Source organism: Bacillus cereus group sp. BfR-BA-01330 (assembly GCF_022663885.1).
Taxonomy (GTDB): domain Bacteria; phylum Bacillota; class Bacilli; order Bacillales; family Bacillaceae_G; genus Bacillus_A; species Bacillus_A cereus.
In genome coordinates this window covers 1-57,671 of the sequence record NZ_JAKUGK010000013.1, presented here as the reverse complement: position 1 = coordinate 57,671, position 57,671 = coordinate 1, and the positions used below count along the sequence as shown (strand labels likewise).

Genomic DNA, 57,671 nt, shown 5'->3' with positions numbered 1-57,671 from the left:
TAATAACATTAAAGATATCCAGCCATTATTTACATTATCAACTATGAAACAATTATACTTAGCAAATAATCAAATCAGTGATCTTACGGGAATTGATCGATTAAATAATGTGGAACTATTATGGATAGGGAACAATAAAATTAATAATGTTGAATCTATTAGTAAAATGAGTAATCTTATTGAACTAGAAATTTCTGATAGTGAAATAAAAGATATATCACCATTATCTCAATTAGGAAATTTACAAGTGCTGAATTTAGAAGAGAATTATATCTCTGATATATCGCCGTTGAGCACTTTAACAAATTTACATGAGATAAATCTTGGAGCTAATGAAATTTTTGACGTAAGGCCTGTTGAGGAATTAGGTAAGCGAATTTCAATTGACATTCAAAGACAAAAAATCTTTTTAAATGAAGCAAGTGTAGATGAAGAAATAAAAATCCCAGTATACAACCTTAAAGGAGAGCCACTTCAAAATATTAATCTACAAAGTGAGGGGGCTACTCTGAATAACGGATTTATAAAATGGAATAGTCCTGGAGAAAAAATATATGAATTTAAACTAGATACTAATTCTACTGAAAGTAAAATAAGATTTAATGGCACGGTTATACAGAATATAGTTGAAAAACAAAAAGAAAGTCAAAATGTAATTCTCGATAAAACTTTACAACAACATATTAATAAAGAGAATTTAGGTAGAGAGAATGTAAACGCTCCTATCACAAAAGAAGATTTATTACAGATTAAAAAATTAGAGATACTTAAAGAAAAAGGAAATGAGATAAAAGATATAACAGGTTTAGAATACATGACGAATTTAGAAAAACTTACTTTAGAAGGAGTAGGCCTGAAAAATATTGAGTTCATCTCAAACTTGAAACAATTGAATAATGTGAATGTATCTCATAATCAAATTGAAGATATAACACCACTATCTTCATTGGAAAATTTACAGTGGTTAAATCTTGCGGACAATCATATTAAAGATGTAACGGTTATTGGTTCCATGCTAAACTTATTTAGCTTAAATTTAGCTGGAAATGAGATTCGTGATGTAAGGCCGTTAATACAATTAGGTCAGTGGTTTACAATTGATGTTGGAAGACAAAATATCATTTTAAATGATGCAAAAATAAACGAAGAAATTCAAGTTCCTGTATATGATTTAGAAGGAGAAAGTATTGAAAATATTCAATTGGTAAGTGAGGGAGGGACGTTTAATAACGGAGTAATAAAATGGAGTACCCCAGGTGAAAAGGTGTATAAATTTGATTTAGATTCTGATGAAATTAGCATAAGGTTTAACGGAACGGTAATCCAAAATATAGTTGAAAAAGAAGAAGTGACAGAACCAACAAAAGAAGTTGAAGAAGCGAAAGAAGAAGTAAAAGAGCCAACAAAAAAAGTTGAAGAAACGAAAGAAGAAGTGAAAGAACCGATAAAAGAAGTTGAAGGTACAAAAGAAGAAGTGAAAGAACCGGTAAAAGAAGTTGAAGGTACAAAAGAAGAAGTGAAAGAACCGGTAAAAGAAGTAAAAGAGGAAGTAAAAGAGCCAACGAAAGAAGTTGAAGAAGCGAAAGAGGAAGTGGACGAGCCAACAACAGGAGTTGAAGGATCGAAAGCGGAGGTAAAAGAAACAGGAAAAGAAATTGAAGGTTCAAAAGACACGGTAAATCAATCAGCAGTAGTCCAAGAACAAAACGTGAATAATCAAGTTGTGAAAGAAAATAAACCAGCTGTTAATAAGCAAGAAGAAAGTAAGAAATCATTAGGAGCAACAGGTGGACAAGAGAATACATCAACATTACTTTCAGGCATAGCGTTAGTTCTTTCAGCACTGAGTATGTTTGTATTTAGAAAGAGATTATTTAAGAAATAAAAAACGTTTTATCTTATTATAACGTAAGATGATTATATGAGTTTTGAGAAGACATTATCATGGCGATTTCATTTTGAAATATGCTTATGGTGATGTCTTTTTTAGAAGGATATAAATGGAAAAGGTGTGAATATATTAGTGAAGGAGGAGAGGTTATGTATGTCAGTTCTATTTTGAAAATTGAAGAGGTGGCAGCATTTATTGCGAATATGAATAAAGATGCTACTCATCATGTTGGCTATTGTGGAGATGAGAAAGAGGAGTTGTTACAGACAATTATTCATGATTTTTCAGATATAGGCTGGGAACAATCTTTTGTTGCTACTTATGAGAATAATAATTTAATAGGTTTATTAGGATTTGATGTGGATGAAGTAAAGAAATGTGCAGAGATATGGGGGCCGTTTATTATCGCAGAGAATTGGGAAGAAGTTGCTTTACATATGTGGAAGGAACTTATAGAAAAGCTGCCTTTTCATATTGAGAGATTTTATGGTTTTTATCATGTGGAAAATAATAATTGTGCCCGTTTAATGAGGAATTTACATGCAAAAGAACAAGGTCGACATAGTATTCTCGTTTTAAATAATATTGTGGAGCACCGTATTATATGTAATGTAGAAGAGGCTTTATCACAAGTGTTTGAGCAGTTTATCGCTTTACACAATCATGTGTTTTCTAATACGTATTATGACGGAAACGAAATTATTGAACGTTTAAGTAATACGAATAAATTATTTGTAAGTATGAAGAATGATAAGTTAGAAGGTTATGTATATGTGGAAGTAAATCCAGAGTTTCAAGAGGCGAATATCGAATTTATTGCAACCGCTGAAAATAGTAGAAGAAAAGGTGTCGGAGAGCGGTTATTACAAAAGGCAATTCAGTATATTATTTCCTTCCAAGGAATGAAGGAGATAGAATTATGTTTGAATACGAATAATGATCGTGCGATGAAATTGTACAAGAAAGTAGGATTTGAGGAGAAGGCATGTTTACAACACTATATAATAGAGTGAAAACCCATTCGTATGAAAATTATATTTCATACGAATGGGTTTTATTAATCTACTTTTCCCTCAGTTGTTACGGATTCAGAAGTAATTTGAGGTGCTAATCGTTACATAACCTTTTTTATTTTTTGAGATACTTCTTTTGTTTGCAAATTAACATCTTCTTTTCGCAGCTCCTTAAAGAGCGAAATGACCATAAGAACGACTACGATAGAAAATGGTAGTGCTGCGATGATAGCTGCGATTTGTAGTGCATTTAATCCTCCAGCTTGTAATAAAATAGCGGCAATTATCGCGATTGTTAATCCCCATATAAGTTTTAAACTATTTTTCGGTGATAAGCTTCCGTTACTCGTTTGCATTGAAACAACAAATGTTGCTGAATCGGCAGAAGTAACGAAAAATGTGGCTACTAAAATTAACCCGATAATCGTTAAAAATGTAGAGAATGGTAGATGTGAAATAACAGCAAATAATCCAATCTCTGTACCATTTTTTGCAATTTCATCAGCTATTCCAAGCGATTGGAACATTTCCATATGAATTGCGGTACCACCAAATACTGCAAACTAAAATGTACAGATAAGAGTTGGGACTAATACAACTCCAAAAATAAATTCTTTTATTGTACGCCCTTTAGAAATACGTGCGATAAATGTGCCGACGAATGGAGACCAAGAAATCCACCATCCCCAATAGAAAATAGTCCAGTTTTCAATCCAAGAAGAAGATTTTTCATTAAATGCTCCTAAATTTAATCCCATACTAGGCAAAGCTCCAATATAAGAACCGAGTGTAGATGTGAAATATTTCATAATAAATACGGTTGGCCCTAAAAGTAAGAAAGAGATGAGTAAAATACCTGCAAGAGAGAAATTCAAGTTACTCAAATATTTAATCCCACGATCTAAGCCAGTTTGTGCACTTGTTAAATATAAAACAGCGAAGATAGCTATAAGTACGAGCTGGGTAAGTAAAGTGTTATGAATGGAAGGGAATAAATAGCTTAATCCTCCAGCAATTTGTTGAGCACCAATCCCAACAGATGGTACAATGCCAAACACTGTGGCTAAAACAGCTAAAATATCAACTGTTTTTCCAATACGAGAATTTTTCGATCGATTAAATAATGGAGTAACTGTAGCCCCAATTGTGCTACCTTTTTGTTTGCGGAATGTGAAATATGCAATTGTTAAAGCGACCATTGCGTATAGTGACCACGGAAAGAGTCCCCAGTGGAAAAATGAATATTGCATAGCGAGTTTGGCGCTTTCTTCTGTACCTGCTTTTCCTGTTAACGGATCTGTAAAATGTGAAATCGGTTCAGCGATTCCATAAAAGAGGAGTCCAATTCCCATTCCTGCCCCAAACAACATGGATAGCCAAGATGGATAATTATATTTTGGCTTTTCTCCATCTTTGCCAAGACGAATAGAACCGTACTTGGAAAATGCTAAATAAGCAGCCAAAATAATCATTGTAGTCATAAGTAGAGAGTAAAACCATCCAAATTTATTGAGGATAAATGAGTTTAAAGAAGATGTAACACTTTGTAAATCGTAGCCTTGTATCCAACTTGCTGGGGTAATTCCCCATATAATGAATAATGTTGTTAGCAAGAAGGAGATATAAAATACACTGTTTTCTTTTTTTATCATAGAATCCCACCCTTATTTAATAAAGTTAACAATTATAATAATCATAACAATTAAGTTTTTAATTGTAAAAAAATTCCCTTTTTATAATGTGAAAGGATGTAATTTGTTTTAGGGAGGTAAAGAGCAATGCGTTCACGATATGTACAAATTATAGGAAGAAATAATATGAAATATTGCATTTTATATTGTTACATCCAGATTTTATGTTAAATTCTTGAATGGAATATTAAAATAGGGGGTCAGGATATGAACAAGAAATCAAAGATCAATAAAGTGATGCTTAGCATTAGTACAATGGCTTTATCGTTAGGCGCACTTCAAACTCATGCAGCAGCGGAAGAAAAAGTACCGTATAACGTGTTAAAAACGAAACCGGTTGGAATTGAAAAGTCGGTAGATGAAGTTGGACATATTTCAAAAGTTGATGAAACTTTATCATTTCAAGAACGTTTAAAAGTAGGAGATTTTTCACAGCGACCAGCATCTATTACGAAGAAAACTGCAGTAAAGCAGGTTAAAGAAAGCTATTCAATGGCTGATTTAAACAAAATGAATGACCAAGAATTAGTTGAAACGTTAGGCAGTATTAAATGGCACCAAATTACAGACTTATTCCAGTTTAATGAAGATGCAAAGGCTTTTTATAAAGATAAAGGAAAAATGCAAGTCATTATAGATGAATTAGCTCATAGAGGTAGTACATTTACGAAAGATGATTCAAAAGGAATTCAAACGTTTACTGAAGTGCTGCGTTCAGCTTTTTATCTTGCATTTTATAATAGTGAATTAAGCGACTTAAATGAAAGAAGCTTCCAGGATAAATGTTTACCTGCTTTAAAAGCAATCGCAAAAAATCCAAACTTTAAGCTTGGTACAGTTGAACAAGATACAGTCGTATCTGCGTACGGTAAATTAATTAGTAATGCTTCAAGCGATGTTGAAACGGTTCAATATGCATCGAATATTTTAAAGCAATACAATGATAATTATACTACTTATGTAAATGATCGAATGAAGGGACAAGCAATATACGATATTATGCAAGGTATTGACTATGATATACAGTCGTACTTAACTGAGGCTCGTAAAGAAGCGAATGAAACGATGTGGTATGGAAAAGTAGATGGGTTTATTAATGAAATAAATCGTATTGCTCTTCTAAATGAAGTAACGCCAGAAAATAAATGGCTCGTTAATAATGGCATTTATTTTGCTAGCCGTTTAGGGAAGTTTCATATCAATCCAAATAAAGGATTAGAGGTTGTTACACAAGCGATGCATATGTACCCGCGCTTAAGTGAACCGTATTTTGTTGCGGTAGAACAAATTACAACAAATTATAATGGTAAAGATTATAGCGGGAATACAGTAGATTTAGAGAAAATACGTAAAGAAGGAAAAGAGCAATACTTACCAAAAACGTATACATTCGACGATGGATCAATTGTGTTCAAAACAGGAGATAAAGTATCAGAAGAAAAAATTAAGAGACTATATTGGGCTGCGAAGGAAGTAAAGGCACAGTATCACCGTGTAATTGGAAATGACAAAGCGTTAGAGCCAGGAAATGCGGATGATGTATTAACGATCGTAATTTATAATAGTCCAGATGAATATCAGTTAAATAGACAATTGTATGGATATGAAACAAACAACGGTGGAATTTATATTGAAGAGACAGGTACATTCTTTACATATGAGCGTACACCAGAGCAAAGTATTTATAGTTTAGAAGAGTTATTCCGTCATGAATTTACTCATTACCTGCAAGGTAGATATGAAGTACCAGGTCTATTTGGAAGAGGAGATATGTATCAAAATGAAAGGTTAACTTGGTTCCAAGAAGGAAATGCAGAATTTTTCGCAGGATCTACTCGTACGAATAACGTTGTACCAAGAAAGAGTATAATTAGCGGATTATCATCTGATCCTGCAAGCCGTTATACAGCAGAGCGTACACTATTTGCTAAATACGGTTCTTGGGATTTCTATAATTACTCGTTCGCATTGCAGTCTTACTTATATACGCATCAGTTTGAAACATTTGATAAAATTCAAGATTTGATTCGTGCGAATGACGTGAAAAATTATGATGCATATCGTGAAAATCTAAGTAAAGATCCTAAGTTAAATAAAGAGTATCAAGAGTATATGCAGCAGTTAATTGATAATCAAGATACATACACTGTACCAGAAGTAGCTGATGATTATTTAGCTGAACATGAAACGAAGTCATTAGCAGCGGTGAAGAAAGAAATTAGTGATACGTTGCCTATGAAAGATACAAAAATGACAAAACATAATTCTCAATTCTTTAATACATTTACATTAGAAGGTACGTATACAGGTAGTGTCACAAAAGGTGAATCAGAAGATTGGAAAGAAATGAGTAAAAGAGTAAATGAATCTTTAGAACAATTGGCGCAAAAAGAATGGAGTGGCTACAAAACTGTTACAGCATACTTCGTCAATTATCGTGTGAATAGCTCAAATGAATTTGAATATGATGTAGTCTTCCATGGAATCGCAAAAGATGATGGAGAAAATAAAGCTCCAACGGTTAATATAAATGGCCCTTATAGTGGTCTTGTAAAAGAGGGAATTCAATTTAAAAGTGATGGCTCAAACGATGAAGATGGAAAAATTGCTTCTTATTTATGGGAATTTGGAGATGGAAGCACAAGTGCAGAAGTGAATCCAGTACATGTATATGAAAGAGAAGGTTCTTATAAAGTATCGTTAAGAGTAAAAGATGATAAGGGAAAAGAGAGCAGAAGCGAAACAACTGTTACGATTAAAGATGGAAGTTTAACAGAATCAGAACCAAATAATCGTCCAGAGGAAGCAAATCGTATCGGGCTAAATAGTACTATAAAAGGTAGTCTTATTGGCGGGGACCACACTGATGTTTATACATTTAATGTAGCATCAGCGAAAGATATCGACATTTCTGTTTTAAATGAGTATGGAATTGGGATGACATGGGTACTTCACCATGAATCAGATATGCAAAATTATGCGGCTTACGGTCAAGCTAATGGGAATCATATAGAAGCAAAATTTAATGCAAAACCAGGTAAGTATTACTTGTATGTATATAAATATGATAATGGCGATGGAACATACGAATTGTCAGTAAAATAAGTGCTTTTCCAATGTATGTTTAACTTTACTTTTTGTGGAAAATAGTATATTATATAGATATATAATATATCGGTTATTTTCTAGGAGGAGCCTGTCACAATAGGTTTCTCCTGTTCTTTTTTAGAGGCCTGTCTTACAGGCTTTTATTTAAAAAGTAAATGACTGAAAATTAAGAACAATAATCTTTGAAAGAGGTGGGGCATACACATAACAAAAAAGGGATTGTTTAAGAAAGGGGGATAAGAAATGGTCTTGTTTGGTTATCCACTTGAAACAATTTATTTATATGGATTTATTATTGCTACTATACTCACTGTTATTTATATCTTCTTTGGAGATATATTTGAATCGATATTTAGTTTTGGGGGCGGATCTGTATCCGTTGTTACTTTATTACTTAGTTTCTTCGCCATGTTATGTGGGCTTAGTTATATAGGAGAGTACTTATTTTCCTTTAATAGTATTACTATTTTCGGGGCTGCATTTGCTATATCTTTTATCGGTGTTTTCATCATGAAAATACTAATTTTAAAACCGATTGCAGAAGCAGAACAAAATACCGTACAACGTATGGATGAATTTATCGGTTGCAAAGGAGAAGTCATTACGACAATTCCTACAGAAGGATTTGGTGAAGTATTAATTTTATCCCAATTTGGAAGTAATGCAATCCCAGCTAAAACTGTTGGAAAAAAAGATATTTCGCAAGGAACAGAGGTTATTATCGAGGGAGTCCAAGATGGTGTTTTACTTGTACAAAACATCGCTTATTCTTTAAAAAAACCAAAATTATAAGGGGGAATTTACATGACGATTCCATTAATTATCGGTGGAGTTTTACTGGCAATTTTAATTCTACTCATTTTAGTATTCATTACGAAGTATCGTACGGTTGGTCCAGATGAAGCGTTAATTGTTACAGGGAACTGGCTTGGTGGAGGAAAGAATGTTGTTACCACTGATGATGGAAAGAAGATTAAGATTATCCGCGGGGGCGGTACTTTCGTAGTTCCAATTATGCAAAGAGCAGAGCCTTTAAGCCTATTAAACTACAAATTAGAAGTTGGTACACGTGATACGTATACGAAGCAAGGTGTTCCAGTTACAGTAAATGGTGTTTCTATTATTAAAGTAGGTTCTACAATTGAAGAAGTATCTACTGCAGCTGAGCAATATTTAGGAAAAGAAACAGAAGAGTTAAAAGTAGAAGCAAAAGAGGTTTTAGAAGGTCACTTACGTGCAATCTTATCTTCTATGACAGTAGAGGATGCGTATAGTAATAGAGAGCAATTTGCTCAAAAGGTACATGAAGTAGCTTCTACAGATTTAAAGAAGATGGGACTTCGCATTGTTTCTTTCACAATTAAAGAAATAATGGATAAAAACGGATACTTAGATGCGCTTGGTCAGCCGCAAATTGCGACAGTTAAGCGTGATGCAACAATTGCAAATGCAGAGCGTGAAAAAGAAGCACGTATTGAAAAAGCACGTGCTGAAAAAGAGGCAAAAGAAGCAGAATATCAACGTGATGCACAAATCGCTGAAGCTGAAAAACATAAAGAATTAAAAGTACAGTCCTATAAGAGAGAACAAGAGCAAGCACGTGCAGATGCGGATCTTTCTTACGAATTACAACAAGCGAAAGCACAACAAGGTGTTACAGAAGAGCAAATGCGCGTTAAAATCATTGAGCGTGAAAAGCAAATCGAGTTAGAAGAAAAAGAGATTGCGCGTCGTGAAAAGCAATACGATGCAGAAGTTAAGAAAAAAGCAGATGCAGATCGTTATGCTGTTGAGCAATCAGCAGAAGCAGAAAAAGTAAAACAAATTAAAAAGGCAGATGCGGATCAATATAAGATTGAAGCTGAAGCGAGAGCTCGTGCGGAAGAAGTACGTGTGGAAGGTTTAGCGAAGGCGGAAATCGAAAAAGCGCAAGGTCAAGCGAAAGCGGAAGTACAAAAAGCGCAAGGTACAGCAGAAGCAGATGTTATTAGATTAAAAGGTTTAGCAGAAGCAGAAGCGAAACAAAAAATTGCTGAAGCATTTGAATTATATGGTCAAGCGGCAATTATGGATATGGTTCTTAAAATGCTTCCAAGTTATGCGAAGGAAGTTGCAAGTCCACTTAGTAATATTGATAAAATCACAGTTGTCGATACAGGCGGCGGTGGTAAAAATAGCGGGGCCGGAAAAGTTGCGGGCTATGCGACTGATTTAATGGCAACGATGCAAGAAACGTTAAAGGCTTCTTCTGGAATTGACTTAAAAGAGCTATTAGAAGGATTTGCAGGAAAAGGAGCAGTGCAACAATTATCAAGTGATAAACCTGTTGTATCTGTAGTAGAAGATAAGAAAAAAGAAGTAGAAAAAGATAAAGAATAATAAGGTGGAAAGAACCTCTAGTAAGTGAAATACTAGAGGTTCTCCTATGAATTATAATATTTCGAATAATATACATTTTTATACATTGTTTTAATTATTTAATTTATATAGAATGAAAAAGATATGTATCAATTCTTTAGATGTATAAAAAGATAGAGAGTCTCATTGATACATTTAAATCGTATTATTTTTATAGAAAGATTAAATGTTAATTAATTACATTTAAAACGGTATGGAGGGGTAGAAGTATGTTTCAAGGGAAATTAAGGAGTAGTAGTTTAAAAACAAAGTTACTTGTATCATTTATTATTATTTTAATTCTTCCAAGTATTGTAATTGGTTGGACGTCTTATCAACAGGCGAAGACGAATTTTAATGAAACGATTTTAAACTCGGCGAAAGATAATATAAACATTTTGGATAATGTAATTAATAAAGAATTGGATAGTAAAAAAGTAGATGCAACTTATTTTACGAAATTATTCACACAATCAAGTTACCAAGCAGATCAAATTCAAAACATACAAAATAAACTAGAAGAATACAATAAACTGCATCCAGAAATGGAAGCAATCTATACAGGATCTAGTAATGGACAGTTCATTCAATCACCAGCTATTCAGATGCCAGATGGATATAATCCTACAGAAAGAGATTGGTATAAAGAGGCCGTGAAGAAAAGTGGAGAGGTAATTGTAACTGCTCCATATAAGTCAAAAACGACAGGGAATATTGTTATTACACTAGCAAAACAAAACGAGGATAAAAGTGGAGTTCTTGGGATTGACTTAATCATTAATAATATTGTTACTACTTCCAAGATGGTTAATATTGGTAAGGAAGGATATGTAGCGATATTTGATCAAGATAAAAATGTAGTAGCGCACCCGAAAATGAAGCCAGGAGAGAAATTAGAAGAGAAACTTAGTAAAGAATTGTATAAACAGGAAGCTGGGGATTTTCATTATTCATTAGATGGTGAAGATCGCAATATCACTTTTAAAACGAATAAGAAAACTGGTTGGAAAATAGCAGGAATTATGCCTTCCAAAGAAATTATCGAAGCGGCTGAACCTATTTTCTATAAAACAGTAACTGTTCTTGGAATTTCACTAATAATCGGTGGGATTGTAATTTACTTCATAATTGCGTCTATTATTAAACCGTTAAAACAACTTGTCATATCATCGAAGAAGATTAGTGAAGGTGATTTAACAGAATCAATTACAGTTCATTCTAAAGATGAAATTGGACAGCTAGGAGAAAGTTTTAACGAGATGGCTGCATCGTTACAAAGTGTCATTTCCAATATAAACACTTCAGCAAGTCATGTAGCGGCATCTTCAGAAGAATTAACAGCTAGTATGAAGCAGACAAGCGAAGCAACGGAACAAATTACACAGGCGATAGAGCAAGTATCAAGTGGTGCAGAAATACAAACGAAAGAAGTTGAAGAAGGAGCAACATTGTTAGAAGAAGTTACAGAAGGAATTCAGCGTGTTGCAGATAGTTCTTCATTAGTATCTACAGCCTCTATGTATACGAAGAAAAAAGCTGAAAATGGTGGGAAGTTAGTTGAACAAACTGTGAATCAAATGCAATTAATTCATGAGTCTGTTTCACAGTCAGACAAAATCATTGGTTTGTTAGACGATAAGTCGAAACAAATTGGAGCAATCCTTGAAGTGATTCAACATATTGCAGAACAGACAAATTTATTAGCGTTAAATGCGGCAATTGAGGCTGCGAGAGCTGGAGAGCAAGGAAGAGGATTTGCAATTGTAGCAGATGAAGTGCGAAAGCTAGCAGAACAATCAGGACAGTCTTCTACGGAAATTGGGAAACTAGTGAAAGAGATTCAATTTGATATAAAAGAAACAGTAAGCTCTATGAATCAAGTTGGAGCAGAAGTACAATCAGGACTTGTAGTTGCAAATGAAACGAAGCAAAGCTTTGCCGAAATATTGAAGTCTACAAATGATACAGTTGTACAAATTGATAGCATGGTAGATGTAGCAAAACAAATGACGGTAGATGCAAAACAAGTAAGTGCATCTATTAATGAAATTGCAGCTACAATTGAAGAAAATGCAGCAAGCGTTCAAAATATTGCTGGTTCTTCAGAAGAACAATTAGCTTCAGTAGATGAAATAAATGCAGCAGCAGTCCATTTATCACAAATGGCAGAAGAATTACAAGAGATGATTAGTAAGTTTAAAGTGTAATAACAAATATTAAGAAACGAGGTAATAATTTTACTTCGTTTCTTTTTTTATGAAGAGAAAAAGAAAGAAATATAGAGTAACCGTGTTATGATTAAGTATAATTAAAGAGACTGTATATTCTTTAAATTCTATCTTTAATCATGTTAGGGGAATGGTTTTGAAATTTAAAAAATTAAAACTCCAACCGAGAATTACATTAACTATTAGTACACTTATTTTAGTGGTACTTCTGCTAACGAGTTATTTATTTTATTACATATTATCTGAAACGGTAGAAGAGCAAATTGGGAAACGGGCTTTGCATGTTGCGAAAACAGTTGCCGCGATACCAGAAATTCAGGAAGCTTTTCAAAAAGAAAATCCAGCTTCTATTATTCAGCCAATCGCAGAAAAAATTCGAATGGATACAGAGGCTGACTTCATTGTAGTTGGAAACAAAGAGGGGATTCGTTATGCGCATCCTGAGCGAGATAAAATAGGAGAAAAAATGGTTGGCGGAGATAATAAAGGCGTTTTATTAGAAGGAAAATCATATGTTTCGAAAGCAACTGGATCATTAGGCCCTTCATTACGCGGAAAAGTTCCAATCCGTAATCAGGAAAATGAAATCATTGGTGTGGTGTCTGTTGGATTTTCAATGGCTGATATTCATGGAGCGGTAGAAGTGTATGGAAAGCGTGTATTTTGGATTACAATAATAGGGCTATTAATTGGAGTAATCGGCTCTATATATTTAGCGGCAAGTATAAAAAGAATGATGTTCGGGATGGAACCAGAAGAAATTTCATCTTTATATGAAGAGCATAGTACAGTGATTCAATCTGTACGTGAAGGGATTATTGTAATCGATAAAAATGGCATGATTAGTTTAGTCAATCAAGCAGCTTATGATATTCTTTCGCTAGATAAACAACAAAATATTATTGGGGAATTTATTTTAAATGTAATTCCTAATTCAACGATACTAGATGTACTTCAAACTGGTGAAGAACAGTTTGATCGCCAATTAAATATAAAAGGACAGGCTGTTATTGCGAACCGTCTACCTATTAAAGTAAAGAATAAAGTAACTGGCGTTGTATCGAGCTTACGTTTGAAATCTGAAATGGATCAGTTAACAGCAGAATTATCTCAGACGAAGCAATATACAGAGGCATTACGAGCGCAAGCGCACGAATATAACAATTTATTGTATACGCTTTCAGGTCTTATTCAATTAGAATCATACGAAGATGCTTTAGAGCTTATTCATAAGGAAACAGCGGTATATCAAGATTTTGTTCAATTTATTATGAAGCGGATTCAAAATCCATGGCTAGGTGGAATTTTAATTGGATTTTATAATAGAGCACGAGAGTTGAAGATTGATTTTATGCTAGATAGAGAAAGTGGTTTAGAAAAATTAAGTCCACATATTGAGAGTAATTATGTCGTTTCTATTTTAGGAAATTTAATTACGAATGCATTTGAAGCAATTGAAAAAAATGAAGAAAATGATAAGAAAGTAAGGATGTTTGTAACTGATATTGGAGAAGAAATATTAATTGAAGTGGAAGATTCAGGGCAAGGGATTCATGATGAAATAATTACTAGCATATTCTATAAAGGCTTTTCGACGAAAGAAGGAGGAGAGCGAGGATATGGATTAGCAAAAGTGAAAGAGTTAGTAGAAGATTTAAATGGAAGTATTGCAATTGAAAAAGGGGATTTAGGTGGTGCGTTATTTATTATTGCACTACCGAAAGAGAGAGGCGAATAGTAATGGGTGAGGAGATTGAAGTATTAATTGTAGAAGATGATATTCGGATTGCTGACATTCATCGTCGTTTTACTGAGAAAATTGAGGGATTTAAAGTAATTGGAACGGCAACGACTGGAGAACAAGCGAAAGAATGGCTAGAGCTTGTGAAGCCACAGCTTGTTTTATTAGATGTGTACTTACCTGATATGCAAGGAACGGAACTTGTCACATATATTAGGCATCATTTGCACGATACAGATATTATTATGATTACAGCGGCATCGGAAACAGATGTAGTGAGGCACGCCCTGCGGGGCGGAGTAACAGATTATATCGTAAAGCCACTAATGTTTGACCGATTTAAAGCAAGTCTGGAAGGCTATCAAAAAAAGATTATACAGTTAAAGAAAAATAATCAATTATCTACGGAGCAAATTGAATATTTATGGTCTCAAAGAGGGGTGAAGGGAGATCAAATAGAATATGCCCCGAAAGGGATAGATCCTTTAACTTTAGCGAAAATAAAAAAGCATATGTTAACAGTTAATGAAGAAGGGATTACAGCAGAGGTGCTAAGTTCAATGGTAGGCGTAAGCCGATCAACGGCAAGGCGTTATTTAGAGTATTTGATATCTGGGAAGAAAGTCCACGCAGAGCTAATATATGGAAGTGTTGGGAGACCCGAGAGACGTTATTTTCTTGTTTCTTCATAATAAAAAACAGTAGAGGATTTTTATTCCTTCTACTGTTTTTTTTGCATCTTATATTGGAATAATCCCAATTACAATTCCGGTAATTAACATAACCATTGTCGTTCCAACGGCCCACAATAAAGTGAAGCGTTGATGTTCACCGAAATCAACTTTTGCCATTCCGACCAATAAATAAGTGGAAGCGACAAGAGGACTTAATAAGTGAACGGGTTGCCCAAGTAAGGAAGCACGTCCCATTTCAGCTGCACTAATTCCGTAAGTAGCAGCAGCTTTCGTCAAAATAGGTAATACCCCGAAGTAAAATGCATCATTAGACATGAAAAATGTGAATGGCATACTGAGAAGTGCTGTAATAATTGGCAATTGTGGTCCAAGTGCATCTGGTATAAGAGTTACTACACTGTTAGCCATTGCATCTACCATTTTTGTTCCAGATAAAATACCAGTGAAAATACCGGCAGCAAATACGAGAGAAACAACTGCTAATACATTCCCAGCATGAGAAGCAATACGTTCTTTCTGTTGCTCTAAGTTTGGATAGTTAATCATAACAGCGATAGCAAAAGCGACTGTAAATAAAACAGGTAATGGCATAACTTCTAGTATGAGACAGACAAGTAATGTGGCGGTTAATAAAAAGTTAATCCATAGAAGTTTAGGGCGTTTATGCACTGCTGCTTCGACAGTTGCAGCTTGCTCATCCATTGTTTGCATTTGTTGTAAATACTGTACATCCATAATTCCTAAACGTTTTCTTTCTTTTTTTCCAAGATAGTAGGCAACGAAAACAACCCAAATTGCACCAGCAATCATTCCTGGAATAAGAGGTGTAAATAATTCGGAAGCCTCAAGCCCAAGTGCGCTCATAACACGAGCTGTGGGTCCACCCCAAGGTGTAAGATTTGTTACCCCTGCCCCTAACATAACAACTCCAGCTAATATGAGGGGGTTCATTCCAAGGCGCTTATATAGTGGATACATTGCGGAAACTGTAATCATGTATGTTGTTGTACCATCACCATCTAGAGAAACGATAATAGTTAATATAGCCGTTCCGACAACGATTTTTAAAGGATCTCCTTTTACAAATTTTAAAATCTTACTAATGACAGGATCGAATAAACCGCTATCAATCATAATCCCAAAATATAAAATAGCGAACATAAGCATAATACCAGTAGGTGCTAATTTTTGGATCCCCTCTAACATCATAGGCCCCATATCGGCATAGAATCCGCCAATTAATGCAAAAACACTCGGAATTAATATTAATGCTACTAGCGCTGACATACGTTTCGTCATAATTAAAAACATAAAGACAAATACCATCGCAAATCCAAGTAGTGCTAACATGTAATTTCCCCCTCAAAAGAATGATTGCGCTTTCAAAATAGAATAAAAATTCAGAAAAAGGTTTTTTATTTATAATAAAAGCATCTATTCAAATGGTAAATAATTTGAAAAATAACATCATTAGAAGCATAATTTTTATTTTGTTCATTTTGTTCACGGTAGTTAATTTGAATTTTTAAAAAGTAAGCTGCTTCTCGTAAGAATGGTAGAATAAGATGAAAATAGTGAAGTGTGAAATAGGGAGTAGATGTTATATGAAAACGAGAATTGAAGAGATTTATAGCTCTTATGAAGGAAAAGTAGAGGAGATTTTTATTAATGAATCTTCTTACGTATATGAATGGGAAAAATTACTGATGATCCGAAAAAATGACGGTGAGCTTAAAAAAATTGCAGTCGGGATTAGTGGAAATATAAGATTGGTAAATGTAGAAGTTGGACAGGAAATTAGTGCGGATACATTATTAGTTAAATTAGAAGATGATTTGTTAATTACAGGTTGCGAGTGATGAGAGATGTGTAGAAATAACTACACATCTTTTTTTGTTTCCTATATTACAAAAAGCACATTGTTTTTTCACAAATCTCACACAACCTTTTGGTATTCTTTTCGTGGAGTATACGGTTTCTAGGGAGGAATATTGATGAAAGTAAAATATGTCGTACTTGCTATATGTTTATGTTTCGTATTTACGGTAGTCGGGTGTGGGAAAAAGGAAACAGCAGCTGTTGCCATTGATGAGAAACATGATAAATGTGATATTTGCCAAATTGGGGTAACAGATAATCAATTTGCAACAGAAATTATTTTAGAAAATGGAAAAGCGTTAAAGTTTGATGATATCGGTTGTATGTATAAATGGATGGAGATCAACTCAGATGAAAAGACGAAAGAGAAATTTGTCCGAGATTATGATTCGAAAGATTGGATTTCGTTAGAAGACGCTACTTACGTATATGATAAAACAATAACGACACCGATGGCTTATAATGTCATTTCATTTAAAAATAAAAAAGATGCAGAGAGATTTGTATCTAACTATAAGGGGAAAGTTCTTTCGTATAAAGAGCTAGCAGAGCATAAATGGGAAATGAATAAAGAGATGATGGGGAAACCGAAAGCAGGAAATCATGGTGGACATCATTAATAGGAAAAGACAACTATGTAGTTGTCTTTTTCTATTATTACTCAGGTGCAAATATAGAAAAGGTGTAAAATTTTTAGCAGAACGGTTACAATGGAATATAGTAACCTAAAGCAATCATTTATGTACTTTTTAGAAATGTATACAAATGCGGTAAAAACGTGCTAAACTAATTGCTTCATAATGTTAATGATGGGGCCATCAGGCGTATCATTTCAATAGGTTGAGAAACATAGTATAAGCTTAAGATAATCCGATTAAAGAAGGAATCTAAAGGGCTTATGGATAAATGTAATCAAGAAGAGTTATTGTATGTGATGGAGGAATGGTTAAGAAAACATTATCTTTCATAGGAGCTGTAGTTGTGAGAAAACAAAAAATTTTATTATGTATTTTATTAGGACTTTTAATGACGGTAGTGGCTTGCGATAAGCAAGAAGAACCAGAATCGAAACCGGTTCATGTGAAAAATGAGAAGAAAAAAGAGAAGCATAAAGAACAGGAAGAATCTAAAGAAGAGAAAAGTATAAATTTAATGGACAAACAGTTGTTACTTTCAGCTACTCTTGGAGACACAGAGACAGCTATGAAGTTGATTCAGGATGGAGCGAATATAAACGTAGAAGGTGACAACGGAGAAACGCCTGTCCTTGCAGCGACGTACCAAAATCATGTAGAGACAGTTAAAGCATTAATTGGTGCAGGTGCTAATATTGAAATTAAAGATGAGAAAAAAAGTAATCCACTTCTTTATGCAAGTAGAGAAGGATATACGGATATTGTAAAAGTATTAATTAATGCAGGAGTTAATACGAAAGAAACGACTAGGTCAGGTGGGACAGCACTTATTTCTGCATCTGAGCGTGGCCATGTAGAGGTTGTTAAAGAATTATTAGAGCATACAGATATTGATGTGAATTATAAAAATGAACGTGGTGGAACAGCGTTATTAGAAGCAATTGTATTAGGAAATGGTAGTGAAAACCATAAGAAAGTAATTCAATTACTTATTGATCACGGTGCAGATGTAAACATGGCTAACAAGGAACATCTGACACCACTGCAATACGCTGAAAAAAGAGGTTTTAAAGATATTGTAAATATGTTGAGGGTAGCTGGAGCGAATGAAGTAGTACAGCCACAACAACCAGTAGAGTAAAAAACGAAAAATAATCCCATTTAGATAGACAGAATGAAGAAATCAGTTAGTATGATGGATTCAGTAATGTGTATTTGAATGGGATTTTTATTTTGAACATGAAAAATAGATTATGAATGGATGGTAAATGGAGTAAATAAGGAGGCAACCTTATTTGGCAATTGTAAAAAATGAAAAAGTAGTTTCTGTTTGTTGCAGTGCCAGAAGTACGCCCGTAGCTGCTGAGGCAAGTGTGGAAACTTTAGCGGAGTTTCAAGGGAACGGATATGGTACTGATGTTGTTACAGCCTGGGCCATATCAATACAAGAGAAAAGGCGCATTCCACTTTATAGTACTGCTTGGGATAACTTTAGTTTGCAAGCAGTGGCAAGCAAACTGAAAATCATTAACTATGGAATGAATTTACATATTGATTGAATTTTAAGTATTGTTTCGTTCTATTTATTTATATTTTAATATATAGATTAATGTAAATAATGATATGGTGAATATTAACATTCGATTAACACCTAATTAACAATCTATCAAAACTGACTTAATAAATGCGTAATATAGTAAAGGTAACAAAATAACTAGGGTAGAGAACATTTGAGAACACCCACTTACATATAATGTGCCACTTTCTTAGGTGTGCTCTATTCCCTAGAGTTCAAATAAGGAGAAAGGCGTTCTATGTAAGTAGGTGTTTTTAGTTTGGATAAAAATAGAACAGTTAGGTGGAATAAATGTTTAAAGAACCTTATATTGCGATGATAAAGGATTGGAAAGGATACAAAGCATACAAAAAATTGCCGAAAACAGTTTTTCTTATGACTGGTTCAATGCTGGAATTACCAGAGCGTGTATATGAATTGCAGAAACATGGACATGATGTATTTCTTCATTGTGATTTTATACAAGGCTTAAATACGAATACAGAGGAAGCGCTTTTGTATATTCAAGATGTTATCGGGGCACAAGGTATTATTTCAACAAAGGGTTCAACAATTCGAAATGCTAATAAAATTGGATTGAAAACAATTCAACGTATTTTTATTGTAGATACTTTATCTCTTACTAAATCAATTGAAAATTGTAAAACGACTAAACCAAATGCAGTAGAGATTATGCCGGGGATTATGCCTTCTATTATTAAGCAGCTAGTAGAGGAAATAGAGTTTCCTATTATTGCAGGAGGGCTGATTCAAACGCGAGAAGATGCGGAAATTGCAATTCGTGCAGGAGCAAGTGCGATTTCAACAAGTCATTATGAAGTATGGATACAAGAAGAAAAAAGGAGTGCAACCTTGTGATTGAATTGAAAAATGTTTCAAAGGTATATAAAAATGCAGAAGAGACAGCAGTTAAAGGCGTATCGGTTCATATTAAGAAGGGTGAATTTTTTGTTTTAGTTGGACCTTCGGGATGCGGGAAAAGCACATTATTACGAATGATCGCTGGCTTAGAAGAGATTTCTTCAGGAGATTTAATTATTAATGAACGTGTTGCAAATGATCTAGAGCCGAAAGACCGTAATCTATCAATGGTATTTCAAAATTATGCATTATATCCACACTTATCTGTAGAAGAAAATATTTTATTTGGACTTAAGGTAAGAAAAGTACAAAAAGAAGAGCGACAAAAGCGATTAATGGAAGCTATTGAAATGGTAGGACTGAAAGAGTATGTGAAAATGAAACCAGGCCAATTATCAGGCGGACAAAGACAGCGTGTTGCACTTGCCAGGGCAATTGTGAGTCAAGCGCCAATCTGTTTAATGGATGAACCACTTTCGAATTTGGATGCGAAATTACGTGCGCAAATGAGAATTGAAATTAGAGAAATTCAGCAGCGATTAGGAATTACGATGATTTACGTTACCCACGATCAAATAGAAGCGATGACTATGGGTGATCGTATCATGGTTTTAAATAAAGGAAGTATACAGCAAGTTGGAACACCACTTAACATATATAACGAACCAGCAAACGAATTTGTTGCAAGCTTTATAGGTTCTCCTTCTATGAATATAAATGATGGGGAAGTAAATAAAGAAAAAGGTGTATTACATATAGGACAATTGCAAATTCCATTATCTATTAGACAGTTAAAGCAATTACCAGAAGGAACAATTCGCATAGGCATGCGCCCTGAGCATATTGCACTGTCTGAGGAGGGACAAGAAGTGACGTTGCAATCTGTAGAAGTATTAGGGAATGAATCTATATTGAACTTTGCGGTAAATGGAACAACTTGGAGTGCGAAAGTTATCGGACAGTTACTCCTGAACAAAGGTGACAAAGTAAAATTATTATTCTCGCAAGAAAAGTTATGCTTCTTTAACGAAAACACGAATGAACGCTTAAAAGTGGTAGCTGAAGAAGAGTTGAAAGTGGTGGCGAAATAATGATCGAAGTAAGTAAGTTACCAGTTCAAACAAAGGTTTCAAAAAAGAAAAAATTATGGGAGAGAACGAAAGATTTAAGAATAGGATTATTGTTTTTGGCGCCATCTATTTTGCTATTTTCGATTTTTCTGTTCTATCCATTGTTTAGGACGATTTATTATAGTTTTTATTTAACCGATATACATGGAGAAGCTAATCTTTTCGTTGGCTTAGAAAATTATCAATATTTATTCTCTGATCCAGCCTTCTACAAAAGTATAAAATCAACTTTATTATTTGTTTTATATACAGTTCCTACGAGTATTATATTTGCTTTGTTTCTTGCATTGATTGCAAATGGAAAGGTAAGAGGTATTGGGTTATTCCGAGTTCTGTTTTCTTCGACGATGGGAATATCAGTAGCTGCTAGTGCAGTGATTTGGCTATTTTTATTTCATCCAAGTGTAGGATTATTTAATAATATATTAGCCTCTATGAACCTTCCTGCAATCGCATGGTTAACGAGTCCGGACTGGGCACTATTCTCTGTATCAGTTACAACAGTTTGGGTGAATACAGGTTTTGCATTTTTAGTTATATTAGGTGGTTTACAAAATATTGATACGTCTTTATATGAGAGTGCATCTATAGATGGTGCTAGTTATTTATATAAGCTTCGCCGTGTTACATTACCGATGCTATCACCAACTTTATTCTTTATTGTAACAGTAACATTAATTAGTGCGTTCCAAAGCTTTGGACAAATTGATATTTTAACGCACGGTGGACCAAATGATGCAACGAATTTAATTGTGTACTCGATTTACAAAGAGGCGTTTGTGAATCATCAATTTGGAACAGCAAGTGCACAAGCGATGGTATTATTTGTTTTCATTTTCGTTGCTACATTACTTCAATTTAAGTTTGCTGAGAGAAAGGTGCATTATAAATGATTGTTAAACAGTGGAAACAAAATTTCCTATTATACATGCTACTCATTATTAGTGCAGTGATGGTATTTTTTCCTGTACTGTATGCATTTTTAATAAGCTTTATGACACCAGACGATATTCAAATGAGAAGGTTATTTCCGACCCAGTTTACTTTTGATAATTTCATTAATATTTTTCAAAAAGTACCGCTTTTTACATACTTATATAACAGTTTAATTGTATCGACAGTCGTTATGATTGGACAACTTATCGTATCAAGTTTAGCAGCTTATGCTTTTGTTTTTCTTCAGTTTAAAGGGAGAAACTTAATTTTCTTCCTGTTTATTTCAACGATGCTTATTCCGTGGGAAGCAACGATGGTGCCTAACTTTTTAACGATTCAAAACTTTGGCTGGATCAATAGTTTCGCCGGGATGACAGTGCCGTTTTTTGCAACAGCTTTCGGTATTTTCTTGTTACGTCAACATTTTATGACACTCCCGAATGAACTGAAAGAAGCTGCTTTTATTGAAGGGATTGGAAATATAAGATTTTTATTCAGCGTTGTAATACCGTATTGTAAAACGAGTTTTATTACGCTTGGAGTATATAGCTTTTTAACAACATGGAATATGTATTTATGGCCACTTTTAGTGACCACTGATGAAAAAGTAAGAACAGTGCAAATCGGTGTAAAGCAGCTTCAGTCTCAAGAAGTTGCAACTGATTGGGGAAGCGTAATGGCCGGTGTTACGGTTATCGTTATTCCAACATTGATTTTACTATTTTTAGGGCAAAAGCAATTACAACAAGGATTAACAAAAGGTGCAATTAAATAACTAAGAGAAGGTGAGATTTAAATGAGTCTAGTTAAAAAAGGTGCTGCTCTATTAATGGTAGCAACAATGGCATTATCTAGTGCAGCTTGTTCAAATAGTAAAACAGAGGGAAAACCTGAAGCACAGGCAAAAGTAGCACCAGTTGAAAAAAATGGTGATAAAACTGTAATTCGCTTCTGGCATGCGATGGGTGGAAAAACACAAGGAGTATTAGATGGTCTTGTTGCAGACTATAATAAGTCGCAAAATAAATATGAGATAAAGGCAGAGTTCCAAGGGACATATGAAGAGTCTTTAACGAAATTTAGAACGATGTCTGCAACGAAAGAAGCGCCAGCTCTTGTTCAATCGAGTGAAATTACAACGAAATATATGATTGATAGCAAAAAAATCACACCAATTGATAGCTGGATAAAAAAAGATAAGTACGATACGTCAAAATTAGAAAAAGCAATTACAAATTATTATTCAGTTGATGGAAAAATGTATTCTATGCCATTTAATTCATCTACACCAGTATTAATTTATAATAAAGATGCTTTCGCAAAGGCGGGCTTAGATCCAGAGAAAGCTCCAAAAACATATGCGGAATTACAAGAAGCAGCGAAAAAGTTAACGATTAAAGAAGGCGGAAATGTAAAACAATATGGATTCTCCATGCTTAACTACGGTTGGTTCTTTGAAGAATTGTTAGCGACACAAGGTGCTTTATATGTAGATAACGAAAACGGTCGTAAGGATGCTGCAAAGAAGGCGGTATTCAACGGTAAAGAAGGACAGAAAGTATTTGGAATGTTAGATGATTTAAATAAAGCTGGCGCCCTTGGAAAGTATGGAGCAAGTTGGGATGATATTCGTGCCGCGTTCCAATCTGGACAAGTTGCTATGTATTTAGATTCTTCAGCAGGTGTTCGTGATTTAATCGATGCATCTAAGTTTAATGTAGGTGTTTCATATATTCCGTATCCAGAGGATTCGAAACAAAATGGTGTTGTTATTGGTGGAGCATCATTATGGATGACGAATATGGTTTCAGAAGAAACGCAACAAGGTGCTTGGGACTTTATGAAATATTTAACGAAGCCAGACGTACAAGCAAAATGGCATACTGCAACAGGTTATTTCTCAATTAATCCAGATGCATATAATGAGCCATTAGTAAAAGAGCAATATGAAAAATATCCACAGTTGAAAGTAACAGTAGATCAATTGCAAGCGACGAAGCAATCTCCAGCAACACAAGGGGCTTTAATTAGTGTATTCCCAGAATCACGAGATGCAGTTGTAAAAGCATTAGAAGCGATGTATGATGGGAAGAATAGTAAAGAAGCGTTAGATGAAGCTGCCAAAGCAACAGATAGAGCAATTAGCATTTCAGCTCGTACGAGTCAAAAATAAGAGAAAGCCGTATCCTTAAAAGGGATACGGCTTTCTTTATAGGGAGATAAGGGATCAAAGAAATGATGAAGTCTTATCTCTTTTATATGAGTAAAGGGTCTAGAGTGAATGTTGTCCTTTTCATTATTTATTTAACTCCATTGCGACTTGTTTACCATTTACGAAAACCTCTACTACCGCTACTACAACTTCCATTACTTTTTTCATCTCTCATCTCTCCTTATTTTTTGTTTCATTTCTTACTCTCAGTATAAGGAAATACAGTAATTACAACTATCGAATTGGATGACAAGAGACTTACATTGTTGTAAGGATAATAGTTTAGTTTGTAATAAAGTGAAACCGTAATCAGTGGGGGGCTTACTGCCCGTTAATGCGGGATTTCAATTCTGAACTTTCTGTCGTTTTGAGCTATAATTAGAAAGAGGGGGGATAATATGAAAAGAACTCTTGTTATTAGTGATATTCATGGAGAGATAGAAAAGTTCGAACAGTTATTGGAAGAAGCTCAATATGATGCGAAACAGGATCAATTAATCTTACTGGGAGATTATGTAGATCGTGGTCCAAATGCGCGTGCTGTAATTGAAAAGGTAAGAGAATTGAAAAAAGAGGGAGCACTCATTTTAAAAGGAAATCATGAAGATATGATGATTAAGGCGTTAACGACAAATGAGGAACGTTCATGGAACCATTGGGTAAAAAGAAATGGTGGAGATAAGACATTATATAGCTATGGATTTGTAGAAGAAGATATTGCGGTTAATGAGAAAGACTTCAAAAAACCGATTTTACACTCTCGTGTATTAGAGGAACATATAAAGTTTATTCAAGAATTAGATCATTACATTGAAACAGAAGAGTATATATTTGTACATGCTGGGGTTGAACCGATGAAACGAGTTTCTGAATCTGAACCATATACATTAATGTGGATCCGTAATGAATTTCATAATGGATATAGCGGTGAAAAGGTTGTTGTATTTGGGCATACGGAAACAAAAACGCTTCATGGTAGTGAGGATTGCGGAGTGTATTTTGGTAGTAATCGTATTATTGGGATTGATGGCGGGGCTGTGTATGGCGGTCAGCTAAATTGTTTAGAGTTGCCGAGTAAAAAGGTATATGTAATAAAAAATTGAAAGAGATAAGAGGAGTCTTATTTCTTTCAATTTTTTATTAAGCTAAATTTAAGACAAAGTTTTTATAATAAAACTTCAAAATTTTAGAAGGAAATAGTTAAAAATGAAATTACGTAATGTAACTACATTCTTTTGTTATGAAGAGAAGAAATGTAATAATAAATAGAATTGAACTATTTGATGGAAGGTGAGAGCATGCGTTTACTTGTAGTAGAAGATAATGCTTCGTTATTAGAGTCTATCTTACAAATTTTACGTGATGAATTTGAAGTAGATACGGCAATAAATGGAGAAGATGGATTGTTTTTAGCTCTTCAAAATATATATGATGCAATTTTGCTGGATGTGATGATGCCAGGGATGGACGGATTTGAAGTGATTCAAAAAATACGAGATGAAAAGATTGAAACACCAGTCCTGTTTTTGACAGCGAGAGATTCTTTAGAAGATCGGGTGAAGGGATTGGACTTTGGTGGAGATGACTATATTGTTAAGCCATTTCAGGCCCCTGAATTAAAAGCGAGAATTCGTGCTTTACTACGCAGAAGTGGTAGTTTAACAACGCAGCAAACGATTCGCTATAAAGGCATTGAATTGTTCGGAAAAGATAAAGATGTTCAAGTAGATGGAAAAGGTATGAAGTTATCATTAAAACAATATGAGCTTCTAGAGTACCTTGTTCAAAATAGCGGAAAGATTTTAATGCGTGAACAAATTTTTGATCGCGTCTGGGGATTTGATTCAGATACGACAGTAGCGATTGTAGAAGTGTATGTACATCATTTACGTAAAAAATTAGAGCCATTCGGTTATCAGAAAGATATTCAAACCGTTCGAGGTATTGGATACATATTAAAAGAACAATGAAAAAGGGAAGCATGTTTCAGAAGACGCGCATTCGATTGACTATAATAAATTCGTTAGTATTTATCATTTTGATAGGCGTATTAGGCAGTATTATTTATTCGTACACATACAAGCGTATTTATAGTGAAGTAGATCAATCTATAAAAATGATAGCTCAGTATAGAGAAAAATTAGATGTTAAAGTACCACCAAGAAAACGCATTGAGAATATCCAAATTGGAGATCCGCGAGTAACTAGAATAACTTGGAATGGGAAAATAGTGAAAATAGAGGGCGATAACCGTAAATTCCGTTCTATTTTTGAAGAGAATTTGGAAAGTTTTTCTCCCGAAAAATTAGAGGAGTTACAAGATATTGAAGTACAAGGACGATATTTTAGAGCATTTTCGCTTCAAAAAGATGGAGAAATAGTTCAAATCGTGCGAGATATAACAGCGGAAGAAGGAATGTTAAATACTTTATTTTTAATTCTCGTTATAGGTTGTAGCATAGGAAGCCTCTGTGCGATAGGTATTGGCTTTTTCCTAGCTGGTAGAGCACTTGTACCTATTCAAAGTTCATGGGAGAAACAGCAACAATTCGTTTCTGATGCATCACATGAACTCAGGACACCACTTGCAGTTATTCAATCAAAAACGGATGTTTTATTCCAGTCACCATCCGCTACGATAGAAGAAAAAGCGATGGATATTTCTACAATTTCAAAAGAATGCAGGCGGTTATCGAAACTCGTTAGTAATTTATTATTGCTAGCACGTTCTGATTCTAATCAAATTGAGATGGATAAGAAAACATTTGAACTTGATAAATTGTTAGAAGAAATAGTAGCTCCATATAAAGAGATTGCTTCTTATCAAGAAAAAGAAATGATGCTAAAAGTAGAACGTGGTGTATCTTTTATGGGGGATAGAGAGCGGATTCATCAAATGATGGTCATACTGTTAGATAATGCGATGAAGTATACAAACGAAGGTGGGCATATTCAAATTGATTGCACGCAAACGAGTAGTTCAATTCGCATACAGGTGAAAGATGACGGGATAGGAGTGAAAGAAGAAGATATTCCGAAATTATTTGATCGTTTTTATCAAGGGGATAAAGCAAGAAGTACGTCAGAAGGAGCTGGATTAGGTCTTTCAATCGCAAATTGGATTGTAGAAAAGCATTACGGAAAAATATCAGTAGAGAGCAAATGGGGAGATGGCACTTGTTTTGAAGTGATTTTCCCTAAAAATCAAAAAATATAAGTAAGAAGACGACCTTGTTTTTACAAGGTCGTCTTTTTTTAAGGGAAAGTTAAGAAACTATTTATATTATGTATGGCATAAAGAAAGTTCGTTACATGAAGAAGAGATTAGGTGTATGTGAGTGGGGTTTATCAATCATAATGTTATCTCAAGCAGCGATGAGATGTATGTATAGTATTAAAAAAACTAGGGGAATGATGGGAAAGAAAGTATAAGAGGGAGGAATTAATTTTGAAAAAGAAAATGATGACGGTATTCACTATTGGAGTAATGAGTTTAAGTATATTAGGGGGTGCCTCTCCTTCTGAAACACAAAAAGGAAAGACAGATTACACGCAGCGCAGTAAAGAACAATTGAACAATGGTAAGATACATGCAGTGCATACAGAAGAAAAAGCAGAGAAACTAGGTATTGAAACGGAAGGAAAAGAACAAATTACACTAGAAAAAGAAATTCATGAAACAGAAGTAGGAAGGGAAGCAGAGCAGTTAGGCATATCGATTGAAGGAAAAGATGTTGGGATGCTGTCAGAAGAAATCTATGAAACAAAAGTAAAGCAAGAAGCGTTAAAGCTAGGTATATCTATAGAGAATACATCAATTGTAGATTTAATTACTCAAATTAATGCGATTAAAATTAAAGATGAAGCAGATAAATTAGGTATTTCGACAGATGGAAAAGAAATCGAAGACATCGCGGAAGAAATCTACGGAAAGAAAGTAAGAGAAGAAGCAGGAAAGTTAGATATTTCTCAAAAAGGAAAAGAAATTGAAGAGTTAGCACAAGAAGTGTACGAACAAAAAGTACAAGAAGAAGCAAAAAAACATCATATTGATTTGTATGGTAAAGATATATATCAAATATTAAGAGAAATTAATGAACAAAAGGTGCTACAAATGGCAGATGAGCTTAATATGGATAAAATGAATATGAATATTCAAGAGTTAGCGGAAAAGATAAAAAAAGATCAGCCTGAAAAAGGAAAAGAACTAAATTTTGTACCGATGGTACGAACGGATGCTGACGCATTTTATTCTTATTTAACGAATTAATAAGGGTGTGAAAGCGATAAGAAAATTGAAGTGGTATATATGTACAGCTTTACTAGGTGCAGCAATATGGAGTGTATATACAAATGGAATTCCAAAGTATGTAGAGAAGTTAACATTCTCAAATATACAAAGAGGAAAAGAAACGGAGTTTAGTAATAACGATGAAAAAGTTATCTTATCAAATGTTCCCTTAATTCAGCAGTTACCAGAATTGGATAGAGGCTGTGAAGTGACGAGCTTAGCGATGATGTTACAATACGCTGGTGTTTCAGTGGATAAGATGACATTAGCAAATGAAATAAAAAAAGTTGATTTTATAGACGATGGTGTGCGCGGGAATCCGAATGAAGGATTTGTAGGTAATATTTATACATTCTCTGAATCAGGATACGGTGTATATCATGGGCCACTTTTTCAGTTAGCGGAAAAATATTTACCTAATAAAGCTGTAGACTTAACAGGGAAGAATATAGAAGAAATTTATAAGAGTGTAAAAGCAGGGCAACCTGTAGTCATGATCACAAATGCAACATTTGCACCATTAGATGAAGATGAATTTACTACATGGGAAACAAATAGTGGAGATGTTTCTATTACGTATAATGAACATTGTGTTGTACTTATTGGGTATGATCAGGAATCTGTATATATTCGAGATCCACTTGAGGATAGCTTAGATGTAAAAGTACCGAGAGAAACCTTTGAACAGGCATGGGTACAAATGGGAAGTCAGGCGATTAGTTATGTAAAGAGCGCTAAATAAATTAGGACGAAGATTTTTAGTAATATGACTATAAGGTGAAGGATAAACATTTGAGGATTATAAGAGAAGTTCTATAGAGTAGACGCTGTTAAGAAATAAGAGAACTTTAGCATATATAATGCTAAAGTTCTCTTATTTTTATGATTAAAATACGTATAAGGAATGAATATGCAAAAATGCATAATTGAAGAAAAAATTACATTTTATCATTATATATTGTTTTATATATGTTAATTGTATAAAATGACACAAGTATCCACATTACATAAAGGAGGCTTATTATGCAAAAAATATTTAACTGGGTTAAATGTATGAGTATCAATAAAAAATTAATCATTTCATTTTTTATTATTTTAACTATACCAGGAATTATTATCGGTGGTGTTTCATATCAAACTGCCAAAACAAATTTTGAACATCAAATGACAGATAAAGCAAAGGAGAATATTTCGATTTTAAATACTGTTATTTCTCAAAATATAGAAGAGAAATTTGTTGATGCGACGTACTTTGCAGACATCTTAACAGAGGATACATATCCAAATGGACAAGAAGAAATAGTAAGAACGAAGTTAGCACAATATATAAAGCTTCATCCAGAAGTAGAAGGTATTTATATTGGAACAGAGACGGGAAAGTTTATAAGAGAACCATTTATCCAAATGGCTGATGGGTATAATCCAACAGATAGATCTTGGTATAAAGAAGCACATGAAAATAAAGGGAAAGTAATTGTTACTGCACCATATCAATCAGCGTCTACAAAAAATATGGTAGTGACAATTGCGAAAGAAGTAAAAGATGGTAAAGGTGTTATAGGAATTAATTTAAATTTAGATAACATCTTAAAAATTTCCAAAATGATTAACATTGGTGAAAAAGGTTATGCAGTTATTTTAGATCAAAATAAGCAAATTGTTAGTCATCCATCTAGAAAACCAGGTGCAAAAGTTACTGATCCTTGGATTAAACCAATTTATGAAGATAAACAAGGAAATGTGTCTTATACAGAACAAGATGATAAAAAGAATTTAATCTTTGCAACAAATGAGAAAACAGGCTGGAAAGTAGTTGGCGTTATGTTCGATGAAGAAATTACTCAAGCTGCCAGTCCAGTGTTTTATAAGACTTTGATTGTCATTGCTATTGCTATTGCATTTGGTAGTGTATTAATTTATTTCATTACAAAGTCTATTACAAGGCCATTACGAAAAATAGCTGAATCGGCATATAAAATTAGTAACGGAGATTTAACAGAGAAAATTACAATCCATTCCAAGGATGACATAGGAAAATTAGGGAATTCATTTAATGAAATGTCTACGTCTTTACAAGATGTTATTACCCAAATTAGCTTTTCAGCAGAACATGTTGCAGCATCGGCAGAAGAGTTAACAGCAAGCGTACAGCAAGCAAATGATGCGACAGACCAAATTACAATTGCAATGGAACAAGTATCAGGTGGGGCCGAATCACAAAGTCAAGGTGTTGAAGAAGGTGCGGCTACATTGCAACAAGTAAATACAGCAATTCAAGATGTAACTGGAAGCGCAGAGTCAATTTCTATTTCCTCATTACATGCGCGAGAAAGAGCAGAAGAGGGAGAAGATTTAGTTGAACAAACCGCAAAACAAATGCAGTCTATTTCTAGATCGGTATCCGAGTCAGATGCTATTATTAAACTTCTTGATGAGAAATCAAAGCAGGTAGGAGCTATTTCTGAAGCAATTCAAAACATTGCTACTCAAACGAACTTATTAGCTTTGAATGCGGCTATTGAAGCAGCAAGAGCAGGTGAACAGGGACGAGGATTTGCTATTGTAGCAGATGAGGTTAGAAAATTAGCAGAGCAATCAGGAGAGTCATCTGGAGAGATTGCAAATTTAATCGCAGAAATTAAGGCGGATATTGAACATACTGTTAAGGCAATGGATAATGTGAATGGAGAAGTTCAACAAGGCCTTGATGTTGTAACAAAAACGAAAGTAAGTTTTACGGAAATTTTAAGTTCTACTACACATATTGTTTCTCAAGTTAATCAAATGGTAGAAACAACGAAGAGAATTGCTGGAGATGCAAATGAAGTGACAAATGCTATTGATGAAATTGCAGCTGCTGCAGAAGAAAATACAGCTAGTATGCAAAGTGTTGCAGCTTCAACAGAAGAACAGGTTAATTCCATGGAAGAAATTAGTTCAGCTTCGCAAAACTTAGCTGAGATGGCCGAAGAACTACAAGCGATGACTAGTAAATTTAAAGTATAATAATAGCAGATAAGTAAGGTGAAAATAATATCACCTTACTTATTTTTCTATTCAGCAATTAGGGGAGTCATTAACGGGATGAACAAAAGAAAAAGACTATGGAATTTGTGGAAAACGATTACATTGTTAGTTTGTACAGTTGTAATTTTTTCTTTACTTGTGACAGATATATTAATTAGTCATAATGTAGAACGGACGACGGAGGATAGCCAAGCAGAGAAAGCAAAAACAATTGCACACATTGTGGCGAATGATTCGATTGTAATCGATGGCTTGGTTGGGAAAGCAGATACCTCTGCAATCCAAACGTATACAAATAGGATATTAAAAAACACAGGTGTTCAATTTATTGTAGTTATGGACATGGATGGAATAAGAAAATCTCATCCAGATCCTCAAAAAATAGGTCATCATTTTATTGGCGGGGATGAAGGGCCTGTATTGAAAGGAAAAGAACATGTATCGTTAGCAGAAGGAACTTTAGGTATTTCCATGCGAGTGTTTGTACCAATATTTTCCGAAACAGGTGAACAACTTGGAGCAGTGGCTGTTGGTATTTCAGCAGATAATGTAAAAGAGAGAGTTAAGGAAAGTAGACATATCATTTATATTGGTGTCGGAGTTGGTGTATTAGTCGGAATTATAGGAGCAATATTGCTAGCTAGACATATAAAGAAAAGCTTATTCGGTCTTGAGCCGCACAGGATAGCAAAAATTCTTGAAGAAAGAAATACGATGCTACAATCTGTAAAGGAAGGTATTATTGCTGTAGATAGAGAGGCTAGAGTAACGTTAATTAATAATGAAGCGAAACGTCTATTTAAAAAAAGCGGACTTGAAGAAGATTTTATCGGTAAAGATGTTGAGTTGTATATGCCAAATTCACGTATAAAAGAAGTATTGCAAACGGGAGAAGTACAATTAAACGAAGAACAAAATATTTACGGAATTACGATTGTGACGAATCGAGTTCCTTTATATGTAAAAGGAGAAATAGTTGGTGCAATTGCAACATTTCGTGATAAAACAGAGATTAGAAAACTAGCAGAGGAACTAACTGGTATTAGACTATATGCAGAAGCATTACGGGCACAATCTCATGAGTTTATGAATAAGATGCATGTCGTATTAGGGCTTACACATATGAAACAGTATGAAGAATTACAGAAGTATATAAGCGGCATGGTATCAGAGCATCAATATGAAATTGGTGGAGTTATGAAAAGAATAAAAAGTCCAGTATTTGCGGGTTTTTTACTAGGTAAGCTCAGCTATGCTAGAGAGAAAAATATAAAATTAATTATAAGTGAAGATTCTTATATGCCGGAAATAGATGATGAAAGTATTGCTCATGAACTTATTACGATTGTTGGAAATTTAATTAATAATGCATTAGAGGCAGTTACGAATTGTGAAAAGAAGCAAGTTGAAGTTAAGATACAACACGGGGATATATTAACTATTACAGTACAAGATACGGGAAAAGGTATACAAGAAAAAGAAATAGAGGAATTATTTACGAAAGGTTATTCCACAAAGGGAGATAACCGCGGTTATGGTTTGTATCTTGTAAAAGAAAGTATACAGCGAATAAATGGGGAAATTCATATGCATTCATTAGTAGGAAAGGGAACAACGATAACAATTGAAATACCTAAAGGTAGGGATGAGAGGCAAATATGATTAAAGTTTTAATTGTAGAAGATGACCCGATGGTAGCAATGTTAAATACGCATTATTTAGAGCAAGTAGGAGGGTTTGAGCTTGTTCAAGCAGTTAACTCAGTAAAGTCGGCGATAGAAATATTAGAGAAATCACGAGTAGATTTAGTATTACTTGATATTTTTATGCCTGAAGAGACTGGGTTTGAGCTTTTAATGTATATCCGGAACCAAGAAAAAGAAATCGATATTATAATGATTTCAGCTGTACATGATATGGGAAGTATTAAAAAAGCATTACAATATGGCGTAGTAGATTATTTAATTAAACCATTTACATTTGAACGATTTAAAGAGGCATTAACTATATATCGAGAAAAACTTACTTTCATGAAAGAACAACAAAAAATTAGTCAATCGGAATTAGATTCGTTAATTTTACAAAAAGAAAAAAGGGAGCCTACTGTCACGAAAGAGCTTCCGAAAGGGTTAACGAAGCAAACATTGCAATTAATTTGGCAGAAGATCGAGTCGTTGAATGGAAGGGTGTTTACAACAGATGAAATGGCACAATTAGTTGGAATTTCAAGAGTTTCTATTCGAAAATATGTAATGTTTTTGACTGACATTGGGGTGTTAGAAAACGAAATGGTGTACCAACATGTGGGAAGACCTGTAAGTAAATTAAGATGTGTTGATCAAAAGAAAATAGAGTTTTACGTATAAGCGACTTAGTATAAGTCGCTTATACTTTTTTTAATTACAAAATCAATTACAAAACTTACAAAAACTATTTTTACTATTGAAAGCGTTTTAATATTGTTATTAAGAAAACGAGGGGGTGCCATATGGGAATTCAAAAGAATGTGGAAGCGGTATCATTTTCTGAAGGAAATGAAGTACAAAGAGAATCTTTCGCTTCTAAAATTATGAATGTAAAAATCGGTGTTATACCTTTACCGTTATATGTAGTATTGGCTGCTATTATTTATGGGGCATCTGTATATAATAAATTGCCAGCAGATATGATTGGTGGATTTGCAGTTATTATGATCATGGGGATTTTCTTAGGCGATATTGGGATGAGAATTCCAATTTTAAAAAATATCGGCGGTCCAGCAATACTTTCGTTATTTATTCCATCATTACTTGTATTTTTTAACTGGATGAATCCAGCTTCAATGGAAGCTGCGACTATGTTAATGAAAAAATCGAACTTTTTATATTTATATATTTCTTGTTTAGTAGTCGGAAGTATTTTAGGAATGAACCGTAAAGTGTTAGTACAAGGTTTCGTTCGCATGTTTATTCCTTTAGTAGTAGGGACGTTAGCTTCTGTAGCAGTAGGGTTATTGGTCGGTTCATTATTTGGATTTGAAATGAAGCACACATTCTTCTTTATCATCGTACCAATTGTGAGTGGTGGTATCGGGGAAGGGATTTTACCATTGTCGCTAGCTTATAGTGATATTTTAAATGAATCGTCAGCAACGTTTGTATCACAGCTTATTCCAGCAGCTATTATTGGAAATATGTTCGCAATTGTAAGTGCAGGGTATATGAAGCGTTTAGGTGAGAAGAAACCGGAGCTTAGTGGTAACGGTGTATTAGTGAAAACAGACAATCAAGCAGAATTATTAAAAGAACAAAATACAGAGAAGCCAATTGACTTCTCATTAATGGGAGCAGGTTTATTAATTGCGTGTACGTTCTTCATCTTCGGAGGATTTGCTTCTAAGTTCATCGGTATTCCTGGGGCAATCATTATGATTTTCTCAGCAGCACTTGTGAAATACTTTAAATTAATGCCAGCAAAAATGGAGCAAGGAGCATTCCATTTATATAAATTTATTTCGAAGAATTTAACTTGGCCTTTAATGGTTGGATTAGGATTGCTATATATTCCGTTAAAAGACGTAGCAGCAGTTCTTTCAGTAGGATATGTTGTTGTGTGCGCATCGGTTGTTCTTACAATGGTAGCATCAGGTTTTCTTGTAGGGAAAGTGATGAAGATGTATCCAGTTGAATCGGCGATTGTAACTGGATGTCATAGCGGTTTAGGCGGAACTGGAGATGTTGCTATTTTATCGGCTTCAAATCGTATGGAATTAATGCCGTTCGCGCAAATTTCAACTCGTTTAGGCGGGGCGGCAATGGTTGTAACGGCGACAATATTATTAAAAATGTTTTCATGATCAAACAAGCTAGCTATATTCGTATAGCTAGCTTGTCAAATTAAGGGGAGATTATAAGTATGTTAGCAAATCAAATTAATGAAAGATCATTGTTATTGCATAAAGAATTAGTAGGGAAAATTGAAATTACAAGTAAAGTGGAGGTAAATTCAGCGGATGATTTAAGCCTGACGTATACACCAGGTGTAGCGGAGTCGTGTAAAGCGATTGCGGCAGATGAAGAAACAGTGTATGACTATACAGCACGTGGCAATATGGTGGCAGTTGTTTCAGATGGAACAGCGGTACTCGGTTTAGGAAACATTGGACCGAAAGCCGCTATGCCTGTTATGGAAGGAAAAAGTATTTTGTTTAAGAAGTTTGCGAATGTAGATGCTTTCCCATTATGTTTAGGCACAACGGATGTAGATGAAATCGTTACCCTTGTAAAAAATTTAGAGCCTACATTTGCAGGGATTAATTTAGAAGATATTGCAGCACCGCGTTGTTTTGAAATTGAAAAACGATTAAAAGAAGAAACGAATATTCCTGTATTCCATGATGATCAACATGGAACAGCTATTGTCGTTTTAGCAGCTGTTATTAATGCATTAAAAGTTGTTAGCAAACAAATGGATAATGTGAAAATCGTTATTAACGGTGCGGGTTCGGCAGGAATTGCAATTGGAAAATTATTATTAAAGGCTGGTGCAAAGCACATTACGCTAGTTAGCCTAGAAGGTATTGTTTGTGAAGGTGAAACATGGATGAACGAAGCACAAATTGAAGTTTCAAAAAAGACAAATCGTGAACATGTGCGTGGAACGTTAAAAGAAGCAATTCACCAAGCTGATATTTTTATTGGCGTATCTGCTCCTAACGTATTAACGAAAGAACTTGTACAGACGATGAATGAGAAAGCAATTGTGTTTGCAATGGCGAATCCAATTCCAGAAATCTTCCCTGAGGATGCATTAGAGGCTGGGGCAGCTGTAGTAGGAACTGGACGCTCGGATTATGCGAATCAAGTAAATAATGTATTGGCGTTTCCCGGAATATTCCGCGGTGCGTTAGATGTGCGCGCAACTGATATTACAGAAGAGATGAAATTAGCGGCAGCATATGGGATCGCTAACATCATTACTGATGAAGAACGTAATGCGAATTATGTAATCCCGAATCCATTAGATAAAAGAGTTGTTCCAAGTGTTGCAGAAGCAGTAGCGAAAGCAGCTATTGATTCAGGCGTGGCACAAATTACGAAAATACCACGTTATTAATAGCGAAAAGCAGTGCCTAAAAGGCACTGCTTTTTTGAGATAAGAAATCAAAATAATGAAGAAGTGTAGAATTATTTATGTTTCTTCACTATTTATTTAATTCCATTGCAACTTGTTTACCATTCACTAAAACCTCAGTTACTGCTACGATCACTTCTATCATTTTTTTCATCTCTCATCTCTCCTCGTTTCATTTCTTACTTTAAGTATAAGAGAAGAGAGATAATTCAACTATCGAAGTACATGACGTAGAAATTACATTGTTGTAAGAAAGTGGTTTATTTTTGTCACTTTACTCAGCAGTGATTACAAACTGATCATAATATTTTTCATTCACATATATATTTAATAACCATAATCCAGATGAAGGTAGTGACATAGTGAGAGGGAGTTCGTTTGTAGTAGAATCGATTGTATTTGAAGTAGTCCAAGTTTGTTTGGAAGTTTCTTTTTGAAAGAGTACTTGTGTCGGAGTTACAGATCCTTGTTTTAGCGCAATAATAGACAATTTTCCAGTTGGTATTTCAGAATCTAGAAAGTGCCACATTATTTCATTTTGTTCATTTGCGATAATAGGACTATCAGCCATTGCGACTTTACCTTCGATGCCTTTTAAAGGCATTTTTCCTTCTACGAAAGAAGGTGTTTCTTCCCAATTTACATCTTTTAAAACACTAAGGTGAAAGAAGGAAGGTGCGTTCACTTGAGTGGATGACGTTGCTATTACGTCTTTTTTTTGTTCTTTTGAATCCGGTTGCGTTTGTGTGCATCCAGTAATGAGGAAGGAGAGAAGTAGCATAGTTCCGATTTTTTTCATGGTGCCACACTCCTAGTTTTTATTGTTAGTGTAATTGTATTTGCTAGAAGGCGGGACAATTCCTTTAAAGTATAAAAAGAGGTCGTAAGTTTTGTACGACCTCTTTTGACATTTTTATCTCGTAAAAGCCCGATTGGTGTAGGTTAATAATTAGTGGGAGATAGTCCCCACTAATTAAAGTTTCATTTTATATTTGTTCCGTTGTATAGGTTGGTTCGGTTTCTTTTTGAGGCATCGTCAAAAAAATAACGGACAGAACGATACATACGCCGCCTAATAATTGATATGTTCCAAAAGATTCATTTAGCCAAGTGATTGAAACGATGGCAGCTACAAGGGGTTCAATGCTAGATAAAATGCTTGTTTCTGTTGCTGCTAAATATTTAAGACTACCGATATATAGAAGGAAAGAAAGGGTACCACTAATAATGATAAGAATAAGCATAGAAAAAGTTTTTAGTGTAAGGGTTTGTGAAAATTGATTCCACCCGAATGAACGATTATAAATAAGTAGTGCAATTCCTCCGATTAACATCCCCCAACCAATTACTACAGTTGTCCCGCATTCTTTAATGAGAGAAGCCGGATGAAGGGTATAAAATGCAAATCCGATTGCTGTTAATAGTCCAAAAATAATAGCTTCTTTGGATAAAACAATATTTTCAATTGAGCCATTTGTAATAATAAAGTATGTTCCTATTAGCGCGGCTATAATTGCGAATAGTTGCATGGAAGCAGGGAATTTTCTTTGTTCAAATGCAACATACATGGTAATAAGAACAGGACCTAGAAATTGAAATAGCGTTGCTGTGACTGCATTACTAATATGAACCGTTTCGATAAAGGCGTATTGCGCACCGAGCATGCCGAGAATAGAGAAAATAATAAGTTGTATAGAATATCTAGGGTGTTTCCAAATTTGAAATATGTTTTGTTTCTTTATAAGTAAGAAAGACAAAATAAATATTCCTGCAAGCAACAATCGAATTGTTAAAAAATCAATTGAGGATACATTAGTATGTTGAAATAGCCACTGAATCATTGGACCAGATAATCCCCATAATGTAGCCCCTGTAATAATCATAATGAGTCCGATACGTCTACCATTGTTCATTATCATGTTTCTCCTCTCCAGTATTTGATTTTTTATGTGTGACATGATAAAAGGAATTATATATAACTTCTGGTACTGTAAAAAGTATCAGATTTTAGTTTTATTAAGGGGTCAGATATTATGTTAGAATTAACGCCTAATTTAAATATGAATAGTAAAAAGGCATTGTATGTGCAATTGTATGAGTATATAAAAAAAGAAATTAAAGATGGATCAATTGTCCCTTTTACGAAATTACCGGCTAAGCGAAAGTTAGCGATACATTTACAAGTAAGTAAAAATACAGTAGAGGCAGCGTACGAACAATTACTTGCAGAAGGTTATATTGAGTCGATATCGAGAAAAGGTTATTTTGTATGCAAGATTGAGCAAATGGTTCATATAGAGGATAGCGGAGATAGAATAGAAGAAGTACCGTTTCAGGAGAAGAGTTATAAATTTGATTTTACACAAACAGGAATTGATACAAATGCTTTTCCATTCAATATGTATCGGAAAATTGTAAATGAAATATGGCAGCCGCATAATAACGAACTTCTCTTTCTAGGACACCCTCAAGGAGAAGCGAGCTTAAGAGAAGAGATTACGAATTATTTGTATGAATCTAGAGGTGTACGTTGTTCAGCTAGTCAAATTGTATTAGGAGCGGGAACACAAATATTAGTGAAACTATTGTTTCAATTGTTAAAGGGAAGCAATTATGCAGTTGAAAACCCAGGGTATCATAGAAAGATGGTTGTTTTTGAACAGGGAGAAGCAAGAGTCCAAATGTTATCTTTAGATAGAGATGGAATTTGTATTGCAGATTTAGAAAATAGCAATGCGAATGTTGTATTTGTTACACCTTCCCATCAGTTTCCGTATGGAATGATTATGCCTATTACGAGAAGGATGCAGCTTTTACAATGGGCCAAGAAAGAAGAGAGTAGGTATATTATTGAAGATGATTATGATAGTGAATTTCGCTATTCTGGAAAGCCTATACCGGCGCTGCAAGGGTTAGATACAGAGGGGAAAGTTATTTATATGGGGACGCTATCTAAAGCATTATTACCATCGCTACGGATGAGCTATATGGTGTTGCCGAAGAAATTAATTAAAAAGTATCAACAGCAATATTTATTTTATACACAAAGTGTTTCAAGAATGGACCAAGAAGTGATTAGAAGATTTTTAAATGAAGGCTATTGGGAAAAACATATTCATAAAATGCGTGTCGTCTACCGAAAGAAGAGAGATCGACTTGTTTTTGAAATAGAGAAGTATTTCTCTAATCGTGTTGAAGTGATAGGAGAAGATTCAGGATTACACATTTTATTAAAAGTGCATAATGGAATGCGGGAAGAAGAATTAATTCAAGAAGCTGCGAAACATAGTATCAAAATATATCCTGTGTCTACGTACTATAAAGACGATACTGCACCTGAAAATGTAGTTTTACTTGGGTTTGCGATATTATCAGAGGAAGAAATTGCGAAAGCGATTCAATTATTACACACGGCATGGTTTACAATAAAGTAAAAAACATCCTCCAAACATGAGGATGTTTTTTATTATTTATTTTCATCTAAGAATAAGACCATATGCTCTTCGTCCCAATATTGTCCGTTATATTTTAATGAACGTTCTTGTACACCGAATGTTTTAAAACCTAATGATTCATAAAGTTTTTTCGCTCCATCGTTGCCAACAACAACATCAAGCATAACTTGTTCTACTTCTAAAGATTTAGCAAGCTCAAGACATTCTTTAATAAGTGCTTTTCCTGCTCCAAGTCCGCGCGCTTTTGGAGATACATATACAGAACCGATTTTAGCTTTATGTTCTTGTTTTACATATGGTTTCGTTTCCAGTGTTGCAACCCCGATTAATTTTCCATCTTTAAATGCACCTAGCGTATAGTTTTCATCTTGTGCTAATTTTTGTGCTTTATATTCAATCGCACACTCTTTATTAATAATATCTTCATAAGAAGAGCTGAATGCTTCAGGGTTTTGCTTTAATCCTTCTACGCGAAGTTCTAAGTAAATTTCTGCTTCGTCTTTTGTTAATACATGGATATCCAATTATATCACCCTCCAAATCTTTGCAAATGTACCTTTATTTTATATTGAAATAAGAATAATTTCAAAAGCTTAGCTTATATGAGCTGTTTTTATGAACAAAATAACACCAGTAGTGTTTACTACTACTGGTGTTTTCACACGCATATTATTCAAAAGGTAGCTCGATTATAAAGTTTGTTCCCGCTCCTAATTGGCTTGTTACTAGAATAGAACCGTTATGCAATTCTACAATTTCTTTTGCAACAGCTAGCCCGATGCCTTTTCCACCTGTAGCTCGTGTTCTGGATTTATCAACACGATAAAAACGGTCAAAAATATGCGGGATATCTTCTTCAGGAATACCTTCACCTTCATCTTGTACACTTATTGTAAAAGAATCTGTTTCCATGAGTACACGTATCGTAATGGATGTGTTTTCTGGCGAATGTTGATAAGCGTTGTGTAATAAATTTAACATAACTTGTTCCATACGTCTTTCGTCTATGCAAACTTCTAAATCATCTTTGCAATATACATGAAGTTGCATTTGCTTATTTGTTAATGTTGTTTTTGTTTTTTCTACCATTCGTTCTAAAAATGGCTGAAGAAGCACTTTTTGTTTTTTTATAACAAATTGGTGTTGTTCTAATTGTACAAGCATAAATAAATCTTGGACGAGATCGGTTACACTATCCGTTTCATCCTCAATGATTTGTAAGTATTCTTCTCGCTCCTCTTTTGTTAAAGAGTCTCTCTTTGCTACCTTCGCATAACCTTTCATATAGGTCAATGGAGTTAATAGTTCATGAGCGACACTAGCGAGAAATTCATTGCGCTCTTTTTTCATATACGTAAGTTCACTCGATAAATCTTCAATTGTTTTTGCTAAACTTCCGAGTTCATCATTTCGTTTAATACCTAATTGAATTGGCTTGTTTAATTTTGACATTTTTTCTGTCGCTCTCTTCATTTTTACAAGTGGTTCTGTAATAACGCGTGAAAAAACAAAGACAGAAATTGTTGTTAAAATAATTGTTAAAACGCTAATGATAAGAAATTGGTTCATGAGTTTAAGTAACATATTTTCTAGGAAAGATGTTTTTAATAACATATATAGCTTTCCTTGAAACTTTGTTGTGTTAAGTGGGCTTACTGTTGTGATGAACTTTGATTTTTTCCAGTTCCTTTCAACGACCAATCCGCCGTCTGGGACAGTTTCTGTTTTACAAGTAAGTTGTTTTTGCATATCTTTTGTTACGGGTTCTGAGGTGGAAATAATTTTGCCGTTATGGTCAGTAATAATGATAGCTATATCGGAGTTAGAAATTGATTCCGATTCAACTAAGTGTGCAGCCTCATTCGTAATATCGAACTCAGGGTACACAGGACGTTTAGGATTTTTATTATGTTCAGCGTGTTTCATTTCTTTATAATATTCATCCCGTCTCTCGCGGCTTTTAATTTTTTTACTATAGCGATTACCTTTCTCTAAAAGAGCATCTGTTTCCTCTACAATACGCATTTTTGAAAGGCTTTTATAAAAAGATACGAAAGCAATTGTTTCAATACATAAAGCTAATATTAAAAAGTATGTCCCAATTTTAAGGGAAAGTTTACTCATTTTTTCACCATACCTTATTCATAATAAAGAGTCAGTGGTATACGATTTCCCACTGACCGAAGTAATTATTCACTTTTCCATTTATATCCGACTTTATAGACCGTTTCTAGGTAATCTTCAATAGGAAATCCTTTTTTGCGTAGTTTATCACGGATATTACGAATGTGTGAATCAATTGTTCTATATTCGATATCTGTTTCATAGCCCCAAATTTTTTCGATTAAATCATCTCGGCTATAAGCACGGTTTGTATTTTGTAAAAATAGTCCGAGTAACGAAAATTCGATAGGAGTTAATGAGATTTTTTCATCATAAACTGTGACAGTATGTTTCGTTTTATCCCACTCAATACCATTGAAACTAACAAAGCCATCTTTTTTTGTACGGCGTAATATAGCCTCGATTCGTGCGACTAATACATGCTCATCAAATGGTTTTGTAATATAATCATCTGCGCCCATCGTGAGGCCTTTCACCATATCGTAGTTTTGGTTGCGAGCTGTTAACATAATGATAGGAACGTTGGAAATTTGACGAATTTGATAGCAAGTATCCCATCCATCCATACTTGGCATCATAACATCTAATAAAATAATATCGAATTCTTTTTGTTCGATTAATTTTAGTGCTTCAAGGCCAGAGGTAGCTTTCATACAAAAATAGCCGCGAGGGCTTAAGAACAGATCTAATAATCGTAACATACGTTCTTCATCGTCTACTAATAAAATTTTTACCATAATCTTGTGCACCCCAAACTGTTCATTCTACTTGTATAGTTTACATGAAAATAATAAAAAACTCTTTTTATGTGATTGAATGGAGGGCTGATTTTTTCGCTCAGAGTAATTGACATAAAAAATGCACTAGTTTTGCACAACTATTTTTTATAATAGAAAACGTAGCGACACAAAATACCCTATGTTGCGACATAACGTCATGTCATTTTATTTATAAAATGACAATTCCATTCTATTGTGTATGTGAGATAGAGAGGGTTTTCGTATTCACCTCGCATCGGATAAGAAAAATTTCCTATCTCACACTTTTTTTAAAAGGAGATCATACACATGAATTCAAAAGAAGAAATTTCAAAAAAAGAAAAGCAAGATCGTAATACGGTTGTCATGTGCGTTGCCGTATCTATGGTTATTATTATAAGTTGCGTAAATAAAATTTTGGGGATTTTATAATATAAAAAAAGCTGATTGCTTCTTAAGAAGCAATCAGCTTTTTTCATTGTTAGGGGGAGTGTTCATATAATAAACCAAGGTAAAATTGCTAATCCAGAAGTTACAATTGCTGTAGTAAATATTAAAAGCATAGCTCGTTTGTTTTGTTTCATGTCACATTCTCCTCTACATATCAAGTACATGCGATCAGCGTGGGATGTAGTTCCCCACTGAGTAAAGTTTCACTTTATATTTTTAGTATAATGAATGGAAAGGTTTGGTACGATCGATAAAGGTGACATGAAGATTACATTGTTGTAATGAAAAAAGCATCTTTCTTAATAAAAAGATGCTTTTGGAAAACTATATTGAAGTATTAATCATTTAAGAACAGAACCATATGTTCCTCGTCCCAATATTGACCGTTATGTTTTAATGAACGCTCTTGTACGCCGTAAGTCTGGAAACCTAATGATTCATATAATTTTTTTGCACCAGCGTTACCAACTACAACATCGAGCATAAGTTGTTCTACATGTAATTTATCGGCATTTTCAATAATTGCTTTAATAAGAGCTCGTCCTGCTCCAAGGCCACGCGCTTTTGGGGAAACGAAAACGGAACCGATTTTTGCTTTATGTTCTTGTTTAATAAAAGGCTTTGTTTCTAAAGTAGCAATGCCGATTAAATCATCATCTTTGAAGACCCCTAGAGTATACTTATCCGGATTGCTTAATCGTTTTGCCATAGCAGCTACAGGATCCTCATGTTTCAAAACGTCTTCATAGGAAGAGCTAAAAGCTTCCGGGTTCTTCGTTAAACCTTCCATACAAACTTTTAAATATATTTCTGCGTCCTCTGTCGTTAATAAGCGAATTTCCATAGTTGTAACCTCCTTGGTCGATTTCAAATAAAATAAATCCATTACTTTTATAAGAGTGTGTATGTGTTTTGTTAGCAGTCTCTTTTAATTTGTAAAAGAATGAAAAGATATATGCTACAATGTTTTGTTTTTTAATATGTAATGAAATTATATATTAACTTTATTAACTATTCAAGTCTTTAATATATTACATTTTCATAACTAAAATAACTCCTCAATTGAGGAGTTATTTTAGTTATTCGATTGATAACCATCAATTCGATGTGGATGTGTGTAAATATTGCAGGATTCATTTCTGATAAATCCTACGACTGTAATGCCTAAATCGTGAGCGAGTTGCAATGCTAGTTTTGTTGGGGCAGATTTAGATAGAACAATTTCACATCCGATTTTTGAAACTTTGAGTAAAATTTCAGATGAAATACGTCCGCTAAATGCGATAATTTTTCCTATAACAGATATATCGTTGCGCAAACAATGACCATATATTTTATCTAATGCATTATGTCTGCCAATATCCATTCTTGATAGGAGGATTTTGTTTCGATCACAGAGCGCGGTATTGTGAACACCGCCGGTTTGGCGAAAGGTAGTGGAAGATTGTTGTAACGTATTCATTAAGTAAAAACATTCTTCAGGAGTAATTTTTACATGTATATCATGTAAGTCTTTTGCTTTTGCTGCATCGTTTACGAAAATAAAACCTTGTCTACCTTTTCCGCAGCAAGAAGTGACGTATCGTTTATTATATAAAGTTTGATAGAGCGGATTCACTTTTGATGATTTTACATGGACAATTCCGTTATCTTTTTGAACCCATAGTTCTTCAACATCGTTATAGGAAGAAATAATCCCCTCAGAAATTAAAAAACCAATTACCATATCTTCAATATAATTTGGTGTGCATACGACTGTTACATATTCTTCACCATTCAATTTAATAGTAATAGGAGATTCTGTAACAATCTCATCAAGTTGTTTTGAAAATGTACCAGATTGATAACGTACAATTGTATAAGTCTCTTGCGTAGGCCCCATATTTAATTCCCCTTTTATATGTATTTCTCTCCCACATTTATCATAAAACAATGGGAAAAATAAAAACACCTATTAACAAGAAGATCACAGATTATTTTGGTTATTATTGTATATGTACGATATAATAGAACTGTAGAATAGTGATATTTTCAAGCTTTCGTAGTTATACCTTATAACATCTAGAATCGACTTCATAAGAAAGTATTTGGGTAGAGCGTTTCAAAAAAATGTACAGTAATGCGATTTTGAAAACGGATTCATGATTGTGTTGTACAGTTGGTTGTAAGGAGAGGGGAAACTATGGCAGAACAGACAGTCCGTGTAACCGTCGATGGTAAAGAATTTTCTGCATCAGGTGAAAAGACGATACTACAATTATTTAACGAGAGTAATTTGGAACATCCTCAAATTTGTCATGTACCAGAAGTAGATCCAATTCAAACTTGTGATACGTGTATTGTAGAAGTAAATGGAAAGTTATTGCGTGCTTGTTCAACGAAATTAGAGAACGGTATGCATATCGAAAGACAGTCCCAGCGTGCAAAAGAGGCACAGACTGAGGCAATGGATCGAATATTAGAGAATCATCTACTGTATTGTACCGTTTGTGATAACAATAATGGTAACTGTAAAGTCCACAATACAGTACATATGATGGGAATTGAGGAACAGAAATATCCGTATGAGCCAAAAGTAAGTGCGTGTGAAGTGGATATGTCACATCCGTTTTATCGATATGATCCAAATCAATGTATTGCTTGTGGACAGTGTGTAGAAGTATGTCAAAACTTACAAGTGAATGAAACTATATCGATAGACTGGAGCTTAGACCGTCCACGTGTTATATGGGACAATGGTGTAAGTATAAATGACTCATCTTGTGTAAGTTGCGGGCAATGTGTAACAGTATGTCCATGTAATGCGTTGATGGAGAAATCAATGTTAGGTGAAGCTGGATTCATGACAGGATTGAAACCGGATGTGTTAGATCCGATGATTGATTTTGTAAAGGATGTAGAGCCGGGATATAGTAGTATTTTAGCAGTTTCAGAAGTAGAGGCTGCGATGCGTAAGACGAAAGTGAATAAAACAAAAACAGTTTGTACATTTTGTGGTGTAGGTTGTTCATTTGAAGTATGGACGAAAGACCGCCACATTTTGAAAGTGCAGCCTGTTTCAGATGCGCCGGTTAACGGTATTTCAACATGTGTAAAAGGCAAATTTGGATGGGATTTTGTAAACAGTGAAGATCGTATTACAAAGCCATTAATTCGCCAAGGGGATATGTTTGTTGAAGCTTCATGGGAAGAGGCTCTTGAAGTTGTTGCATCCAATATGCAGCATATTAAATCAGAATATGGAAGTGATGCATTTGGGTTTATTTCTTCTTCGAAAGTAACGAATGAAGAAAATTATCTTATGCAAAAACTAGCCCGTCAAATATATGGAACGAATAATGTAGACAACTGTTCCCGTTATTGTCAATCTCCAGCAACAGACGGTTTATTTAAAACTGTCGGTATGGGCGGGGACGCTGGAACAGTGAAAGATATTGCGGAAGCAGGCCTTGTCATTATCGTTGGAGCAAATCCGACAGAAGGACATCCTGTACTTGCAACGCGTGTAAAACGTGCTCATAAATTACATGACCAAAAATTAATTGTGGCGGATCTTCGTAAACATGAAATGGCAGAGCGTGCGGATTTATTCATTCATCCGCGCCAAGGAACTGATTATGTATGGCTCGCTGGTATTACGAAATATATTATTGATCAAGATTGGCACGATAAAAAGTTCATAGCTGAAAATGTGAAGAATTTTGATGAATATAGCAAAATGGTAGAAAAGTATACGCTTGATTATACAGAAGAAATTACGGGGATTTCGAAAGAAAATCTGAAAGAAATGGCTCGTATGGTATATGAAGCAGATGGTACTTGTGTACTTTGGGGAATGGGTGTAACGCAAAATACTGGAGGAAGTACAACTTCAGCAGCAATTTCAAATCTATTGCTTGTTACGGGTAATTATCGTCGTCCTGGTGCAGGAGCATATCCATTACGCGGACATAATAACGTACAAGGCGCTTGTGATATGGCAACATTACCAAACTGGCTTCCAGGTTACCAAGCGGTTTCAGATGATGCGCTCCGTGCGAAATTTGAAAAAGCATACGGTACTACAATTCCGAAAGCACCAGGCTTAAATAATATTGCAATGTTACTTGCGGCAGATGAAGGAAAACTGCGTGGTATGTATGTTATGGGTGAAGAAATGGCTTTAGTAGATTCGAATGCCAACCATGTACAACATATTTTAGCGAATTTAGATTTCCTTGTTGTTCAAGATATGTTCTTATCGAAAACAGCTCGTTTTGCTGATGTTATTTTACCGGCAGCACCAAGCTTAGAAAAAGAGGGAACATTTACGAATACAGAGCGCCGTATTCAAAGATTATATGAAGTATTGAAGCCGCTTGGTGATTCAAAGCCAGACTGGTGGATTTTACAAAAAGTAGCTCGTGCGCTTGGCGGGGACTGGAATTATGAAAGTCCAAGTGAAATCATGGATGAAATTGCATCGCTTGCACCTTTATATTCTCAGGCAACATACGATCGTTTAGAAGGATGGAATAGTTTATGTTGGGGTAGCCATGATGGTAGCGATACACCGCTATTATATGTGGACGGATTTAACTTCCCGGATAAACTAGCTCGTCTATCATTAGATGAATGGGTACCACCAGTTGTAGCGCCAGATGAGTATGATTTACTTTTAAATAATGGTCGTATGTTAGAACATTTCCACGAAGGGAATATGACGAATAAATCGGCTGGTATTTTATCTAAAGTATCTGAAGTGTTCGTTGAAATCTCGCCTGAACTTGCCCTAGAGCGCAATGTGAAAGATGGTGGCCTTGTAGAATTAGCATCACCATTTGGGAAAATTAAAGTACAGGCACTTGTTACAGAGCGTGTAACGGGGAAAGAGCTATATTTACCGATGCATGCAACGGTAAATGAAGAGGCAATCAATATTTTAACTGGAACGGCGACAGATCTTTATACGTGTACACCAGCGTACAAACAAACGATGGTAAAGATGCGTGTACTACGTGAAAAAGGGAATCGTCCGTTACCATCTTCAAACCCGAGAGATAAAAAGCGTAATCCGCAAAACGGTGTTGAAATCCAGCAAAAATGGCAAAGAAAACAATACGTATCACTTGTGGACTAGGGGGCGGAGATAGTGGCGAAAGAAATTACTGTAATTAAAAAGAAAGTTGTAACAGAGGAAGAACAGAAACAGCAAGTAGCAGATGAACTTCTAAATGAGCTATCTAATAATCGTGAAGCAGTAGAAGAAACGATGCAGCTTTTAGCACAGTTGCAGAAGGCTGGTATATTAGATGCGGCAATTAGTTTACTTGCTGCGAAGGAAGATGTTTCAAAAATCGCTGTGGAGCAATTAAATCGTGAACCCGTTAAAAATGCGTTAAATAATATGATGGGGGCAGGAGAAGCGTTATCTTCAGTTGACCCAGAAATAACGAAGCAAATTACGTCAAGTTTAGTTACAGGATTGCAATTTGCAACAGATGAATTAAATAGTGGTAAAAAAACAAAAGTGATGGATTTCTTTAAAGTATTAAAAGATCCAGATATCAATAGAGCTATTACATTCGGTTTTAGCTTCTTGAAAGCATTTGGACAAGGGCTAGAGAAAAAATAGAATAAATGAAAAAGTGATGGGAAGTAGCCATCACTTTTTTCATTATATGTATAAGTGTGTTCATGTTAAGCGGAATATATTATTATTAAAAAGATGGATTAGAACTGGAAATATGGAATCCATCTCAAATACCGTTTTAGAATTTGGAGGAATATATGCAACACCGTAAAAAACTATCTATACCAGGAGTAATGAGACATTCCTTTCAAACAGTTAAATTTGCCTTTTGGAATGTATTAACTTTTCAACTTGCTTATAAATTATTAGCAGCGATTGTGTTTGTTCCGCTATTTGGAATCATTTTTAATAAGTTATTGTATTTTGGTGGTTATGCAAATGCGACAAATGATGAATTATTAGCGTTTTTAAAGACGCCTTATGGCATCTTAGCAATCGTAATTTTATCATTGTTAGCACTGTTTCTTATCTTTACAGAATTTGCGGTGCTTATTATTATTTCGTATTTCGCTCATAAAAGACAGAAGGTGAAATTACGTCCGATTTTATATAAAACGGTAACGTATTTACCTACTCTTTTCACATATTGCTTACCAGGATTTATTTTATATGCTGTCGTATTGTTGCCTCTTTTAAATATGGGATATGAAACGGCATTAATCCCGCAAATTCAAATTCCTAACTTTATTACAGGAGAGCTGTTTAAGACAACGATGGGACAAGTTGGTTATTACACGTTCTTTGCTGTAGTCGCGTATTTGAATCTTAGATGGATTTTCGTTCTACCTATTGTTGTTTTAGAGCAAAAACCATTTCGCGTGGCAGCACGTAAAAGTGCAACTTTAGTAAAGGAAAGCTTTTTTAAAGTACTATTCTTTTTAGTAGGATTTTTTATTTCAATTGGAATTGTATATGTCATGTTTTTGGGAATGTATTTATTGTGCCTATGGGGTGTTTATGAATTTACAAACCCGAAAGGAACATTTGCATTATTAGCTGAATCAACGATTTCTGTATTTTTAACGAGTACATTGTATTTATTCAGCTTTATCGTGACGCCATTTTATATTATGGCGATTACGCGATTATACTTACAAAAGGTTCCAGTTGAGGATGTTTTATTAGAAGAAGGATTAGATTATTCGAAAACGAAAGCAGATAAATGTTTCTTCCAAAAACATCGTTGGAAATTCATTGGCGTATACATTGTAGGGATTATTACTGCGGGAATGGTCGTTGCCTTCATTGTAACGTTTATTTCAAATTCGTATAAAGAACCGATTATTATGGCGCACCGCGGGTATATATCAAAAGGCGTAGAAAATACGAAAGAAGCTGTGCAAGGTGCTATTGATGCAAAAGCAGACTACGCTGAAATAGATGTATTACAAACGAAAGACGGTGAGCTAGCGGTTATACATGATTTGAAGCTGAAACGTCTCGCAAATGCTAATGTGCATGTGTCAGATTTAACGATGGCGGAGTTAAGGCAGCTTACCCTTAGTCAAGATGGACTTTCAGGACAAATAAGTACACTTGATGAAATCATTAAGCTAGCAAATGGCAAAATCAAACTTAATATAGAAGTGAAGCTTCATGGGGGCGAAAAAGATTTTGTAAACAAAGTCTTAAAAACGATTAAAGATAATGAATTTGAGAAGCAATGTGTAATTCAAACGTTACACTATCCACTTATTAAAGAGTTTAAGCGTGCAAATCCAGATATAAAAGTAGGGTATATACTGTATGCAAGTAGAGCTAACTTAAAGAATGTGAAGGCTGACTTTTACGTAGCAGAAGAATATATGTTAAATAAGAAATTAGTAAAAGAAGCAAGGAAGTTAAACAAACCAATTTACGTATGGACAGTAAATGATATGGAAAATTTAAAGGCATATTATAAGTTAAACGTAGATGGTATTATAACCGATTACCCTGAAGATGCACGTGAAACAATTAAGATGTTAAAAGAGCAAGAAGCGGAAGAAAGTGATCTGTTTGATAAAATTACTGAAACGACAGATGATTTATTTTCTAAGTTATTTATAAGTTACCCAGCTGCTAGCTAAATGCTAGCAGCTGTTTTTTTGTGAAAAGAATATATCTCTAAAGTATTGAGTAAAGTAATAACTGTATATGTATACGTTATCGCTTAGGTTTCTTACATTGTTAAATTATTGTCAAATAATAAATGATTGCTGTTTATTTTGAAGCAGTATAATAAAAATAGAGTGAAAGATAATGGAATGACACGAAACCCCTAATAGAATCAATGTTTTATATATTTACACTATTCTAAATATAAAAACTTTAGGAAAATGATATGTTAGCGTTTTCATAACTTTTAAGTTATGCTAGAATAAGGACATAAGTTATTAATTATTACAAAAAGAAAAAAGAATCTCTTTTTTCTGTTAATTATAAGGGGGCATTTCATTATGCGTATTGGGGTACCAGCAGAAATTAAAAACAACGAAAACCGTGTGGCAATGACACCAGCAGGTGTTGTACATTTAATTCGTAACAATCACGAAGTATTCATTCAAAAGGGTGCAGGTTTAGGGTCTGGTTTCACAGATGCTCAGTATGTTGAAGCGGGAGCAAAAATTGTTGATACAGCTGAAGAAGCTTGGAATATGGAAATGGTTATGAAAGTTAAGGAACCAATTGAAAGCGAATACAAACACTTCAGTGAAGGCTTAATCTTGTTCACATACTTACACTTAGCTCCAGAGCCAGAATTAACAAAAGCTTTAATCGAGAAAAAAGTTGTTTCTATCGCATATGAAACAGTACAATTAGAAAACCGTTCATTACCATTACTTGCACCTATGAGTGAAGTAGCTGGTCGTATGGCTGCACAAATTGGTGCACAATTCCTTGAGAAAAACAAAGGCGGTAAAGGTATCTTACTTGCAGGTGTTCCAGGGGTTAAACGTGGTAAAGTAACAATCATCGGTGGTGGACAAGCTGGTACAAATGCTGCTAAAATTGCAGTTGGACTAGGTGCGGATGTAACAATCATCGACTTAAGTGCAGAACGTCTTCGTCAATTAGATGACATTTTCGGAAACCAAGTAAAAACTTTAATGTCTAATCCTTACAATATTGCAGAAGCTGTTAAAGAGTCTGATCTTGTAATCGGTGCAGTATTAATCCCAGGTGCAAAAGCTCCAAAACTTGTAACAGAAGAAATGATTAAATCAATGGAACCAGGTTCTGTTGTTGTAGATATCGCGATTGACCAAGGTGGTATTTTCGAAACAACTGACCGTATTACAACTCATGATAACCCAACTTACGAAAAACACGGCGTTGTTCATTATGCAGTTGCAAACATGCCAGGTGCGGTTCCACGTACATCAACTCTTGCATTAACAAACGTAACAGTACCATATGCAGTACAAATTGCTAACAAAGGCTACAAAGAAGCTTGCCTAGGCAACTCTGCATTACTAAAAGGTATTAACACATTAGATGGCTATGTAACATTCGAAGCAGTTGCAGAAGCTCACGGTGTAGAGTACAAAGGTGCTAAAGAATTATTAGAAGCAGAAACAGTATCTTGCTAATAGAAGCATTATACAAAACAAAATCGAACAATATATAAAACAACATGATAAGAGCTAAGAGTGAAGATCTCTTAGCTCTTCTTGGCAAAAGGGGGCATACATCGTGGCCAACCTATTTAAAAAGAAATCCGTTACGCAATTGTTAGGGGAAAGTAAAAGTAAAACTTTGACGAAAACGCTAGGGGCATTTGACCTAACAATGCTAGGGATTGGTGCGATAATTGGTACAGGAGTTCTAGTATTAACTGGATTAGTAGCAGCAAGAGATGCTGGTCCAGCAGTTATTTTTTCATTCATGATTGCAGCCATCGTTTGTGGATTTGCAGCATTATGTTACGCAGAGGTGGCTTCTACACTTCCTGTTTCAGGTAGTGTGTACACATACTCATATGCAACAATTGGTGAGTTTGTAGCTCATTTAATGGGATGGACATTACTATCCGTATATGTTGTAACGACTGCCGCAGTAGCTGGCGGATGGACTGGTTACTTCCATAACTTAGTGAGTGGATTAGGGCTTGAAATTCCAAAAGCACTGCTAACGATTCCGTCTCAAGGTGGTATGGTGAATTTACCAGCAGTTATCGTTACATTAGTTATAACTTGGTTATTATCAAGAGGTACGAAAGAAAGTAAACGCGTGAATAACATAATGGTATTAATTAAAATTGGTATCGTTGTTTTATTCATTGCAGTTGGTGTATTCTACGTGAAACCAGAAAACTGGATACCATTTGCACCGTACGGTTTAAGTGGAGTTTTCGCGGGGGGAGCAGCAGTATTCTTTGCTTTCTTAGGATTTGATGCATTAGCAACTTCTGCTGAAGAGGTAAAAAATCCGCAACGTGATCTACCGATTGGTATTATCGCTTCGTTAGTCATTTGTACAATCATTTATGTTGTAGTTTGTCTCGTTATGACGGGTATGGTTTCTTATAAAGAATTAGATGTACCAGAAGCTATGGCATATGTGTTAGAAGTTGTAGGACAAGATAAAGTAGCAGGTGTAATCGCAATTGGAGCTGTAATTGGTATTATGGCAGTAATTTTTGCTTACATTTATGCAACGACACGTGTATTCTTTGCGATGAGCCGTGACGGTTTATTGCCAGAATCTTTCGCGAAAATTAATAAAAAGACAGAAGCGCCAACATTTACAGTTTGGTTAACAGGAATTGGTAGTGCTTTAATTGCTGGATTTATCGATTTAAAAGAATTGTCGAATTTAGCGAATATTGGAGCGTTGTTAACATTTGCGATGGTTGGTGTGTCAGTTATTATTCTTCGTAAAACACATCCAAAATTACAACGTGGATTTATGGTACCACTTGTACCGATCTTGCCGATTATTTCGATTGCATGTTGTCTATTCTTAATGGTAAATCTACCATTAAAAACATGGATGTACTTCGGTGCTTGGTTAGCAATTGGAGTAGTTGTATACTTTGTTTATTCGAAAAAACATAGTCATTTAAAAGACGATGGAAGTTCGCAGGATAATTTAGAACAAGCTAATTAAAAGCTTAATTAAAAGGGATATAAGTATAGTAAGCCTTGTGCGTCTAGGGAGCGCGCAAGGCTTTTTCTTTTGTTGAAATAAAGGGAATATATATTACTTTGTTGAATTTTTATGTCGGAATATGAAAAAAGGGTGGGAGCAAAATGGAAGAAACAAAAGTTGTAGTTGGAGCAGAGGGTTATAATAATAACCCTGGTTGGTTACATACGAATGAAGAAGAATTAAATTTATTACGGAGAGAAACTTGGCTTGATAAATTTCAACCTAATTCTTTATCAGTAATTTTGGCAGAACATGTATGGGAGCATTTATCATATGAAGAAGGAATTGAAGCTGCAAAAATTTGTTATGAGTTTTTAATGGATAATGGATATATTCGTTGTGCAGTACCAGATGCATTTTTTCCAGATGAAGAATATCAGCAAGGGGTACAAGTAGGTGGACCTGGTCCATTAGATCATCCTGCAGCAAGCCATAAAATTGTTCATAACTATAAAACAATCACGTCCATATTTGAATCAGCAGGTTTTCAAGTGAGGCTCTTAGAATACTGTGATGAGAATGGTAAGTTTCACTATAATGATTGGAATGAGAAAGATGGATTTATTTATCGTTCGAAACGTTTTGACCATAGAAATCGGGATAATCAGTTAGGATTTGTTTCTTTAATTGTGGATGCGGTGAAAATGAAAAGTAAGTAAAAAGGGGTGTGCGAATTGTGCATCCTTTTTTGTATGAGAATATAGAGGATGCGAAAAATATGTATATGACTTATTAAAATGTGAACGGAAAGTTCATAAAAAAAAATCAGATTTCATTGACACATATGAGTAGGCGCTCATATAATAAGAGTATAAGATATATGAATGATTGTTCATATGTTCAATTAAAGAGGTGAGCTATAATGGCTGGAAATAAAGTAGAAACACCACAAGAGACATGTTCTCAAACGATAATTCATGAAGAAGTTGTAGAGCAAGTAAAACAAACAATTCCAACTGATGAAAGTTTAAGTAAAGTAGCAGAACTATTTAAAGTATTAGGTGACCGTACACGTACGAGAATATTACATGCGCTATTTGAAGCTGAAATGTGCGTTTGTGATTTAGCTTATTTATTAGGAATGACACAATCATCTATTTCGCATCAGCTTCGTGTGTTAAAGCAAGCGAAACTTGTGAAGAATCGTAAAGAAGGAAAGGTTGTTTATTATTCGTTAGCTGACCAGCACGTAATTCATATCTTCGAGCAAGCGTTTGAACACGTAAACGAAGAAGAATAAAAAGAACGCGAGGAGGGAGAACGATGGCTGAAGCGTTAGTGAAAAAGAAACTGATGTTAGAAGGTTTAGATTGTGCGAATTGTGCAATGAAAATTGAAAAAGGTGTTGGGAATATAGAAGGAGTAAATTCTTGCTCTGTAAACTTTGCAACAAAGACAATGATTTTAGAAACGGCACAAAATAAAGAAAACGAAGTTGTTATGGAAGCAAAACAACTCGTTACAAAATTAGAACCGCATATTAAAGTGCAAGAAGAACAAAAAAATAAAATTGCTAAAGAAGTATTTATATTAGAAGGTTTAGATTGCGCGAACTGTGCAATGAAAATTGAAAATAAAGTTAAGGAAATGCCAGCTGTCTCAGAAGCAACTGTTGATTTCGTATCGAAGAAACTACGAGTAGAAGTTGCGAATAAAAGAGAACTAGAAGCGACTGTAGCAAATATAACAAATGTCGTTCAAAAGTTAGAGCCAGACGTGAAAGTTGTTCGTGAAGAGAAGAACGGTCATGACCACGGGCATAGTCATGATCATGGTGAAGCAAATGTGAAAAAGATGGTAGGGAGATTAGTGGTCGGCGGAATTTTGACAGCAATTGCTGCATTAGCGGGCTTACCACAAATGGTAACAATTCCGTTATTCGTCCTTGCTTATTTATTAATAGGTGGAGATATCGTTTGGAGAGCGGTAAGAAACATAACTCGTGGCCAAGTATTTGATGAAAACTTCTTAATGGCAATTGCAACTGTAGGAGCTTTTGCAATTCAACAATACTCAGAAGCTGTAGCAGTAATGCTATTTTATCAAGTAGGAGAACTATTCCAAAGCATTGCGGTAAACCGCTCTCGAAAATCAATTACTTCATTAATGGATATTCGTCCTGATTATGCGAATGTAAAGGTTGGAAATGAAACGAAACAAGTATCACCAGAAGATGTACAAATTGGCGATTATATTATCGTTAAGCCAGGTGAGAAAGTGCCGTTAGACGGAAAAGTAATTGAAGGAACATCAATGGTAGATACTTCAGCATTAACAGGTGAATCTGTACCACGTGAAGTTGAAGTTGGAAATGATGTATTAAGTGGCTTTGTGAACCAAAACGGTGTGTTGACAATTGAAGTTACAAAAGAATTCGGTGAATCAACTGTATCGAAAATTTTAGATTTAGTTCAAAATGCAAGCAGTAAAAAAGCACCAACGGAAAACTTTATTACGAAGTTTGCACGTTACTACACTCCAGTTGTAGTTATTACAGCGGCAATCATGGCGTTTATTCCACCACTTATTTTAGAAGGAGCTACATTCTCTGAGTGGATTTATAGAGCTTTAGTGTTCTTAGTAATCTCTTGTCCATGTGCGTTAGTTGTATCCATTCCTCTTGGATTCTTTGGAGGTATTGGTGGTGCATCTAAAAGTGGTGTGTTAGTAAAAGGTAGTAACTATTTAGAAGCTTTAAATGATGTGAAATATATTGTTTTTGACAAAACAGGAACATTAACAAAAGGTGTTTTCAAAGTTACAAAAATGGAACCGAGCGAAGGTACTACAAGTGAAGAGTTATTAGAGTATGCGGCATTTGCTGAAGTATATTCTAACCATCCAATTGCCCAATCTATTCGAAAGGCATATGGAAAATCAATTGATGAAAAAATAATCGATGATTATAACGAAATTTCTGGTCACGGTACAGTCGTAAAAGTACAAGGAAAAGAAATTTTTGCAGGTAATGCAAAATTAATGAGAAAAGAAAATATTGAATTTAAGCAACCAGAAACAGTAGGTACATTAGTTCACGTTGCTGTAGATGGAAGATATGCAGGTTATATTGTTATCTCTGATGAGGTAAAAGAGGATTCGAAACAAGCGATTCAAAAGTTAAAAGAACTAGGTATTAAAAAGACAGTAATGTTAACTGGTGATGCAAAACCAGTTGGTGAAGCTGTTGGTAAAGAATTAGGCTTAGATGAAGTTCATGCGGAATTACTACCGCAACAAAAAGTAGAAGAGATTGAAAAAATTGATGCAGCGAAGCACGGAAAAGAAAAAATTGCCTTCGTTGGTGACGGTATTAACGATACACCAGTATTAGCCCGTGCAGACGTTGGTATTGCGATGGGTGGTTTAGGGTCAGATGCAGCAATTGAAGCGGCAGACATCGTTATTATGACTGATGAGCCTTCAAAAATTGCGACAGCTGTAAAAATTGCAAAACGCACAAGAAGTATAGTGTGGCAAAATATCATCTTTGCTCTAGGTGTAAAAGGGATCGTTTTATTACTTGGTGCCTTTGGTATTGCAACAATGTGGGAAGCTGTTTTCTCAGATGTTGGTGTGACACTACTTGCAGTGTTAAATGCAATGCGTGTATTACGAGTGAAAGATTTATAAAAAAGAGGACGCGAACTAATCTGTACCCTTTGTAAAGGACATTTTAAAAAAAGTTAGGCGGCATCAAGAAGATGATTTCTGTATTCGACAGGAGTCATCTTCTTTAAATTCCACTGATATCTATGCT

General features: G+C 34.7%; 45 protein-coding genes and 4 pseudogenes (1 of these 49 running past the window's edge). 39 read left to right on the top strand and 10 right to left on the bottom strand.

All coding sequences use genetic code 11. The features are described 5' to 3' along the window. Together MR112_RS26995 and MR112_RS26990 are read left to right on the top strand one after the other, a co-directional pair. Nucleotides 1-1,885: the 3' portion of a leucine-rich repeat domain-containing protein gene (locus MR112_RS26995; RefSeq protein ID WP_242245743.1), read on the top strand. It extends 944 nt beyond the left edge of the window; 1,885 of the gene's 2,829 nt are visible here — the last part of the coding sequence; its start codon lies beyond the left edge, outside the window; the stop codon is at nucleotides 1,883-1,885. Between the two features lie 155 nt (nucleotides 1,886-2,040). Then, entirely contained in the window at nucleotides 2,041-2,904 is an 864-nt protein-coding gene (locus MR112_RS26990) for a GNAT family N-acetyltransferase (protein WP_242245724.1), read from the top strand. Nucleotides 2,905-3,005: 101 nt separating this feature from the next. Here the strand turns inward: MR112_RS26990 and opuD are convergent. Then, nucleotides 3,006-4,556, bottom strand: a pseudogene (gene opuD, locus MR112_RS26985) (glycine betaine transporter OpuD). Nucleotides 4,557-4,802: 246 nt separating this feature from the next. Here opuD and colA point away from each other — a divergent pair. From colA to MR112_RS26955, 7 genes and pseudogenes are all read left to right on the top strand, one after another. After that, complete coding sequence (gene colA / locus MR112_RS26980; RefSeq protein WP_064531951.1) at nucleotides 4,803-7,700, top strand: collagenase ColA; 2,898 nt, start codon at nucleotides 4,803-4,805, stop codon at nucleotides 7,698-7,700. A gap of 246 nt (nucleotides 7,701-7,946) precedes the next feature. Beyond that, nucleotides 7,947-8,495: an NfeD family protein gene (locus MR112_RS26975; protein ID WP_000242445.1), complete on the top strand. Its 549-nt coding sequence runs from the start codon at nucleotides 7,947-7,949 to the stop codon at nucleotides 8,493-8,495. A gap of 12 nt (nucleotides 8,496-8,507) precedes the next feature. Further along, entirely contained in the window at nucleotides 8,508-10,082 is a 1,575-nt protein-coding gene (locus MR112_RS26970) for a flotillin family protein (RefSeq protein WP_000155021.1), read from the top strand. A 248-nt stretch (nucleotides 10,083-10,330) separates the two neighbouring features. Beyond that, nucleotides 10,331-11,365: pseudogene (locus MR112_RS29020) on the top strand (HAMP domain-containing protein); the annotation flags it as partial. Continuing rightward, nucleotides 11,360-12,307, top strand: coding sequence for a methyl-accepting chemotaxis protein (locus MR112_RS29015; protein WP_370445030.1), 948 nt, complete (start codon nucleotides 11,360-11,362; stop codon nucleotides 12,305-12,307). The pseudogene MR112_RS29020 and the gene MR112_RS29015, both read left to right, overlap by 6 nt. A 151-nt stretch (nucleotides 12,308-12,458) precedes the next feature. After that, complete coding sequence (locus MR112_RS26960) at nucleotides 12,459-14,066, top strand: ATP-binding protein (protein WP_002040620.1); 1,608 nt, start codon at nucleotides 12,459-12,461, stop codon at nucleotides 14,064-14,066. Between the two features lie 2 nt (nucleotides 14,067-14,068). Beyond that, a complete protein-coding gene (locus MR112_RS26955) occupies nucleotides 14,069-14,761 on the top strand; it encodes a response regulator (RefSeq protein ID WP_000503461.1) in 693 nt (230 codons plus the stop codon). 48 nt (nucleotides 14,762-14,809) lie between these two features. On the opposite strand, the gene MR112_RS26950 is transcribed toward MR112_RS26955, so the two are convergent. Further along, nucleotides 14,810-16,114, bottom strand: a complete 1,305-nt coding sequence (locus MR112_RS26950) for a CitMHS family transporter (protein WP_242245713.1) — start codon at nucleotides 16,112-16,114, stop codon at nucleotides 14,810-14,812. Nucleotides 16,115-16,368: 254 nt separating this feature from the next. On the opposite strand from MR112_RS26950, the gene MR112_RS26945 reads away from it, so the two are divergent. The 20 genes and pseudogenes from MR112_RS26945 (at nucleotide 16,369) to MR112_RS26855 (ending at nucleotide 36,404) form a co-directional block, all read left to right on the top strand. Continuing rightward, nucleotides 16,369-16,623, top strand: a complete 255-nt coding sequence (locus MR112_RS26945) for a hypothetical protein (RefSeq protein WP_000857376.1) — start codon at nucleotides 16,369-16,371, stop codon at nucleotides 16,621-16,623. 135 nt (nucleotides 16,624-16,758) lie between these two features. Next, complete coding sequence (locus MR112_RS26940) at nucleotides 16,759-17,262, top strand: nitrous oxide reductase accessory protein NosL (protein WP_048538433.1); 504 nt, start codon at nucleotides 16,759-16,761, stop codon at nucleotides 17,260-17,262. Between the two features lie 322 nt (nucleotides 17,263-17,584). Next, complete coding sequence (locus MR112_RS26935; RefSeq protein WP_000239625.1) at nucleotides 17,585-18,418, top strand: ankyrin repeat domain-containing protein; 834 nt, start codon at nucleotides 17,585-17,587, stop codon at nucleotides 18,416-18,418. A 142-nt stretch (nucleotides 18,419-18,560) separates the two neighbouring features. Next, nucleotides 18,561-18,836 (top strand): annotated as a pseudogene (locus MR112_RS26930) (GNAT family N-acetyltransferase); the annotation flags it as partial. Between the two features lie 308 nt (nucleotides 18,837-19,144). Then, nucleotides 19,145-19,711 (top strand): glycerol-3-phosphate responsive antiterminator, encoded by a 567-nt coding sequence (locus tag MR112_RS26925; protein ID WP_000472003.1) that lies wholly within the window; start codon nucleotides 19,145-19,147, stop codon nucleotides 19,709-19,711. Next, a complete protein-coding gene (locus MR112_RS26920) occupies nucleotides 19,708-20,805 on the top strand; it encodes an ABC transporter ATP-binding protein (RefSeq protein WP_000571390.1) in 1,098 nt (365 codons plus the stop codon). Before MR112_RS26925 ends, MR112_RS26920 begins: the two co-directional genes overlap by 4 nt. Continuing rightward, on the top strand, nucleotides 20,805-21,737 hold the full coding sequence (locus MR112_RS26915) for a carbohydrate ABC transporter permease (RefSeq protein WP_000573797.1): 933 nt from the start codon (nucleotides 20,805-20,807) through the stop codon (nucleotides 21,735-21,737). The genes MR112_RS26920 and MR112_RS26915 overlap by 1 nt, the downstream gene beginning before the upstream one ends. Beyond that, nucleotides 21,734-22,555 carry a carbohydrate ABC transporter permease gene (locus MR112_RS26910; protein ID WP_000635946.1) on the top strand — a complete coding sequence of 274 codons (822 nt, stop codon included), beginning with the start codon at nucleotides 21,734-21,736 and terminating at the stop codon, nucleotides 22,553-22,555. Before MR112_RS26915 ends, MR112_RS26910 begins: the two co-directional genes overlap by 4 nt. A gap of 21 nt (nucleotides 22,556-22,576) precedes the next feature. Continuing rightward, entirely contained in the window at nucleotides 22,577-23,953 is a 1,377-nt protein-coding gene (locus tag MR112_RS26905; RefSeq protein WP_000060602.1) for an ABC transporter substrate-binding protein, read from the top strand. Nucleotides 23,954-24,390: 437 nt separating this feature from the next. Further along, nucleotides 24,391-25,095: a metallophosphoesterase family protein gene (locus MR112_RS26900; RefSeq protein ID WP_242245711.1), complete on the top strand. Its 705-nt coding sequence runs from the start codon at nucleotides 24,391-24,393 to the stop codon at nucleotides 25,093-25,095. A 195-nt stretch (nucleotides 25,096-25,290) separates the two neighbouring features. Then, a complete protein-coding gene (locus tag MR112_RS26895) occupies nucleotides 25,291-25,962 on the top strand; it encodes a response regulator transcription factor (protein WP_001238607.1) in 672 nt (223 codons plus the stop codon). Beyond that, nucleotides 25,959-27,209 (top strand): sensor histidine kinase, encoded by a 1,251-nt coding sequence (locus tag MR112_RS26890; protein WP_305037540.1) that lies wholly within the window; start codon nucleotides 25,959-25,961, stop codon nucleotides 27,207-27,209. The genes MR112_RS26895 and MR112_RS26890 overlap by 4 nt, the downstream gene beginning before the upstream one ends. A 231-nt stretch (nucleotides 27,210-27,440) precedes the next feature. After that, nucleotides 27,441-28,262 (top strand): hypothetical protein, encoded by an 822-nt coding sequence (locus MR112_RS26885; RefSeq protein ID WP_000728585.1) that lies wholly within the window; start codon nucleotides 27,441-27,443, stop codon nucleotides 28,260-28,262. A gap of 7 nt (nucleotides 28,263-28,269) precedes the next feature. Beyond that, entirely contained in the window at nucleotides 28,270-29,025 is a 756-nt protein-coding gene (locus tag MR112_RS26880) for a C39 family peptidase (RefSeq protein WP_242245699.1), read from the top strand. Between the two features lie 281 nt (nucleotides 29,026-29,306). Further along, nucleotides 29,307-30,350 (top strand): annotated as a pseudogene (locus MR112_RS29115) (cache domain-containing protein); the annotation flags it as partial. Then, nucleotides 30,342-31,289 (top strand): methyl-accepting chemotaxis protein, encoded by a 948-nt coding sequence (locus MR112_RS29110; RefSeq protein WP_433846465.1) that lies wholly within the window; start codon nucleotides 30,342-30,344, stop codon nucleotides 31,287-31,289. The pseudogene MR112_RS29115 and the gene MR112_RS29110, both read left to right, overlap by 9 nt. A 78-nt stretch (nucleotides 31,290-31,367) precedes the next feature. Further along, on the top strand, nucleotides 31,368-32,972 hold the full coding sequence (locus MR112_RS26870; RefSeq protein WP_064531979.1) for a sensor histidine kinase: 1,605 nt from the start codon (nucleotides 31,368-31,370) through the stop codon (nucleotides 32,970-32,972). Next, complete coding sequence (locus MR112_RS26865; RefSeq protein WP_064531981.1) at nucleotides 32,969-33,676, top strand: response regulator; 708 nt, start codon at nucleotides 32,969-32,971, stop codon at nucleotides 33,674-33,676. The genes MR112_RS26870 and MR112_RS26865 overlap by 4 nt, the downstream gene beginning before the upstream one ends. A gap of 122 nt (nucleotides 33,677-33,798) precedes the next feature. Next, on the top strand, nucleotides 33,799-35,145 hold the full coding sequence (locus tag MR112_RS26860; protein WP_000512722.1) for a 2-hydroxycarboxylate transporter family protein: 1,347 nt from the start codon (nucleotides 33,799-33,801) through the stop codon (nucleotides 35,143-35,145). 59 nt (nucleotides 35,146-35,204) lie between these two features. After that, nucleotides 35,205-36,404, top strand: coding sequence for an NAD(P)-dependent malic enzyme (locus tag MR112_RS26855; RefSeq protein ID WP_000880780.1), 1,200 nt, complete (start codon nucleotides 35,205-35,207; stop codon nucleotides 36,402-36,404). A gap of 292 nt (nucleotides 36,405-36,696) precedes the next feature. Here MR112_RS26855 and MR112_RS26850 read toward each other — a convergent pair whose 3' ends face one another. Both MR112_RS26850 and MR112_RS26845 read right to left on the bottom strand, forming a co-directional pair. Beyond that, a complete protein-coding gene (locus MR112_RS26850; RefSeq protein ID WP_000719692.1) occupies nucleotides 36,697-37,221 on the bottom strand; it encodes a DUF4871 domain-containing protein in 525 nt (174 codons plus the stop codon). A 187-nt stretch (nucleotides 37,222-37,408) separates the two neighbouring features. Continuing rightward, nucleotides 37,409-38,335 carry a DMT family transporter gene (locus MR112_RS26845; protein ID WP_001059054.1) on the bottom strand — a complete coding sequence of 309 codons (927 nt, stop codon included), beginning with the start codon at nucleotides 38,333-38,335 and terminating at the stop codon, nucleotides 37,409-37,411. A gap of 120 nt (nucleotides 38,336-38,455) precedes the next feature. Here MR112_RS26845 and pdxR point away from each other — a divergent pair, with 120 nt between their 5' ends. Further along, the gene (gene pdxR, locus MR112_RS26840) at nucleotides 38,456-39,856 is read left to right on the top strand and encodes a MocR-like pyridoxine biosynthesis transcription factor PdxR (protein ID WP_000891876.1); all 1,401 of its coding nucleotides are present in this window, start codon (nucleotides 38,456-38,458) and stop codon (nucleotides 39,854-39,856) included. Between the two features lie 32 nt (nucleotides 39,857-39,888). Here pdxR and MR112_RS26835 read toward each other — a convergent pair whose 3' ends face one another. From MR112_RS26835 to MR112_RS26825, 3 genes are all read right to left on the bottom strand, one after another. Then, on the bottom strand, nucleotides 39,889-40,401 hold the full coding sequence (locus MR112_RS26835) for a GNAT family N-acetyltransferase (RefSeq protein ID WP_000351212.1): 513 nt from the start codon (nucleotides 40,399-40,401) through the stop codon (nucleotides 39,889-39,891). 145 nt (nucleotides 40,402-40,546) lie between these two features. Further along, complete coding sequence (locus tag MR112_RS26830) at nucleotides 40,547-42,001, bottom strand: HAMP domain-containing sensor histidine kinase (RefSeq protein ID WP_000041024.1); 1,455 nt, start codon at nucleotides 41,999-42,001, stop codon at nucleotides 40,547-40,549. A 65-nt stretch (nucleotides 42,002-42,066) separates the two neighbouring features. Next, a complete protein-coding gene (locus tag MR112_RS26825) occupies nucleotides 42,067-42,738 on the bottom strand; it encodes a response regulator transcription factor (RefSeq protein WP_000238957.1) in 672 nt (223 codons plus the stop codon). Between the two features lie 330 nt (nucleotides 42,739-43,068). Between MR112_RS26825 and MR112_RS28835 the strand changes: the two genes are divergently transcribed. Beyond that, nucleotides 43,069-43,191, top strand: coding sequence for a hypothetical protein (locus tag MR112_RS28835; RefSeq protein ID WP_001085006.1), 123 nt, complete (start codon nucleotides 43,069-43,071; stop codon nucleotides 43,189-43,191). 355 nt (nucleotides 43,192-43,546) lie between these two features. Here the strand turns inward: MR112_RS28835 and MR112_RS26820 are convergent, their stop codons facing one another. Together MR112_RS26820 and fdhD are read right to left on the bottom strand one after the other, a co-directional pair. Continuing rightward, nucleotides 43,547-44,053, bottom strand: a complete 507-nt coding sequence (locus tag MR112_RS26820; protein ID WP_000405868.1) for a GNAT family N-acetyltransferase — start codon at nucleotides 44,051-44,053, stop codon at nucleotides 43,547-43,549. A gap of 231 nt (nucleotides 44,054-44,284) precedes the next feature. Further along, nucleotides 44,285-45,091 (bottom strand): formate dehydrogenase accessory sulfurtransferase FdhD, encoded by an 807-nt coding sequence (gene fdhD, locus MR112_RS26815; protein ID WP_086692382.1) that lies wholly within the window; start codon nucleotides 45,089-45,091, stop codon nucleotides 44,285-44,287. Between the two features lie 300 nt (nucleotides 45,092-45,391). Here fdhD and fdhF point away from each other — a divergent pair, with 300 nt between their 5' ends. The 8 genes from fdhF (at nucleotide 45,392) to MR112_RS26775 (ending at nucleotide 57,544) form a co-directional block, all read left to right on the top strand. Then, the gene (fdhF, locus tag MR112_RS26810; RefSeq protein WP_017657303.1) at nucleotides 45,392-48,328 is read left to right on the top strand and encodes a formate dehydrogenase subunit alpha; all 2,937 of its coding nucleotides are present in this window, start codon (nucleotides 45,392-45,394) and stop codon (nucleotides 48,326-48,328) included. 12 nt (nucleotides 48,329-48,340) lie between these two features. Further along, nucleotides 48,341-48,823: a helical membrane plugin domain-containing protein gene (locus MR112_RS26805; protein ID WP_001040540.1), complete on the top strand. Its 483-nt coding sequence runs from the start codon at nucleotides 48,341-48,343 to the stop codon at nucleotides 48,821-48,823. Nucleotides 48,824-48,978: 155 nt separating this feature from the next. After that, nucleotides 48,979-50,850 carry a glycerophosphodiester phosphodiesterase gene (locus MR112_RS26800; protein ID WP_001164716.1) on the top strand — a complete coding sequence of 624 codons (1,872 nt, stop codon included), beginning with the start codon at nucleotides 48,979-48,981 and terminating at the stop codon, nucleotides 50,848-50,850. Nucleotides 50,851-51,219: 369 nt separating this feature from the next. After that, nucleotides 51,220-52,353 (top strand): alanine dehydrogenase, encoded by a 1,134-nt coding sequence (ald, locus tag MR112_RS26795; protein ID WP_001219742.1) that lies wholly within the window; start codon nucleotides 51,220-51,222, stop codon nucleotides 52,351-52,353. A gap of 103 nt (nucleotides 52,354-52,456) precedes the next feature. Further along, entirely contained in the window at nucleotides 52,457-53,872 is a 1,416-nt protein-coding gene (locus MR112_RS26790) for an amino acid permease (protein ID WP_001284893.1), read from the top strand. Between the two features lie 143 nt (nucleotides 53,873-54,015). Then, on the top strand, nucleotides 54,016-54,573 hold the full coding sequence (locus MR112_RS26785; RefSeq protein ID WP_226368584.1) for a class I SAM-dependent methyltransferase: 558 nt from the start codon (nucleotides 54,016-54,018) through the stop codon (nucleotides 54,571-54,573). Nucleotides 54,574-54,776: 203 nt separating this feature from the next. Beyond that, the gene (locus MR112_RS26780) at nucleotides 54,777-55,154 is read left to right on the top strand and encodes an ArsR/SmtB family transcription factor (RefSeq protein WP_000918378.1); all 378 of its coding nucleotides are present in this window, start codon (nucleotides 54,777-54,779) and stop codon (nucleotides 55,152-55,154) included. Between the two features lie 23 nt (nucleotides 55,155-55,177). Then, the gene (locus MR112_RS26775; RefSeq protein WP_226368583.1) at nucleotides 55,178-57,544 is read left to right on the top strand and encodes a heavy metal translocating P-type ATPase; all 2,367 of its coding nucleotides are present in this window, start codon (nucleotides 55,178-55,180) and stop codon (nucleotides 57,542-57,544) included. A gap of 53 nt (nucleotides 57,545-57,597) precedes the next feature. On the opposite strand, the gene MR112_RS29010 is transcribed toward MR112_RS26775, so the two are convergent. Beyond that, nucleotides 57,598-57,671, bottom strand: a 74-nt coding sequence (locus MR112_RS29010) for an IS3 family transposase (RefSeq protein ID WP_333563856.1), incomplete at its 5' end; no start/stop codon positions are given.

Excerpts from the sequence above, each read along its gene's own strand:
- MR112_RS26990 (WP_242245724.1), top strand. The coding sequence starts at position 2,041 with ATGTATGTCAGTTCTATTTTGAAAATTGAAGAGGTGGCAGCATTTATT.
- colA (WP_064531951.1), top strand. The coding sequence starts at position 4,803 with ATGAACAAGAAATCAAAGATCAATAAAGTGATGCTTAGCATTAGTACA.
- MR112_RS26975 (WP_000242445.1), top strand. The coding sequence starts at position 7,947 with ATGGTCTTGTTTGGTTATCCACTTGAAACAATTTATTTATATGGATTT.
- MR112_RS26970 (WP_000155021.1), top strand. The coding sequence starts at position 8,508 with ATGACGATTCCATTAATTATCGGTGGAGTTTTACTGGCAATTTTAATT.
- MR112_RS29015 (WP_370445030.1), top strand. The coding sequence starts at position 11,360 with ATGGCTGCATCGTTACAAAGTGTCATTTCCAATATAAACACTTCAGCA.
- MR112_RS26960 (WP_002040620.1), top strand. The coding sequence starts at position 12,459 with ATGGTTTTGAAATTTAAAAAATTAAAACTCCAACCGAGAATTACATTA.
- MR112_RS26955 (WP_000503461.1), top strand. The coding sequence starts at position 14,069 with ATGGGTGAGGAGATTGAAGTATTAATTGTAGAAGATGATATTCGGATT.
- MR112_RS26950 (WP_242245713.1), bottom strand. The coding sequence starts at position 16,114 with ATGTTAGCACTACTTGGATTTGCGATGGTATTTGTCTTTATGTTTTTA.
- MR112_RS26945 (WP_000857376.1), top strand. The coding sequence starts at position 16,369 with ATGAAAACGAGAATTGAAGAGATTTATAGCTCTTATGAAGGAAAAGTA.
- MR112_RS26940 (WP_048538433.1), top strand. The coding sequence starts at position 16,759 with ATGAAAGTAAAATATGTCGTACTTGCTATATGTTTATGTTTCGTATTT.
- MR112_RS26935 (WP_000239625.1), top strand. The coding sequence starts at position 17,585 with ATGGTTAAGAAAACATTATCTTTCATAGGAGCTGTAGTTGTGAGAAAA.
- MR112_RS26925 (WP_000472003.1), top strand. The coding sequence starts at position 19,145 with ATGTTTAAAGAACCTTATATTGCGATGATAAAGGATTGGAAAGGATAC.
- MR112_RS26915 (WP_000573797.1), top strand. The coding sequence starts at position 20,805 with ATGATCGAAGTAAGTAAGTTACCAGTTCAAACAAAGGTTTCAAAAAAG.
- MR112_RS26910 (WP_000635946.1), top strand. The coding sequence starts at position 21,734 with ATGATTGTTAAACAGTGGAAACAAAATTTCCTATTATACATGCTACTC.
- MR112_RS26905 (WP_000060602.1), top strand. The coding sequence starts at position 22,577 with ATGAGTCTAGTTAAAAAAGGTGCTGCTCTATTAATGGTAGCAACAATG.
- MR112_RS26900 (WP_242245711.1), top strand. The coding sequence starts at position 24,391 with ATGAAAAGAACTCTTGTTATTAGTGATATTCATGGAGAGATAGAAAAG.
- MR112_RS26895 (WP_001238607.1), top strand. The coding sequence starts at position 25,291 with ATGCGTTTACTTGTAGTAGAAGATAATGCTTCGTTATTAGAGTCTATC.
- MR112_RS26890 (WP_305037540.1), top strand. The coding sequence starts at position 25,959 with ATGAAAAAGGGAAGCATGTTTCAGAAGACGCGCATTCGATTGACTATA.
- MR112_RS29110 (WP_433846465.1), top strand. The coding sequence starts at position 30,342 with ATGTCTACGTCTTTACAAGATGTTATTACCCAAATTAGCTTTTCAGCA.
- MR112_RS26870 (WP_064531979.1), top strand. The coding sequence starts at position 31,368 with ATGAACAAAAGAAAAAGACTATGGAATTTGTGGAAAACGATTACATTG.
- MR112_RS26865 (WP_064531981.1), top strand. The coding sequence starts at position 32,969 with ATGATTAAAGTTTTAATTGTAGAAGATGACCCGATGGTAGCAATGTTA.
- MR112_RS26860 (WP_000512722.1), top strand. The coding sequence starts at position 33,799 with ATGGGAATTCAAAAGAATGTGGAAGCGGTATCATTTTCTGAAGGAAAT.
- MR112_RS26855 (WP_000880780.1), top strand. The coding sequence starts at position 35,205 with ATGTTAGCAAATCAAATTAATGAAAGATCATTGTTATTGCATAAAGAA.
- MR112_RS26850 (WP_000719692.1), bottom strand. The coding sequence starts at position 37,221 with ATGAAAAAAATCGGAACTATGCTACTTCTCTCCTTCCTCATTACTGGA.
- MR112_RS26845 (WP_001059054.1), bottom strand. The coding sequence starts at position 38,335 with ATGAACAATGGTAGACGTATCGGACTCATTATGATTATTACAGGGGCT.
- pdxR (WP_000891876.1), top strand. The coding sequence starts at position 38,456 with ATGTTAGAATTAACGCCTAATTTAAATATGAATAGTAAAAAGGCATTG.
- MR112_RS26830 (WP_000041024.1), bottom strand. The coding sequence starts at position 42,001 with ATGAGTAAACTTTCCCTTAAAATTGGGACATACTTTTTAATATTAGCT.
- MR112_RS26825 (WP_000238957.1), bottom strand. The coding sequence starts at position 42,738 with ATGGTAAAAATTTTATTAGTAGACGATGAAGAACGTATGTTACGATTA.
- MR112_RS28835 (WP_001085006.1), top strand. The coding sequence starts at position 43,069 with ATGAATTCAAAAGAAGAAATTTCAAAAAAAGAAAAGCAAGATCGTAAT.
- MR112_RS26820 (WP_000405868.1), bottom strand. The coding sequence starts at position 44,053 with ATGGAAATTCGCTTATTAACGACAGAGGACGCAGAAATATATTTAAAA.
- fdhD (WP_086692382.1), bottom strand. The coding sequence starts at position 45,091 with ATGGGGCCTACGCAAGAGACTTATACAATTGTACGTTATCAATCTGGT.
- fdhF (WP_017657303.1), top strand. The coding sequence starts at position 45,392 with ATGGCAGAACAGACAGTCCGTGTAACCGTCGATGGTAAAGAATTTTCT.
- MR112_RS26800 (WP_001164716.1), top strand. The coding sequence starts at position 48,979 with ATGCAACACCGTAAAAAACTATCTATACCAGGAGTAATGAGACATTCC.
- ald (WP_001219742.1), top strand. The coding sequence starts at position 51,220 with ATGCGTATTGGGGTACCAGCAGAAATTAAAAACAACGAAAACCGTGTG.
- MR112_RS26785 (WP_226368584.1), top strand. The coding sequence starts at position 54,016 with ATGGAAGAAACAAAAGTTGTAGTTGGAGCAGAGGGTTATAATAATAAC.
- MR112_RS26780 (WP_000918378.1), top strand. The coding sequence starts at position 54,777 with ATGGCTGGAAATAAAGTAGAAACACCACAAGAGACATGTTCTCAAACG.
- MR112_RS26775 (WP_226368583.1), top strand. The coding sequence starts at position 55,178 with ATGGCTGAAGCGTTAGTGAAAAAGAAACTGATGTTAGAAGGTTTAGAT.